36 protein-coding genes are annotated in these 57,671 nt (G+C 37.9%); 17 read left to right on the top strand and 19 right to left on the bottom strand.

All coding sequences use genetic code 11. From position 1 onward, the window contains the following. Positions 1-85 precede the first annotated feature (85 nt). The 11 genes from AACZ30_RS01555 to moaCB are packed head-to-tail and all read left to right on the top strand — an operon-like array spanning position 86 to position 7,638. Complete coding sequence (locus AACZ30_RS01555; protein ID WP_075324698.1) at positions 86-655, top strand: 4Fe-4S dicluster domain-containing protein; 570 nt, start codon at positions 86-88, stop codon at positions 653-655. A gap of 11 nt (positions 656-666) precedes the next feature. Then, a complete protein-coding gene (locus AACZ30_RS01550) occupies positions 667-1,194 on the top strand; it encodes a Rieske (2Fe-2S) protein (protein ID WP_075324697.1) in 528 nt (175 codons plus the stop codon). After that, a complete protein-coding gene (locus AACZ30_RS01545; RefSeq protein WP_075324696.1) occupies positions 1,194-1,478 on the top strand; it encodes a DUF6755 family protein in 285 nt (94 codons plus the stop codon). The genes AACZ30_RS01550 and AACZ30_RS01545 overlap by 1 nt, the downstream gene beginning before the upstream one ends. Next, on the top strand, positions 1,459-2,439 hold the full coding sequence (gene moaA / locus AACZ30_RS01540) for a GTP 3',8-cyclase MoaA (RefSeq protein ID WP_339647239.1): 981 nt from the start codon (positions 1,459-1,461) through the stop codon (positions 2,437-2,439). Before AACZ30_RS01545 ends, moaA begins: the two co-directional genes overlap by 20 nt. Further along, on the top strand, positions 2,436-3,614 hold the full coding sequence (gene glp, locus AACZ30_RS01535; RefSeq protein WP_339647236.1) for a gephyrin-like molybdotransferase Glp: 1,179 nt from the start codon (positions 2,436-2,438) through the stop codon (positions 3,612-3,614). Before moaA ends, glp begins: the two co-directional genes overlap by 4 nt. Positions 3,615-3,636: 22 nt before the next feature. Further along, entirely contained in the window at positions 3,637-4,374 is a 738-nt protein-coding gene (locus AACZ30_RS01530; RefSeq protein WP_339647234.1) for a sulfite exporter TauE/SafE family protein, read from the top strand. Then, on the top strand, positions 4,359-4,955 hold the full coding sequence (locus AACZ30_RS01525; protein WP_339647258.1) for a molybdenum cofactor guanylyltransferase: 597 nt from the start codon (positions 4,359-4,361) through the stop codon (positions 4,953-4,955). The genes AACZ30_RS01530 and AACZ30_RS01525 overlap by 16 nt, the downstream gene beginning before the upstream one ends. Next, a complete protein-coding gene (locus AACZ30_RS01520; RefSeq protein ID WP_339647231.1) occupies positions 4,943-5,179 on the top strand; it encodes a MoaD/ThiS family protein in 237 nt (78 codons plus the stop codon). The genes AACZ30_RS01525 and AACZ30_RS01520 overlap by 13 nt, the downstream gene beginning before the upstream one ends. Then, positions 5,176-6,276, top strand: coding sequence for a HesA/MoeB/ThiF family protein (locus tag AACZ30_RS01515; RefSeq protein ID WP_339647228.1), 1,101 nt, complete (start codon positions 5,176-5,178; stop codon positions 6,274-6,276). The genes AACZ30_RS01520 and AACZ30_RS01515 overlap by 4 nt, the downstream gene beginning before the upstream one ends. Next, positions 6,266-6,706, top strand: coding sequence for a molybdenum cofactor biosynthesis protein MoaE (locus tag AACZ30_RS01510; protein ID WP_339647225.1), 441 nt, complete (start codon positions 6,266-6,268; stop codon positions 6,704-6,706). Before AACZ30_RS01515 ends, AACZ30_RS01510 begins: the two co-directional genes overlap by 11 nt. Positions 6,707-6,708: 2 nt before the next feature. Further along, a complete protein-coding gene (gene moaCB / locus AACZ30_RS01505) occupies positions 6,709-7,638 on the top strand; it encodes a bifunctional molybdenum cofactor biosynthesis protein MoaC/MoaB (protein WP_339647255.1) in 930 nt (309 codons plus the stop codon). A 26-nt stretch (positions 7,639-7,664) separates the two neighbouring features. On the opposite strand, the gene AACZ30_RS01500 is transcribed toward moaCB, so the two are convergent. Continuing rightward, positions 7,665-8,675, bottom strand: a complete 1,011-nt coding sequence (locus AACZ30_RS01500) for an LLM class flavin-dependent oxidoreductase (RefSeq protein ID WP_339647222.1) — start codon at positions 8,673-8,675, stop codon at positions 7,665-7,667. 300 nt (positions 8,676-8,975) lie between these two features. Here AACZ30_RS01500 and AACZ30_RS01495 point away from each other — a divergent pair, with 300 nt between their 5' ends. Then, positions 8,976-9,341, top strand: a complete 366-nt coding sequence (locus AACZ30_RS01495; RefSeq protein ID WP_075324687.1) for a hypothetical protein — start codon at positions 8,976-8,978, stop codon at positions 9,339-9,341. 114 nt (positions 9,342-9,455) lie between these two features. Beyond that, on the top strand, positions 9,456-9,806 hold the full coding sequence (locus AACZ30_RS01490) for a DUF488 family protein (RefSeq protein ID WP_075324686.1): 351 nt from the start codon (positions 9,456-9,458) through the stop codon (positions 9,804-9,806). On the opposite strand, the gene AACZ30_RS01485 is transcribed toward AACZ30_RS01490, so the two are convergent. The 11 genes from AACZ30_RS01485 to AACZ30_RS01435 all read right to left on the bottom strand — a co-directional run bounded on the left by AACZ30_RS01485 (position 9,803) and on the right by AACZ30_RS01435 (position 23,435). Next, the gene (locus AACZ30_RS01485; protein WP_339647217.1) at positions 9,803-10,786 is read right to left on the bottom strand and encodes a YpdA family putative bacillithiol disulfide reductase; all 984 of its coding nucleotides are present in this window, start codon (positions 10,784-10,786) and stop codon (positions 9,803-9,805) included. The genes AACZ30_RS01490 and AACZ30_RS01485 overlap by 4 nt on opposite strands. Beyond that, positions 10,773-11,435, bottom strand: a complete 663-nt coding sequence (gene rpe / locus AACZ30_RS01480) for a ribulose-phosphate 3-epimerase (RefSeq protein WP_075324684.1) — start codon at positions 11,433-11,435, stop codon at positions 10,773-10,775. Before rpe ends, AACZ30_RS01485 begins: the two co-directional genes overlap by 14 nt. 45 nt (positions 11,436-11,480) lie before the next feature. Next, a complete protein-coding gene (locus AACZ30_RS01475; protein ID WP_339647212.1) occupies positions 11,481-11,915 on the bottom strand; it encodes a BLUF domain-containing protein in 435 nt (144 codons plus the stop codon). Positions 11,916-12,007: 92 nt separating this feature from the next. After that, a complete protein-coding gene (locus AACZ30_RS01470; protein WP_339647209.1) occupies positions 12,008-13,432 on the bottom strand; it encodes an NAD(P)/FAD-dependent oxidoreductase in 1,425 nt (474 codons plus the stop codon). Next, complete coding sequence (locus AACZ30_RS01465) at positions 13,432-14,310, bottom strand: NAD(P)H-binding protein (protein ID WP_339647206.1); 879 nt, start codon at positions 14,308-14,310, stop codon at positions 13,432-13,434. Before AACZ30_RS01465 ends, AACZ30_RS01470 begins: the two co-directional genes overlap by 1 nt. A gap of 245 nt (positions 14,311-14,555) precedes the next feature. After that, complete coding sequence (locus AACZ30_RS01460) at positions 14,556-15,419, bottom strand: sigma-70 family RNA polymerase sigma factor (protein ID WP_011708302.1); 864 nt, start codon at positions 15,417-15,419, stop codon at positions 14,556-14,558. Positions 15,420-15,879: 460 nt separating this feature from the next. Beyond that, positions 15,880-18,129, bottom strand: coding sequence for a polyribonucleotide nucleotidyltransferase (locus tag AACZ30_RS01455; protein WP_339647173.1), 2,250 nt, complete (start codon positions 18,127-18,129; stop codon positions 15,880-15,882). A gap of 269 nt (positions 18,130-18,398) precedes the next feature. Beyond that, a complete protein-coding gene (rpsO, locus tag AACZ30_RS01450; protein WP_057480454.1) occupies positions 18,399-18,668 on the bottom strand; it encodes a 30S ribosomal protein S15 in 270 nt (89 codons plus the stop codon). 111 nt (positions 18,669-18,779) lie between these two features. Continuing rightward, positions 18,780-19,637, bottom strand: coding sequence for an acetyl-CoA carboxylase, carboxyltransferase subunit beta (gene accD / locus AACZ30_RS01445; protein ID WP_339647162.1), 858 nt, complete (start codon positions 19,635-19,637; stop codon positions 18,780-18,782). Positions 19,638-19,748: 111 nt separating this feature from the next. Beyond that, positions 19,749-20,816, bottom strand: a complete 1,068-nt coding sequence (gene fbaA / locus AACZ30_RS01440) for a class II fructose-bisphosphate aldolase (protein ID WP_339647159.1) — start codon at positions 20,814-20,816, stop codon at positions 19,749-19,751. A 45-nt stretch (positions 20,817-20,861) separates the two neighbouring features. Next, complete coding sequence (locus AACZ30_RS01435) at positions 20,862-23,435, bottom strand: BamA/TamA family outer membrane protein (RefSeq protein ID WP_339647157.1); 2,574 nt, start codon at positions 23,433-23,435, stop codon at positions 20,862-20,864. A 37-nt stretch (positions 23,436-23,472) separates the two neighbouring features. On the opposite strand from AACZ30_RS01435, the gene AACZ30_RS01430 reads away from it, so the two are divergent. Then, entirely contained in the window at positions 23,473-24,207 is a 735-nt protein-coding gene (locus AACZ30_RS01430) for an RNA methyltransferase (protein ID WP_339647154.1), read from the top strand. Between the two features lie 11 nt (positions 24,208-24,218). Here the strand turns inward: AACZ30_RS01430 and AACZ30_RS01425 are convergent, their stop codons facing one another. After that, positions 24,219-24,881: a porin family protein gene (locus tag AACZ30_RS01425; protein ID WP_075324674.1), complete on the bottom strand. Its 663-nt coding sequence runs from the start codon at positions 24,879-24,881 to the stop codon at positions 24,219-24,221. A 4-nt stretch (positions 24,882-24,885) separates the two neighbouring features. Next, positions 24,886-25,614, bottom strand: coding sequence for a bifunctional demethylmenaquinone methyltransferase/2-methoxy-6-polyprenyl-1,4-benzoquinol methylase UbiE (gene ubiE, locus AACZ30_RS01420; protein WP_339647148.1), 729 nt, complete (start codon positions 25,612-25,614; stop codon positions 24,886-24,888). A 138-nt stretch (positions 25,615-25,752) separates the two neighbouring features. Between ubiE and trkA the strand changes: the two genes are divergently transcribed. Together trkA and AACZ30_RS01410 are read left to right on the top strand one after the other, a co-directional pair. Then, positions 25,753-27,102, top strand: a complete 1,350-nt coding sequence (trkA, locus tag AACZ30_RS01415) for a Trk system potassium transporter TrkA (RefSeq protein ID WP_339647145.1) — start codon at positions 25,753-25,755, stop codon at positions 27,100-27,102. Then, the gene (locus AACZ30_RS01410) at positions 27,102-28,598 is read left to right on the top strand and encodes a potassium transporter TrkG (RefSeq protein ID WP_339647144.1); all 1,497 of its coding nucleotides are present in this window, start codon (positions 27,102-27,104) and stop codon (positions 28,596-28,598) included. The genes trkA and AACZ30_RS01410 overlap by 1 nt, the downstream gene beginning before the upstream one ends. A gap of 175 nt (positions 28,599-28,773) precedes the next feature. Here AACZ30_RS01410 and AACZ30_RS01405 read toward each other — a convergent pair whose 3' ends face one another. Beyond that, positions 28,774-29,967, bottom strand: coding sequence for a pyridoxal phosphate-dependent aminotransferase (locus tag AACZ30_RS01405; RefSeq protein ID WP_339647141.1), 1,194 nt, complete (start codon positions 29,965-29,967; stop codon positions 28,774-28,776). Positions 29,968-30,081: 114 nt separating this feature from the next. After that, the gene (locus AACZ30_RS01400) at positions 30,082-31,185 is read right to left on the bottom strand and encodes an acyl-CoA desaturase (RefSeq protein WP_286761216.1); all 1,104 of its coding nucleotides are present in this window, start codon (positions 31,183-31,185) and stop codon (positions 30,082-30,084) included. Between the two features lie 120 nt (positions 31,186-31,305). On the opposite strand from AACZ30_RS01400, the gene rsmG reads away from it, so the two are divergent. Further along, positions 31,306-31,935 (top strand): 16S rRNA (guanine(527)-N(7))-methyltransferase RsmG, encoded by a 630-nt coding sequence (gene rsmG / locus AACZ30_RS01395; RefSeq protein ID WP_339647137.1) that lies wholly within the window; start codon positions 31,306-31,308, stop codon positions 31,933-31,935. Here rsmG and AACZ30_RS01390 read toward each other — a convergent pair. The 3 genes from AACZ30_RS01390 to AACZ30_RS01380 all read right to left on the bottom strand — a co-directional run. After that, positions 31,932-38,297: a LamG-like jellyroll fold domain-containing protein gene (locus tag AACZ30_RS01390; protein WP_339647134.1), complete on the bottom strand. Its 6,366-nt coding sequence runs from the start codon at positions 38,295-38,297 to the stop codon at positions 31,932-31,934. The two genes, rsmG and AACZ30_RS01390, sit on opposite strands and share 4 nt — an antisense overlap. Before the next feature lie 411 nt (positions 38,298-38,708). After that, positions 38,709-47,861 carry a LamG-like jellyroll fold domain-containing protein gene (locus tag AACZ30_RS01385; RefSeq protein WP_339647131.1) on the bottom strand — a complete coding sequence of 3,051 codons (9,153 nt, stop codon included), beginning with the start codon at positions 47,859-47,861 and terminating at the stop codon, positions 38,709-38,711. 150 nt (positions 47,862-48,011) lie between these two features. Beyond that, positions 48,012-57,671, bottom strand: a 9,660-nt coding sequence (locus tag AACZ30_RS01380; RefSeq protein WP_339647129.1) for a LamG-like jellyroll fold domain-containing protein, incomplete at its 5' end; no start/stop codon positions are given.

Below are 57,671 nucleotides of genomic sequence, written 5' to 3'. Positions count from 1 at the left end.
TATTCGTGGCTAAAAATTTTAATTCAAATTAGAAAACATAAAACAGAGAAAGAAATTAAAAACCTAACCTTTAAAACAAACAATTATGCCGGAAACAAATTATGATCAGGAAATGGCCTTTTTCGTAGACATGCAACGTTGTATTGGTTGTCATGCCTGTGAAATGGCTTGTGCTGAATGTGAAACGAATGGCCAGGAAAGTATGATTCACGTGAATTATGTAGATAGGGAAAAAAGCCCGCAAACTACCGTACAGGTTTGTATGCATTGTGAAGATCCTACCTGTGCAAATGTTTGTCCGGCAGATGCCATACATCAGGATGAGTTTGGAGTTGTACACTCTGCAAACACTTCAAGATGTATAGGTTGTTCAAACTGCGTTCTTGCCTGCCCGTTTGGAGTTCCAAAGAAAATGGAAGAAGCTGAACTTATGATGAAATGTAATATGTGTTACGACAGGACCAGTGCGGGTAAAAAGCCAATGTGTGCTACCGTATGCCCAAGTCAGGCGCTTTTCTTTGGTACTAAAGAAGAAATAGAAAGAATGAGGCCAGACAGCGAGCCTGTAAATTCTTTCCTTTTTGGACAGCAGGAAGTAAATACAAAAGTAAATGTGATGATGCCTAAAGGTACACATCAGTTAATTATCCCATAACTTAAAATACTATGGCAAAGGAAGATTCAAATTCTGAACGGGAACCAAGTTGGAAAAGTGATTTCCCTATAGAAACCAGGCGTGGCACGCACGTAAGTAGAAGGGAATTTGCAAAATTTCTCGGTTTATTATCAGGCGCTTTTGCCTTAAGCAATGGTTTTATTGTAATTAAGGCAATGGCTTTTCCGGCAGAAAAGCTGGAAGGGGAACATTTTGTAGTTAATGAAGATGAAGTTGGAGTAGGCGAAATGTTTCAGTTTGAAATTCATGGAGCCAAAAAAATTCCTTATATTCTCATTCATTTAAAAGAAAACGAATGGCGTGCTTTTGAACAAAAATGTACCCACCTTACCTGTGCGGTAAGATATCGTAAAGACGAGAATAAAATAGAATGTCCTTGCCATAACGGTTGGTTTAGTGCAGATACCGGTGAGGTATTGCAAGGGCCACCGCCAAGACCATTACCTCAATTAGAAGTGGTGGTAAAAGAAGGGAAAGTATACGTAAAAGAAGAAAATGAGGATCAAAATATATTGTAATGAGTGATTTTAGAACATCGCAAAACGAAGCACATCCCAATAAGACTAATACCATAATGACCGGTATTATTCTATTGCAAATCCTGTTTGTAAGTATACAAATATGGTTTTTATTTGGTGCGCTTAATAATGCATTAGAAGGTAATTTGTTCTTTGCAATTACTACGTTTGTAGGATCGCTATTAATGGCCTTAGCTTCTTTTTGGGTACTGCGGTATTTACCCGAACCCTTAAAAAAGAAACCAAACAATAAACCCCGAGTGGATGTTAGTAGACAACCATAAAAGAATACATGATTATTTAAGAATTTCGCTTACAGATAGCTGCAACTTTCGTTGCCAGTATTGTATGCCCGATGAGAACATACAATGCCTTCCTAATAAACATCTCATGCAGGTTGATGAGATTGAAAAAATTGCAACCAAATTTGTAAACCTGGGAGTTAATAAAATAAGGCTTACAGGAGGAGAACCTCTTGTGCGAAAAGAATTCAGGGAAATTTTATCCCGGCTCTCAAAACTTCCGGTAGAAATAAGCCTTACCACTAACGCTGTACTTGTACATAAGTTTATAGACGACTTTAAAGCTGCCGGAATACGCGCGGTAAATGTTAGCCTTGACACTTTAAATGCCGAAACTTTTAAAAGGATCACTAAAAGAGATCAGTTTGATTTGGTATGGCGAAATATTCAATTATTGCTGAAAGAAGGTTTTAGGGTTAAGATTAATGCAGTAGCAATTGAAGGTGTAATCGAAAAAGAAATCCTGGATTTTGTAGAAATAACCAGGGATTTGCCTTTACATGTACGCATGATAGAATTTATGCCTTTTGAAGGAAATCACTGGAATAGTAAAAAAGTGATTACAGCAACTCAAATGCTACAATGGGCAGAAGCCGAATATGATATGGTGAAGTTAAAGGATAAACCGCATGCCACTGCCAAAAAATATAAAGCTATTGGTCACGAAGGTACTTTTGCTTTTATCACTACTATGACCGAGCATTTTTGCGGCGATTGTAACCGTATGCGAATTACAGCCGACGGAAAAATGAAAAATTGCCTCTTTGGTAAAGACGAAATGGATCTCTTGGGCACCCTACGAAAAGGTGAGGATATTGAGCCACTCATTAGATTATCGGTTTTAAAGAAACATGCAGTGATGGGAGGCCAGTTTAATAAATCGTATAAAGACACCGAGACCACTCAACTGGAGAATCGAAGTATGATTAGAATTGGCGGATGATATCAGTAGAACTGGCTAAAAAAATCCTCGCTGAAAATTCAGAAAGAGGGCATATTATTGAAAAAAGCCTTGGTGAATGCCTGGGTTTAATACTTGCTGAAGATATTTATTCCCCAATTGATGTTCCTTCCTTCGATAATTCAGCAATGGATGGCTATGCGATGAATTTTGATGACACTAACCGAAGCTGGGAAGTTTCACATATAATTCAGGCAGGTGATACTTCTGAAATAAATATCGCTCCGGGCAAAGCCGCTCGTATTTTTACGGGAGCAAAAATTCCTAAAGGTACCAATACCGTAATTCCGCAGGAATTGATAGCGATAATTGCAGAAGGGCAAATCTCTTATGATGGAGATAAAATTTCTACCGGTAGCAATGTGCGGTTAAAAGGTTCTCAATCTAAGAAGAACTCTTTAATCCTTGAAAAAGGCCAGGTTTTAGGAGCCGGCCAAATAGGCTTACTCGCCTCGGTTGGAGTTGCACAGGTAATGGTTTATTCTCCTCCTAAAGTTGGTTTTATAGTCACGGGAAATGAACTAAAAGAGCCCGGGACACCTTTAAAAGAAGGAGAGATATATAATTCTAACGGTCCTATGCTGGAAGCACTTTTAAAAGAAAATGCTGTAAAGCAAATTCAGAGCTACAAAGCCGCGGATGACAAAGAAAGCCTTCAAAAAATTATTGACCAGGCCCTAACTGAAAATGATATTCTCCTGTTAAGTGGAGGGATTTCAGTTGGAGATTATGATTTTGTAAAAGAGTGCTTAATTGCCGCTAAGGTTAAAGAACTTTTTTATAAGATAAAACAGCGACCGGGAAAACCAATGTTCGCGGGGAAAATAGAGCAAAAATTAATTTTTGCCCTTCCGGGAAATCCGGCTTCGGTTCACAGTTGTTTTATTCAATATGTGAGACCGTCCATAAAACATTGGTTAGGAAATACCGAAGTTTGGGAAGCAGATCACAACCTGGAAGTTACAGAGGATATCCCGAAAAAAGCCGGATTTACTCACTTTATGAAGGGCAAAAAAAACGGCAATCAAGTAGAACTTTTAAAGGGTCAGCAATCTTTTAACTTACAGGCTTTTTCCACAGCAGAATGTCTATTGGAATTACCCGCAGAAAAGTCGGTAGTAGCCGCAGGAACAAAAGTAAAAGTTTACGATCTTTAAGATTATTTATAAGTTTTGATAGATGCAAAGCGAATTTCTACCATATTTGTTTGTGCTGTTACCGGTAGCAGCTTTTTTTTATTCTTCGGTAGGACACGGTGGGGCCAGCAGTTATCTTATGATTCTCGCTCTTACCGGTTTTGCACCTGAAGAAATTAGGCCAACCGCCCTTCTGCTCAACATGGCAGTTTCCTTTATTGCTTTTATGAACCATCGCAGATCCTGTGAATTTCCTAACAACCTGTTTTTGCAGCTTGTAGTTTTTTCAGTCCCTGCCGCTTTCATAGGCGGATTGGTAGTGGTGGAATCTTCAATTTATAAGAATATTCTAGGTGTACTTTTGTTGTTCCCGGTATTGAATTTCCTGGGCGTTTTTCCGAAGAATGATAAATCAATTCTTAGAGATAAAATATGGATGCCTCCATTTATCGGGATCCTTATAGGTTTCTTTTCCGGTCTTATAGGAATTGGCGGGGGAATTCTCCTTTCGCCACTATTGCTTATGTTGGGATGGACTAATATACGGCAGACGGCAGCATTAAGTGCCTTATTCATTTTTGTGAATTCGGTGGCCGGTTACCTGGGAACCACAGGTTTTAACCTATTAGATAACAAATCGCTTTGGATCCTTATTCCGCCAGCGGTGCTTGGGGGAATTTTGGGTAGTTATTTCGGCGCTTTAAGATTCAATGTGAAACTGGTAAAACACCTTTTGACATTTGTTCTGGCCGGTGCAGCACTTAAATTAATCTTTTTCTGAAAAAATATTCAAACATAGAAGCATTCGTACTCGCCGGTGGCAAAAGCAGCCGAATGGGCCGGGATAAAGGCCTGGTTTCTCTAAATAAAGAACCAATGATAGCCCACGTGCTACGGGAATTGGAAACTTTGAAAATCCCCACAAAAATAATCGCTAACAATTCGGCTTATAAAAAGTTTAAATTACCGGTTTATAATGATGTTATTGCCAATAAAGGACCAATGGGTGGTTTACTAACAGCGATGGAAAATACCCGGGCAGAAATGGTGTTACTCATTGCCTGTGATATGCCTTTTATTACCTCAAATGCAATTGAGCGATTATTAAATAATGCTGATAAAGAGCAAATAATTGCTTCAATATCTAATCAAAAAATAAATCCGTTGTTTAGTGTATATCCCGTAATTTTAAAGGAAATAATTAAGAAAAGTATTGGAGCAGGTGAACTAAAAATGACCGATTTCATTCTGAAAAATCAACACGTTTTGTTACCTTTCGAGGACGAGAAATCGGGTAAGATATTTAATAATATCAATACTGAGACAGAACGAAAAGAAGCAGAAAAGAAATGGAAGGATTAATGGTGAAAGCTTTTGGAATGATTGCTGAAAAGTTGCCTGAGCAGGAATTTAAATTTCCAAAGAAAAAGGATACCGAAGAATTATTGAACAGCCTTTATAATGAATATCCAGACTTGAAAGAATTGGATTTTTCCCTGGCAGTAAATCAGCAGCTTATTCAGCAAAATACTTCGCTTGAAGGGAATGAGGAAATTGCCCTTTTACCACCATTTTCAGGAGGATGAATAGATTTTCGCGTCAAACCATATTACCCGATGTTGGTGAAGAAGGCCAGAAGAAACTCTCCCGTGCCCGCGTTCTTGTAATTGGTGCTGGTGGCTTAGGGTGTCCTGTTTTATTACATCTGGCGGCAGCTGGAGTGGGAACTATTGGTATCGTAGATGGTGATGTAATAAGTGAATCTAATCTTAATAGACAAACGCTTTTTGGACATCAGCATACCGGCAAACCTAAAGCTTCTACTGCAGCTGAAATTCTAAAACAAAAATATCCCGATTTAAATTTTGAAGTTTTTTCAGACTTTTTAAACACCAATAATGCCCTGGAAATTATTTCTTCATTTGACGTTATAGTAGACGGGACTGATAATTTTGGAACCCGCTATCTTGTAAACGATGCCTGCGTTTTATTAAATAAACCCCTGGTAATGGGTGCTATATATAAATATGAGGGACAATTAATGATTTTTAATTTTGGGAATGTGGCTTTAAATTACCGGGATATTTATCCCGATCCGCCGGGTGAAAATCAAATTCCCAATTGTGCTGAAACCGGGGTTTTAGGAGTTCTTCCGGGAATTATTGGAACCTTACAGGCATCAGAAGTAATAAAAATTTTATCGGGAGTGGGAAAAGTACTTTCAGAAAAAATACTTTTTTTTAATCTTAAAAATACCTCATTTTACGAGGTGGCCATACAGCCTAATCCCAGAGGCAGAGAAAATTTGCCGAAATCTCAAAAGGATTTTAGGAACAGAAACTACAATATCAACTGCGGAATCGCAGAGGGTATAAACTGGGAAAAAGCCCTCGACTGGACGCGTAATATGAATAATAGTATACTTTTGGATATCAGGGAACCCGGGGAAAAACCATTTTTTGAGAAAGAATATTTAAGTAAAAAACCGATGGGGAAAATAAGGAATAATCCTGAATCACTATCAGCTTATGAAAATATTCTTTTGTTTTGTGCATCGGGGCAACGCAGCTCCCAACTTGCAAAAGAATTAAAACAGCAATTTCCCGAAAAGAAAATATTTTCAGTAGAAGGAGGTATTTTAGACCCCGCTTCACCTTTAAATTCTAAAGAATATGACACGTAAACCTAAAAATATATTTGTAGACGGACCTATCTCTTCAGAAAAGATAGCTAACTCTATTCAAAATCACAGTAGTAAAACTAATATTGGCGCACATTCTATTTTTTTGGGTCAGGTACGGGCCGATGAAAAAGATGGCAGTGTAGTGAGAGCTATTGAGTATACTGCTTATGAAAAAATGGCGCTTCAAAAAGCATTTGAAATAAGAGAAGCTATTTTTGAAAAATATAATTTAACCTGTATGCATATTTATCACAGCCTGGGCGAAGTGAAAACGGGCGAAATCTGCCTCTTTGTATTCACCTCTTCTAAACATAGAAAAATGGCGATAGATGCTTGCGAAGAATTGGTAGAACGAATTAAAAATGAGTTACCGGTTTGGGGAAAAGAGTTGCTGGAAAACAGCGATGAAAACTGGAAAGTGAATACTTAAATATTGGAAAGAAAAATATGGTAAATATTACTCATAAAAGCAACACCTTACGTAAAGCAATAGCACAAGCGGTAGTTAAGGTAAGTAGCGCTGATACGATTAAAGCCGTAGAAGAAAAAACTGTCCCAAAAGGTGATGTGTTTGAAATGGCAAAAACAGCCGGTCTTTTTGCTGCAAAACGCACCAGCGATATGATTCCCGATTGCCATCCCTTACCGGTTGAGTATACAAATATTACCTATAATATTGAAAATCTTGAGATTTATATTAATGTTGAGGTGCATACCATTTATAAAACCGGTGTTGAAGTAGAGGCTATGCATGCCGCTTCTGTGGTAGCTCTTACGATGTACGATATGCTAAAACCTATAGATAAAGGAATAAGCATAGAAAAAATTAAGTTGCGGGAGAAAAAAGGGGGGAAAACAGATTACCGGAAGGTAGTAGAGGAAAATCAAATTTCCGCTACGGTTATTGTGTGTTCCGATTCTATTTCGGGGGGAGAGAAGCAGGATAAGGCCGGCAAGGTAATTATGGAAAAGTTGGAAGCTTACCAGGTAGCTGTAGAAGATTACCAGATTATTCCAGATGAAAAGGAAACAATTCAAAACCTTGTAAGAGAAAAATGCGATAGAAAAGTGAGCCTGGTGATATTAACCGGCGGCACCGGCCTGTCTCCGCGCGATGTCACCCCGGAAGCTATTCAGCCTATGTTGGAGCGTCCTATTCCAGGTATAGAAGAAGCAATAAGAGCCTACGGGCAGGATAGAACACCTTATTCCATGTTATCACGCTCGGTGTCGGGATTAATTGGAAACACCCTTGTGCTTGCCCTTCCGGGGTCCACCAAGGGTGCTGAAGAATCTATGGATGCAGTTTTCCCGGCAATTATGCATATTTTTAGGGTGATGGCTGCTTTTAAACACGATTAGGATTAAATATAAAATCTTATCTCAGTTTAAATATTTCCTTTCATTATTTCCGAAAATATTTCGAAAGATCTTAGCCGGTCTGCATGATCATAAATATGCGAAACTGCCATAATTTCGTTAACACCGGTTTCTTTTAAAAATGCTTCGGTTTTGGTTTTAATCGTTTTGGCATCATCTATAAAGGCATATTGGAGCATACGCTGAAAGCCCGGATGTGCAAGGATTTCCCTGTGCTCATTCGTAAATTCTACCGGAGGTTGCATATAATCAATATTTCCACTCATTACGCCCAGCATCATTTTTATTAGAGAAGTAGAGATTTTTTCCGCTTTAGCGGTAGTATCAGCAGCAATTATATTCACCCCGGCAATGGTATAAGGTTTTTCCAAAAATTTGGAGGGCTTAAAATTATTGTGATATATACTAAGTGCCTGGTGTAATTGTGCGGGTGCAAAATGACTGGCGAAAACATAGGGTAAACCTTGCTCGGCGGCCAGGTGGGCACTATCTGTACTGGAACCTAAAATGTAAATTGGTACTTCCACACCTTCAGCTACTGCGGCTCTAACTTGTTCCTTTGCATTTTCTAGCGAAAAATATTTCTGAATTTGTTTTACTTCTTCCGGAAATTTAAAAACCGACTTCATGCGGTCAGACCTAATGGCTTGTGCGGTAACCTGATCGGTGCCCGGAGCTCTTCCCAGTCCCAGGTCTATTCGGTTGGGATAAAGTGTGCCCAGAGTTCCAAATTGCTCGGCCACGATTAACGGCGAATGGTTTGGAAGCATAATTCCGCCAGAACCAACTTTAATTGTTTTTGTTCCGCCAGCAATATGCCCTATTAGCACCGATGTTGCTGAACTGGCAATACTCACCATATTATGATGCTCTGCCAACCAAAACCTGGTGTAGCCCATTTTTTCGGCATTTTTGGCTAAATCAAGACTTTGATCAAAAGTTTCTTTTACGCTGGAATCTTTAGCTACCGTAGCTAATTCAAGAATAGAATAGGGGATATCGCTTATATTTAAAGACATATTGGTTTTTCTTTTTGTGCTTAAAGGTAGCCGAAATGTCGTAAGATTCCTTACAGAATCCACGGGAACAATTGGTATTTAATTGCAAAAAAAATTATAATATTAATAGAAAGTTAAGGTGAAAATGAGGAAATTTTGCAAAACCTTTATAGCGAAAAGGTTTTCGTGTCAACTTTTATGATACTAAACCCTGATAATTTAGATATATTAACAAAATAGAGTTAAACTACCTATAAAAAATTTTCCTACAGGAACATTCCGCATAATTTAGCCATATAAAACTTACAAAAACTAACACCTATGGCATCTTATTTAAATACCAACGAAATTAGAGTTTCACTGCAGCAATTAGTGAAACAATATGTAGAGGAATGCGAAACCTGTCAGGAATTACCAGATGAGTTTATAAGCTTAATTAAACACAATTTCCTGGCTAAATATGTTTATTACAATAAACAGAAAAAACAAATTGAAATTGGGATAGACGAATCTGAATCTCCCGACACTTATCCTGAAATTAAGGTTTATAAAATTCCGGTAAATAAAGCAGGTAAATGGTTAGATAAATCCTTTAGAAATCAGCAAAGCGATTTAGAATTCTACGGAAAACTATTAAACCGAAATGAAATTTTTAACTCATCTGAGGTTGTATTGATGAGTAGGTAAAACGCTTTTATCAAATATAGAATAACCGCCTAAATAGTCTTATTTTCTTCAACCTGAATTAATTTCAGAATGACGGATTAAAAACTATTTAGGCGATTTTTTATTTTTACTGTTATGAATATAGAAATTTCAAGAATTTACGAGAATAAAGAAGCTTCAGATAATATTAGGATTTTGGTAGATAGGCTATGGCCACGCGGAATTTCTAAAGAAGAAGCACATTTGGATTACTGGTATAAACAATGGGCTCCCGGTGATGATTTACGAAAGAAATTTCACGAAAATAAAATTTCCTGGGATGAATTCAGCAAAAACTATAAAAGCGAATTAAAGGAAAATAAGAGTCAGATTTTAAGTGATTTAGAAGAAGTAGACCAAAGAAAAACGCTGGTCCTTTTGTACGGCTCTAAAGATAAATCACAAAATCACGCAATTTTGCTAAAAGAGTTTTTAGAAGATCTTTAGGCTTCAGCTTTTTGTGCCAAATCTTCCATAATCATTTTGGCGTGCACCCTTGAGTTTTCTATAAACCATTTGTGGGTTTCTACACCTCCGCAAATTACCCCGGCTAGATAAATTCCCTTCACGTTGGTCTCCATAGTTTCGTTGTCATACTGCGGAATTTTCCTTCCGTCATTAGACAATTTAATCCCCATTTTTTTTAGAAATTCAAAGTTTGGGCGATATCCTGTAAGCATCAACACAAAATCGTTTTCCAGGGTTTGTTCACCGTCGGGAGTTTCAATAACCACTTCGGTTTCTCGTATTTCTTTTAAATTAGCATTAAAAAGTGCTTTAATGCTTCCTTCTTTAATTCGGTTATCAATATCGGGGCGCACCCAGTATTTCACCCTTCTGCCAATTTCTTCCTTTCTAACAATCATGGTAACTTCCCCGCCTTTTCTATAAATTTCTAAAGCAGCATCTACAGCAGAATTACTGGCACCCACTACAATAGTTTTCTGCGTTGCATAATAATGAGGATCACCATAATAATGAGCCACTTTTGGTAGGTCTTCCCCGGGGATATTTAGGTAATTCGGGATATCATAAAACCCTGTGGCCACCACTACATTTTTAGCGGTGTAGTTATTTTTGGTGGTAGTAATATTATGAAAATTGTTTTTAGATTCTACTCCGGTAACTTTCTCAAATAAATTGATATTAATTTTATTTGAAGTTGCTATCCTTCTATAATATTCCAAAGCTTCAGCTTTTCTGGGCTTGGGATTATTACTAATAAACGGAATACCATTTAACTCCAGTTTTTCTGAAGTGGAAAAGAATGTCATATTAGTAGGGTAGTGATACAAAGAATTGACCAGGCAGCCTTTCTCCAGGATGAGGTAAGAAAGATTTTTCTTTTCGGCTTCCAGGGCGCAGGCAATACCAATAGGGCCACCGCCAATAATTATAACATCGTAAGTATTCTTAGGAGTTTGCAAGTTGTCTTAAGTCTTTTATGGTTTCCAGTTGGTCTTCAGCTTTAAAAACATAGCTCCCGGCAACCAAAACATCGGCACCGGCTTTTATGAGTTGAGAAGCATTTTCATTAGTTACCCCACCATCAATTTCAATTAAAGTAGAAGCATTATGGGTTACAATAAGCTCCTTTAAACGCTGAATTTTATGGTAGGTGTTCTCAATAAAGCTTTGCCCGCCAAAACCTGGGTTTACACTCATTATACATACTATGTCGATATCCTGAATCACATCTTTCAATAAATCTACGCTTGTATGCGGATTTATAGCTACTCCCGCTTGCATACCTTCAGCTTTTATTGCTTGTAGCGTTCGGTGTAAATGCGTGCAGGCTTCATAATGCACTGTAAGGTTATCGGCTCCCAGTTTCGCAAATTCCTTGATGTACCTGTCGGGATCTATAATCATAAGGTGAACATCAATAGTTTTTTCGGCATGTTTGGTAATAGCCTGTAGTACGGGCATTCCGTAAGAAATATTCGGTACAAAAACGCCATCCATAATATCAATATGAAACCAATCGGCTTCACTTTTATTCACCATTTCAATATCTCGCTGAAGGTTACCAAAATCGGCAGCAAGAATAGATGGGGCAATAAGTTTTGTTGTCATAAGTGTTGTGCTGTAAGTGTGCACACAAAAATAACAAGATTATACTTATTTGATGCCTTCTGTAAATTTATTTAGGATGTACTTTACCGAACTTTGAATAGAAGGATTCAACAAACTAATTTGTGCAAGATAAGTTTCAAAATTTTCGTCGTTGTACCGGTCATCTAAAGAAATAAAATCTGCTTCGTAACCATCAAACTGAATATTTGGAATTTCCTTCTGAAAAATTGTTATAACATTATGGTGGCGTTCGTCAGCTTTTATTCTATCAAACAAATCTTTTAAAAGTTGTTCTTCCCCTTCAAGTACCTGGAAAAAATTTCCCTGTGAATATAAAAGAATGCCAGTGATGTTATGATTGTTATTCCAGTCTTTACTAAAATCTAAAGCTTCCTGAATTTCAGTTTCTGAAAGTGCCGGGTTAGCGGTACTCACATAACTTATTGCGTAGCGCATATTATTAAGAGTTGTTGAACTCAAAAATAACTGAAATTAAGAAATGTTGAAATTCTATACCGTGAAAATTTATTTAAAAAATTATAAAAACCGGGGTGAATTCAGTAAACTTTAAATTACTGAAAATGATCTTTTTCTACTTTACGGGCTGCGTTATAACCGCACATTCCATGTACGCCACCGCCTGGCGGTGTAGAAGAAGAACAAATATAGATTTTTGGATTAGGCGTAGAGTAAGGCGATAATTTTACAATAGGCCGGGTAAAAAGCTGGGTAATATCCTGTTTTCCGCCATTAATATCACCACCAATTATATTAGGATTAAAAGCGTGCAATTGCACCGAGTTCATAGTAGATTTTTTTAAAATACAGTCTTTAAACCCAGGGGCGGCGCGCTCTATTTGATCTTCAATTATCTTTGAAAAATCCTCGGTATTACCATTCGGGACGTGGCAATATGCCCAGGCCGTATGTTGACCTTCCGGAGCTCTGGTATTATCAAAAATACTATGCTGCGCTACCAGTACATAAGGAGTTTGTGTCATGTTTTCTTGATGTATACTTTGCTCTGATTCCTCCATTTCTTCTTCAGAAAATCCAATATGTACCGTTCCTGCATTTCGGCATTTTTCATTGGTAAATGGAATGGGTTTGCTTAGCGCCCAATCTACTTTAAAAACACCGGCGCCATATTTAAAAGAATCCATTCTTTTTCTATAAATACCGGGAAAATCTGTTCCCTTTATTTTTAATAATTGCTTCGGGGTTAAATCGAATAAATAAGTTTTCGATTCCGGAAGTCCATCCAGCTGAGTTATATTCTTTTCAAGGTGTAATTCGCCGCCAATAGAAGTATAGTAACTCAACATACTATTTATAAAATTTTGCGCCCCGCCTTTTGGAAATGGCCAGTTATATTTATGCGCCATGGTACTTAATACAAGCCCAAATGATGCTGAAGCGAGGCTATTTAGCGGTAAGGTTGAATGTGCAGCAGAGCCGTAAAAAAACACCCTTGATTTTTCATTTTTAAAATAATGTCTGGCCAGTAATTTAGCCGAGGGCAGAGCTTTTAAACCAAATTTTATAAAATCTAATGGATGTTGTGGAATTCCCAAAGGCCCTAAAAGATCGTTCTCTAATTTTTCCCAGTCTTTTACCAGGGGTTCAAATAGGTTAACATATGAAGATTCGTCCTCGCCCAGTTGAGCTGCTGTTTTTTTTATATTGGGATAACAGGCGTGGGCAGTACCATCTGTAAATGGATGAGCGTATGGGATTTCCGGAAATATCCATTCCAGGCCATGTTCTTCAAGAGGTAAACTTCTTAAAAAGGGAGAGCCAAATCCCATGGGTAATATGGCCGAACCTACATCGTGTTTAAATCCCGGTAAGGTTAATTCCTGGGTTCTTGTGGAGCCACCGGGAGTAGCTGCCTGTTCAAATATGGCTGTTTTAAGTCCTTTTTGTTGCAAATATATCGCGGCTGAAATTCCATTAGAGCCGCTTCCAATTATAATAGCATCGTAATTTAAAGACATTAAGTGATTTTTTTAAGGTCAAGATTTCCAAGATACTCCCGAAAGGAAATTTTTCCATTAGATTCCCCAATCATATCGTTAGTAGTAATAAAGGTAAAATAATCCAGTTTATCATTAATTCCTTCACTGAAAATTTTTGGCAAACCCAGGCTCGCACTTATTTTAGCCATAGGTTCGGGGATTTCAATTATTTCTCCGCCAACAATTTCTTTTATCATTTCGGCCATTTCACGCCTGGTATGAACATTTGGACCGCCTACTTTTGCGATTTTGGGACCATTGTTAATAAACGAAACCACAACTTTAGCGAGATCTTTATGATGAATACTGTTAGTTTTTGCTTCTCCCGAGCCAATTAAAGGAATTACTTTGCGTTTGGCCATTATAGCAAGATCGTTTAAGCCCGAATAGAAGCCTACCGGCCTTACAATTGTATAGGCTATCCCCGAACTTTTTAATTCTTTTTCAAACAATTTATGAGCGCGGGCTATGCTGAAATCTTTAGAAGAATCTGCGCCCATAATAGATACATAAATAAAACGCTGCACCCCGTTTTTAACAGCATCTTTCAAGAGATTTCTATTTGCTCTAAAATCACTTTCCATAAAAGATTCTTCGGAAGGTGTAAAAAGACTCACACTTTTTCCGAGTGCAGAAATTACTGTGGTAATATTTTTGGTGATACCTCTAATCCCTTCCTGGTCTTTAGCTGCATCACCTTTCCACACATCATCGGTATACTTTGAAAGTTTTGAAACGCCTTTATCAGAGCGGGTTAATGCCCGTATTTCTTTTCCTTCCTCTGTAAGTAAATGTATAATTTCTGTACCCAGAGATCCCGAAGCACCCACAATTAAAATTTTACCTCCATCTTTCATATCCTTAATCTATTTAAAAGAAAGGATAAGATATTAGAATTTGAAAATGTATTAAAGAGAAGAGTGGCTGATTAACAAAAGATTAGCTTGTGTTAATTATTTTTCGACTGGCTAATATTTTAAAAAGAATAAAATGGGCATAAAAAAAACCCCGGTTCATCACGCCGGGGTCATTCATCAATCAAAAAACGAACAGTTATGTTAGCCGGCCGTCGCCGGCATTAACTGTTGTCATCTTAAATATCTTATCCCAAATAAGTTTTCAGGATCTTGCTTCTAGAAGTATGTTTCAATCTTCTAATCGCTTTTTCTTTAATCTGTCTAACTCTTTCTCTTGTTAGATCAAAAGTTTCACCAATTTCTTCAAGCGTCATTGGGTGCTGGTCTCCAAGACCAAAATACAAACGAATAACATCTGCTTCACGCGGAGTTAAGGTTTCTAAAGCACGCTCAATCTCGGTTCTTAAAGATTCGTGTAGAAGTTCTTTATCAGGGTTTGGAGATTCCCCGGAACGTAATACATCATAAAGGTTAGAATCTTCACCTTCTACCAAAGGAGCATCCATAGAGACGTGACGGCCAGAATTCTTCATAGATTCCTTTACATCATTAATCGTCATGTCCAGCTCTTTCGCAATTTCTTCAGCACTTGGAGGGCGCTCATGAGATTGTTCTAAGAAAGCAAAAGTTTTGTTGATCTTGTTAATAGATCCAATTTTATTCAATGGTAAACGAACAATACGCGACTGCTCGGCCAGTGCCTGAAGAATAGACTGGCGAATCCACCATACTGCATAGGAGATAAATTTAAAACCACGCGTTTCATCAAAACGTTTCGCAGCTTTAATTAATCCTAAATTTCCTTCATTAATAAGGTCGGGTAGGGTTAACCCCTGATTTTGATATTGTTTTGCAACCGACACCACAAAACGTAAATTCGCTTTAGTTAATTTTTCTAAAGCGCGGTCATCACCCGCTTTAATTCGTTGTGCTAATTCTACCTCTTCATCGGCAGTAATTAGATCAACTTTACCAATTTCTTGCAAATACTTGTCTAACGAAGCAGTCTCACGGTTTGTTACCTGCTTCGTAATCTTAAGTTGTCTCATCTATCGTCTCCTTGGATTTTAATTATGAATAGCTCTTGTACTAGTTTATACGCAAGGAGTAGTCGAAATGTTACAAAAAACCTTATTAATTTTATTTGGGCGTTACCCTGCGGGTCGGGCTTTACGCTTCAAGTCCTCGCTCGTTCCACTCGCTGTGGGCTTTCCGCTGCAATCCCTAACGCAAAAAATATTGTAAAATATTCAAAATATGAATTTCAAAAATATTCTTTTTCGTCATTCTGTCCCGAAGCTTCGGGATTGTTTCAGAGCTTGCTCCGAAATTTATTCGGAGATCTAACATGATTATTTTGAAACTAATTAGATCCTGAAATAAATTCAGGATGACGATTAAAAGCTGAAACAAGTTCAGCTTGACGTTTAAAAAGACACCTAATAAACTGCATAAAAAATCCCCGAAAATTACTTTCCGGGGATTTTAGTTTATAAAGCTTAAGACTAATTAATCGTTATTTCTACGATCTTTATTATCTCTGCCTCTGCGATCATCACGGCCACGATTATCTCGAGAACCGCGGTTGTCACGACCTCTGTCGTTACGATCGTTGTCTCTTGGTGGTCTTGCCTGGTAACCTTCAGGTTTTTCAAGTAAAGCTTTTCTTGAAACTTTTTCCTTACGGGTTTTAGGGTCTACACCAAAGTATTTTACATCTATTACATCACCAAGGTTTACAATATCTGTAACATTATCGGTACGTTCCCACGCCAGTTCAGATATGTGAAGTAAAACCTCGTTGCCAGGAGCATCAAGATATTCTACTACAGCACCAAAGTCAAGAACTTTGATAACTTTTACTTCGTAAACACTGCCTTTTTCCGGCTTAAAAGTTACAGAGTCTATTTTAGCAAGAACTTTATCAATTCCTTCCTGACTAGTTCCAAGGATTTCAATAATACCTTCTTCGGTTACGGGGTCTTCGTTAATTACGATCTCAGTTCCTGTAGTTTTTTGAAGTTCCTGAATTACTTTTCCTCCAGGCCCAATCATTGCACCAATAAATTCGTTAGGAATTCTTCTGGTAATGATTTTTGGAGCGTGAGCTTTAACATTTTCGTTCGGCTCAGCAATAGTATCAGTCAGTTTTTCAAGAATATGAAGTCTTCCTGCACGAGCTTGTTTTAGCGCTTTTACTAAAATTTCGTAAGGCAATCCTTTTACTTTAATATCCATTTGGCAAGCGGTAATCCCGTCAGCCGTTCCGGTTACTTTAAAGTCCATATCACCAAGGTGATCTTCATCTCCAAGAATGTCTGAAAGTACAGCGTGACGCTCACCATCAGAAATTAATCCCATAGCGATACCAGAAACCGGTTTCTTCATTTTAACCCCGGCATCCATCATTGCCATAGTTCCGGCGCAAACCGTTGCCATAGAAGACGAGCCGTTAGATTCCAATACTTCAGAAACAATTCTTACAGTGTAAGGATTGTTTTCAGGAATCATTCCTTTTAATGCACGTTGTGCAAGGTTTCCGTGTCCAATTTCACGTCTTGAAGTACCTCTTATCGGGTAAGCTTCTCCGGTACAAAATGGAGGGAAGTTATAATGCAAGTAGAAAGTTTCTTCGCCCTGGTGAGTTGGCATATCTATGGTGTTTGCTTCTCTGGAAGTACCCAAAGTAACAGTTGCCAAAGCCTGAGTTTCCCCACGAGTAAAGATAGCGGAACCGTGTACCGATGGTAAATAATCGGTTTCACACCAGATAGGTCTAATCTCATCGGTTTTTCTACCATCAAGACGAATACCTTCAGCAAGAGTAAGTTCTCTTACCGCTTCTTTTTCAGTTTTGCTATAATATTTCTTGATCAGCTTTTCATTTTCTTCTAATTCCTCTTCAGAAAATAAAGCTAAAACTTCATCTTTTACTGCAGAAAAAGCTTCGCTACGTTCTTTTTTACCGTGACCGCCTTTAGCAATCTCGTAAATTTTATCGTAAGCCGCATCGCGAACTTTTTTCTCTATATCTTCTTTTTCTTCAGCAGTGGCATATTCCCTAACCGGTTTTTTACCAAAAGCTTCTGCAAGACGCAATTGCGCGTCTATTTGTTTTTTAATGTGTTCGTGAGCGAATTGAATAGCCTCGGCCATCTCTTCTTCTGAAATTTCTTTCATCTCACCTTCAACCATCATTACAGAATCTGAAGAAGCACCAATAATCATATCGATGTCTGATTCTAGCAACTGGCTACGGCTTGGGTTAATCACAAATTCACCTTCTATTCTAGCTACACGAGCTTCAGAAATAGCGGTTTCAAAAGGGATGTCTGAAAGCTGAATAGCGGCCGAAGCAGCAAGTCCTGCCAAAGCATCTGGCATAACTTCTTCGTCGTGAGACATCAACTGGATCATTACCTGAGTCTCAGTTCTATAATCTGATGGGAAAAGTGGGCGCAATACGCGGTCTACAATTCTCATTGTTAAAACTTCACCGTCACTTGGTCTTGCTTCTCTTTTAAAGAAACCGCCTGGGTAACGACCTGCGGCAGCAAATTTTTCCCTGTAATCTACAGTTAATGGAAAGAAATCCATAGTACTTTCTTTGTAAGAAGATACTACAGTACAAAGCAACATGGCGTTGCCCATTTGAACAACAACCGACCCGTGGGCCTGTTTTGCTAATTTTCCGGTTTCGATAGAGATTTCTCTTCCATCTCCTAAATCGATAACCTCTTTAAATGTTTGTGGAATCATAATAATTTTGAATTCTTCTAATGATCTGAATAACTTCACCAGATCTTGTTATACAATGGTCTCCGCCTATACCGGGCGGCCGGGAGTTGTGTTGTTGTGTGTTGTGTAGACCAATGAAAAACTACTCTCGTTGAGCGACAATTTTACTCGATAATCGAGTTTTAAAATATTTCAGGGCTTGTTTCTATTTAATTTAATAGAATTCGCCCCAAGTAATTTACAAATTACTATTATATAAAAAAAGGGGGCGTAAAGCCCCCTTTTGAAATTTATTTTCTTAATCCTAATTCTTTAACGATAGCACGATATCTCATAATATCTTTCTTCATTAAGTAATCAAGCAAGCTCCTTCTTTTACCAACCAGTCTTACCAAAGAACGCTCTGAGTTGTAGTCTTTACGATTCTTTTTTAAGTGATCAGAAAGGTGAGAGATTCGGTAGGTGAACAAAGCAATTTGTCCTTCAGCAGAACCAGTGTCGGTTTTGCTTTTTCCGTGCTTCTCAAAAATTTCTTCTTTTCTTTCTTTGGCTAAATACATTCCAATATTAATTTTAATGATTTTTATGTATTGACAGTTTTTCCGTCAGGCGGCAAAGATACTACTTTCTAAATAATTACCTATTTATAGAATATCTTTTTCTATTTTATTTTAAGCTCTTACCGGTTGATTTTGAATAAGATCCAAATAGAGGTTCACTTTATTCTTAAGCTCGGACCTGTGGGTAATGAAATCTAAAAAACCTTTTTCCTTAAGAAATTCTGAAGTTTGAAAATCTTTTGGCAGGTCTTTCCCGGTAGTGTCTTTTACTACACGTGGCCCTGCAAATCCAATTAACGCGCCGGGTTCAGAAATATTAATATCACCTAACATTGCAAAAGAAGCCGTGGTGCCTCCAGTTGTAGGATCTGTGGCTAGAGAAATATAAGGAAGACGTGCATCGGCAAGCTGGGCTAATTTAACCGAAGTTTTTGCCAACTGCATTAAAGATAAAGCTGCTTCCTGCATTCTTGCGCCGCCAGATTTAGAAATCACCATTAAAGGAAGTTCGTTTTTTAACGCATAATCTGCAGCACGGGCAATTTTTTCACCTACTACAGATCCCATTGAACCACCAATGAATCTAAAATCCATACACGCAATTACCAATTCTCTTCCTTTAGATTTTCCAACTGCAGTACGTACTGCGTCTTTAAGATCGGTTTTTTCCTGGGCTGCTTTTAAACGATCGGTGTATTTTTTGGTATCCTTAAAATTCAAAGGATCTTTAGATGTAATATCTTTATCCAATTCTTTGAATTCATTATCATCAAAAAGGATTTTGAAATATTCTTTACTTCCAATTCTTACGTGATAGCCATCTTCCGGACTCACATAAAAATTGCTTTCCAGCTGCTCTGCATCTACAATCTTGCCGGTTGGTGATTTGTACCAAAGTCCCTTTGGAACATCTTTTTTGTGTTCTGTTGGGGTTTGAATTCCTTTTTGTGTTCTTTTAAACCAAGCCATTTATTTTCAGGTTTCAGGTTTCAGTTTATTTATATAGGGATAAACCGAAAGTTTTACTTAAAATAAAAACAGCCGGAATTCTAAAAAATTCCAGCTGTTATAAAATTAGATTTATAAAGTATTTACGTTGTTAAGATCTTCAAAAGCCTTTTTAAGTCGGGTTTTGAAAGTAATTTCTCCTTCACGTAACCATTTTCTTGGATCGTAATATTTCTTGTTAGGTACATCGCTTCCTTCAGGATTACCAATTTGTGCAGCAAGATAATCTTTCTTTTCTCCCATATAATCACGAATACCTTCAAGGTAAGCGTATTGAAGATCGGTATCGATATTCATCTTAATTACTCCGTAGCTAATTCCTTCGCGAATTTCTTCAACAGTAGAACCACTACCTCCGTGGAATACAAAATCTATATGATTTTCTTCTACACCGTATTTTTTAGTAATGTGTTCCTGAGAGTTTTTAAGAATTACCGGGGTAAGTTTTACGTTACCTGGCTTATAAACTCCGTGTACATTACCAAAAGCGGCAGCGATAGTGAACTGGTCACTAACTTTGCTTAATTCTTCGTAAGCGTAAGCAACTTCTTCTGGTTGGGTATATAGTTTAGAAGAATCAATATCGGTATTATCTACACCATCTTCTTCACCACCTGTTACGCCAAGTTCAATTTCAAGGGTCATGCCCATTTTGCTCATTCTTTCAAGATACTTCTTGCAGATTTCAATGTTTTCTTCAAGAGATTCTTCAGAAAGATCTATCATATGTGAGCTATAAAGAGGTTTCCCAAATTGCTCAAAATGTTTTTCACTGGCGTCTAGCATTCCGTCTATCCAGGGAAGCAATTTTTTTGCACAATGGTCTGTATGTAGAATTACTACAGCACCGTAGGCTTCGGCAAGTTCGTGAATATGCTTTGCACCGGCAACGGCACCTGCAACAGCGGCTTTTTCACCATCGTTAGAAAGTCCTTTTCCAGCGTTAAACTGGGCACCTCCATTAGAGAATTGAATAATTACGGGTGAATTTAGTTCTGCGGCGGTTTCCATTACTGCATTTGCACTACTGGAACCTATAACGTTTACTGCCGGAAGGGCAAATCCCTTTTCCTTAGCATAATTAAAGATTTTCTGTACTTCTTTTCCTGTGGCTACGCCTGGTTTAATGTTGTGACTCATAATTTTAGTTGAATTAGAAAAGCAAAAATAAGAAAATATGTTGGCTTAGAAAGGATAATTGATCCCTACATTGTATACAGCATTATTAAAGTTGTAATTTCTAAACCAGCGTTTATCATCTGGCTGGGCTGGGTCGTAGGTTTTAAAGCCAATATCAAACCTGAGAACAAAAAAGTTAAAATCGTATCTAAGTCCGAAACCGGAGCCTACTGCAATATTCTTAAGGTCGGAAAACGATTCAAAAGTAGCATCTTCATCTTCAACAATATCCAGTACATTCCATATATTCCCTACATCTACAAAAACAGCCGAATTTAGGGAGCCAAAAAGGTTGTAGCGGTATTCCATATTAAATGCCAATTTCATATTGGCTTCATTAAATTCGTTACGGCCGCCGCTACTGCCGGGGCCAAGATCGTAAGCACGCCACGCCCTGTTATCGTTGGGGCCGCCGCCGAAAAAACTTCTTACAAACGGGATGCTGTTGGCGTTGCCATATGGTATGGCAACCCCGCCAAAAGCCCGAAAGGCCAGTATATTACTCTGCCCCATATCCCAATGCTTTATAAAATCGAGTTCGGTTTTAATATATTGAGAGAAGTTTACCCCTAATACATCATAATTTCCATTCTCGTTTTTCTCAAAACCGGCTAAAGAAGAAACTGCAGAAAGTACATTCCCTGCGGTTTCAATTTTAAACCTAAAGCGGGTAAATTCCTGGTCGTAGAGATTCTTTTTTGTGTTCCATAAATAGGTGTAATTAGAAGCAAATATGAGGTTGTTCTCTGTTAACCGAGTTTTTCTTTCACCTATATTATTTACTAACTGAGCTTGATCTTCATTCAAACCAGTAGTGCCTCCCGTGTTATTAGAAACATCACGAATAAAACTCTCGGCGCCAGTTGGGATGCTTAACAAGCCTTCTTCATTTAAATAATCGGGATTTGTAACGATACTACCAGACTGGAGAATCTCGTTAAGATCGTTATATGAGTTTCTGTAAACATTGAAATAATTATCAATATTCAAATTTCTTACATATTGAATGTTTAAAAGATCTACACGGTTAGAAAGCTGGTGAGAAGGGTTCCACCGGTAATTCATAATTCCCGAAAGGTTTCTTTTATCTAAACCAATATTGTTTTGTGTGCTTACTCCTAAACTTAGTGAAGTAAAGGGCTGCATGTACTTAGGAATAAATTTTTCGGTATTAATTGGTAGAAAAATCCTGGGAAAAGTGAGTTTAAGATCGGCGCCAATTTCTGAAATATCAAAAAAGCGATCGTCATTTCCGCTTATTGCAGCATCTGTAGACGAACCTATACTTCCACGTCCAGAAATTTCAAAATTCTCGGCACCGCCAAATATATTTCTTATTAAGAGGGAGCCGCCGCCGCCAATACCAAATTTTTGAATATTACTTTGGGAAATATCAAAATCGAAACCGAGGGAATATTTTGGCTGCGGAGTTAGAAAAATATTGGCAACCAAATCGGTGCGGGTAGAATCGGCAGGATCTGGTGTAAATTGTACGTTGGGATATTTAAAAACCCGCAAAGAATTTAATCGATTGTAAGTTCGGGAACGGGAAATATCGCTATAGGTGTTTCCCGGTCTAATAAAAACAGCATCGGTTATTGCTTCGGGTTTATAACGCAATTTGTCAAAACTATAAAGGGTATATCCTTCTTCGGTGGTAACACTATCGGTTAAAGGCTGATTTCTATTGGCGTATTTATAATCGGTAAAAATATTAACCTTGCTAATTTCGTGAATTTTAAAAGGCACCCGGGATGTGGTGTCTTCTTCTGAGGCAAATCGGTTTTTTATAATTAAAGTAGTATTTACTTTTTTGCCAGTATTAATGGTATCGGCATCAAAACTTATATATTCCTGGTCAAAATTATAAACCCCGTTATTTCTAAAAAGTGAAGTTAAACGGTCTCGTTCTTCATTTATATCTAAGGTTTTATATTGTGTTCCTTCTTTGATTATAGATTCGTTTTTATGAAGCTCGTATAAAGAATCTATAACTTTAGATGCAATATTAGTGGTAATGGAGTCTAAGTGATAGGCCTCTCCGGTAGTTACTTCATATTCAACACGGGCGCGTTTTTTTTTATTTTCCGAAGGAATTATTTCATAATCGGTTTCTACATTAAACCAGCCATTGTTCCAGTACCAGGAGTTGAGCCGATTAACTGATTTCCGGGTTTCTTCTTCACTTACAATAACAGGTTCTTCCCCGGTTCTTTTTATCCACTCGTTAAAAGATTTTCGGGAGTGCAGAAATTTTTCAAATTGTTTGTAAGAGAGAATATCGACCAGCGTATTTTTCTTGCTTTCATTTTCAAGGTACTTTTCACTTAAAATAGAATCAATATCTGGCCGGGCTAGATTATAAAAATGAAGTCTTAGCGGTATTCCCAGGAAACTGGTGCTAGGCTCCTGGTAAAGTTGATTGTAAATACGTGCTTCTTTGATCTTTTCGTTGTTAACGAAAATTTCATTCTCAGTGAGCAATTTATCATTACCCTCTACGCGTTTAACGGCATTACAGGAAATTAAAAAAAGCAGGCTTAAAAAAAATAATGATATTTTTGCGAAATGCCGATTCAAACACACATTTTTAAGAGATCAAAATTACATTTTTTGTATGGTTAGTAAAAGCCAAATTAAGTTAATAACCAGTCTTGCACAAAAAAAATACCGTTATAAACACGGACTTTTTGTAGCCGAAGGTTTTAAAACAATTAGTGAGCTTATAAATTCTAATTTTAGGCTGAACCGGCTCTTTACTTTAGATGCGGATTTTGGACTGAAACCTGATGAAATCCAAACAATTGATGAGCAGGAACTTAAAAAAATAAGTTTTTTAAAAACCCCGCAAACGGCATTGGCATTATTTGGAATTCCAGAAGAAAAAATCGTTCCCGAAGAAGACCTAACTCTTGCTTTAGATGGTATTCGCGATCCCGGCAATTTAGGCACCATCATAAGGCTTTGCGATTGGTTTGGGATAACCAATTTGGTTTGCTCCCGGGATTCGGTAGATTGTTATAATCCTAAAGTGGTACAGGCTACCATGGGATCTTTGGCGAGGGTGAATATTATTTATTGCGATTTAAAAACTTTCCTTACAAATTCTAAACTACCGGTTTACGGTGCTTTTATGGAAGGGGAGAATATTTATAAAAGCGAAACCGTAGAAAAAGCAATCCTGGTTATGGGAAATGAAGCCAATGGGATTTCAACTAAAATTGAAGAATTAATCCAAAAGAAAATAAGCGTTCCGCGTTTTGGAGGACTTAAAGAAACCGAAAGCCTAAACGTGGCAACCGCAACCGCAATTCTTCTAAGTGAATTTAAGCGAAAAAGTTTTACAAATTAATGTAGCCTATTTTATTGAAAGGTAAAGTTTAGGAATACAGCCTGGGAGCGCATTGCATCAACTACCTGATATTGGGTTTCTACCATTTCATTATTTATTGTGAAAACTCCTCTTATTGAGGGAGAGAATTTAAAATAATAAAGATAAAGATCTATTCCCAGTCCCACTTCATAATGATAATTGTTGGTTTTTAATCGCGTTGCCACATCTGGATTGTTCTCATTACTGGAAAGGTTTATAGAAGTAGATAAACCTCCTACTACAAAAGGCTTGAAGTTATTATGCCTATCGGCCGAAAACTTTAATAGTAATGGGATATGGACATAAGTAGAGTTAACCTCTTCTATATCCTGGCTATATGGAGGCCTGAAGTTACGGGTGTTAAATGTAACGCCAGGTTCCAGGCGTAAATCCAGGTTATTATTTAATTTTAAATTCCCAACGAGCCCAACATTGAATCCCATGGTTTTTTCTATAATAAGATCATTACCGTTAGAGGTTATTTCATCATTATATTTAAATTTAAAATCGTAGGTATTAAATCCCAGGTAGTAACCCCAGGACCAACGTTGCTTATCAAAGTTCTCGTTGTTGATAATTTTATCTCCTCCAAAAATTTGCGCGTAACCAAATTGAACGCAAAAAAGAAGGGCAATAACAAAAAGTTTCTTCATAGTTTTATTTTGAAGCAATATAAATGGTTGCAACCCCAAAAGTTTGTGGTTTATCTTCTACATTTATAAACCCCGTTTTCTTTAAAATATTGTTGAACGCTTCTCCATAAGGAAATGCAGCGGCACTTTTACTTAAGTAGGAGTAAGCTTCACGGTCTTTAGAAAATACCCGCCCAATGAGGGGCAACATATAGCCGGAGTATAATTTATAACCTTGTTTGAACGGAAATCTGGTAGGGACAGAAGTCTCCAAAACTACAAAAATTCCGCCGGGTTTTAGAACCCTTTGAATTTCAGATAATCCTTTTTCTAAATTTTCAAAATTACGAACGCCAAAAGCAACTGTAATTGCATCAAACGAGTTATCTTCAAAAGGTAAGGCTTCAGAGTCTCCCTGTACCATTTCAATCTTATCGGTTAGCTGTTTGGCGGCAATTTTCTTTCGGCCTACTTTCAGCATTCCTTCAGAAAGATCCAGGCCAACAATTTTTTCAGCATTAATATCTGCCATTTGTATGGCAAGGTCTCCAGTTCCAGTAGCAATATCTAAAACAGCTTTTGGTTGCTGGGCTTTAACCAGTGCAATTACTTTTTTACGCCATTTAACATCGGTTCCCATAGAGATTACCCGATTTAGCCCATCGTAATTGCCAGATATTTTGTCAAACATCTGTTCCACCTGTTTTTTCTTATTAAGACCGGAATCCTGATAAGGAGTAACCTTTTTACTCATAATAACAATTTTGCATCAAAGATACACGATATGAAATAATTGAGGTTGAAACTTTTAGAATTTGTTGATAGATGCTTTGGTTTTTGGTTTGTCTAAAATACTGTACATTTGTTCTTCTTTTCAATTTCAAGCTGTTATATGAAGATAATTATTGCCGGAGCAGGTGAAGTCGGCTTTCATTTGGCAAAATTGCTTTCTTTTGAGTCCCAGGATATCACACTTATTGATACCAACCGGGATAATCTCACTTATGCTGATACGCATTTAGATATTAGAACAATAAAAGGAGATGCAACTTCAATCTCAATTTTAAAAGATGCACAGGTTAAGCATGTAGATATGCTTATAAGCGTAACTTCCAGCGAAGCTACTAATATTACCTGTTGTGTTTTAGCTAAACAATTGGGAGCCAAAAGAACCATAGCCCGTATTTCTAATACCGAATTTCTTGAGAATAAAGAGGAAATTGGTTTTACCAGTTTTGGTATAGATGAATTAATTTCTCCTGAAGCCCTTGCAGCAAGAGAAATAGCTTTGCTACTAAATCAGTCAGCATTTAATGATAGCTATGAATTTGAAAATGGCGCGTTAACCATGATAGGTCTTAGCCTGTCCCGAAATGCGCTATTTGTAGGCAAAACGGTAAAAGAAGCCGCCAATATTTTTCCAGATCTTAATTTTGTGCCAATCGCCATTCAGCGGTATGGGACTCAATATACGCTTATTCCCCGTGGAGATACACAATTTAAAGAAGGAGACCAGGTAAATTTTATCACGCTAAAACGCGGGGTAGAAAACCTTTATAAACTTACCGGTAAAACCAAACATTCTATTAAAAATGTAATGATTTTAGGCGGAAGTAAAATTGGTAAAAAAACCGCCAAAGATTTATGCAGAAATAACTTTCACGTTAAACTGGTAGAGAGCGATAAAGAGAAAGCTTACGATCTTGCCGATGAACTTCCCAATGCGCTAATTATTCACGGCGATGGTAGAAACGTAGAGTTACTTGAAGAAGAAAATGTACACGATATGGATGCATTTATCGCCGTTACCGGTAATTCTGAAACCAATATTATGTCCTGCCTGGTTGCGAAATCCAAGAGTGTGAAAAAAACTATCTCTCTGGTAGAGAATATGGATTACTACCAGTTAAGTCATTCTATTGGGATAGATACATTGATCAATAAAAAGCTTCTTGCCGCTAATAATATTTTTAGATATGTGAGAAAAGGGGAAGTGGTTGCGATGACCAAGATCAATAACATGAATGCCGAACTACTTGAGTTTATTGTAAAACCAAATTCTCAGGTTTGTAATAAGAAAATTAAGAATCTGGATTTCCCACGGTCGGCAATTATTGGTGGAATTATAAGAGATGGCGAAGGGATTATCGCGCTGGGAGATTTTACGATTACCCGGGGAGACCGTATTGTAGTGTGTTGTTTGCCAAGATCTATTAAAAAGGTTGAAAAACTCTTTCTCTAATGCCAAGACTTAATCACCAGATTATCCTGCACGTTATGGGACTGCTGCTTTTATGTAACGGTGGTTTTATGCTTTTGGCAGTTTTAGTGAGCTGGTTTTATGAAGATGGGGTAACAGTACATATTCTGGCAGCCGCTTTTATCACCCTTTTCCTAGGGGTGCTTCTAATGTTTACAACCCGGGGCCACCGTAAAGAAGTAAAAAAACGTGAAGGTTATATAATTGTAACTTTTGGTTGGATTTTTATGGCTTTAAGCGGCACGCTACCTTATGTGTTAAGCGAATCTATTCCTGCGTTTACCGATGCTTTTTTTGAAACCATGTCTGGTTATACCACTACGGGAGCTTCGGTTTTAAATGATATTGAATCTATTCCCAAAGGAATTCTTTTCTGGCGAAGTTTGACCCACTGGATTGGAGGAATGGGAATTATAGTTTTAGCCATTGCAATTCTACCTTTACTGGGAATAGGAGGGATGCAGCTATTTGCTGCTGAAGCTCCAGGCCCAAGTGCCGATAAGTTAAAACCCAGGATTACCGATACCGCCAAGCGTCTTTGGTTAATCTATGTGAGCTATACGGTTGCTGAAACAATTTTGCTAAAAGTAGCAGGTATGAGCTTTTTTGATGCAATAAACCATTCTTTAAGCACACTTTCTACCGGTGGCTTTTCAACAAAAAATATTAGCGTGGCCTATTGGAATGACAGGCCAATTATTCAATACATTATTATGATCTTTATGTTTTTGGCGGGGAGCAATTTTGTTTTAAGCTATTATAGTTTTAAAGGCAGGGTTCAAAAAGTTTTGCATGACGATGAGCTTAAATGGTATTTCTATTTTATAGGAATTTTTACAGTAGTGGCTTCGGCATTTATTTATTTTGAAGCCGATGTTGCTCTTTCTCAAATAGATCATCCTATGGTTTGGGGAGAAGCCGAGAGTGCTTTTAGACATGCACTTTTTCAGGTTTTAGCTATTATAACCACCACCGGTTTTGTTTCAGCCGATTATACTATGTGGACACCATTTCTTACTATTCTCTTTTTTGGGATGTTCTTTTTGGGAGGTTCTGCAGGGTCTACCGCTGGTGGAGTAAAAGTAATGAGGCATATTATAATGATTAGAAATGGCGGGATTGAATTTAAACGTGCTTTACATCCTAACGCAATTCTTCCGGTGCGATTTAACGGAAAATCTATTGGAAAAGGAGTGACCTTCAATATCCTGGGTTTCTTTATTCTTTATATGCTTTCTTTTATTATAGGCTCGGTGGTTCTTGGAGGACTGGGATTAGATTTTGAAACAGCCATTGGCGGTGCAGCCTCTTCCCTTGGGAATGTTGGTCCTGCTTTTGGTGCACTTGGCCCGGTAAATAACTTTGATATTCTTCCACCTATTGGTAAATGGTGGTGCGCATTTTTAATGCTTATAGGAAGGTTGGAACTTTTTACGGTTCTAATCCTGTTAACCCCATTCTTCTGGAGGAATAGGTGATTCTAATTTAGATTTCAGAAAATAAGAATTGTTGTTTTAAAAATTTTTAAACGCGTCATCCTGAACTTGTTTCAGGATCTAACATATTGTAAAATAAAAACATCATTAAAAAATCCTGATAGGTTTTTAAACCGCATCAGGATTTTGAAAAATATAACTTTATAAACTGAAAATTCTATGCTTCAGCTAAAGCTGACTTAATTCGTTTCATTGCTTCTTCAATTTGAGATTCACTTGCAGCATAAGAAATTCTTATACAATCTGGATTTCCAAAAGCATCACCGGTTACGGTGGCTACAAGGGCTTCTTCTAATAAAAACATGGAGAAATCTGTAGCATTTTCAATCTTATGACCTTTAATTGTTTTTCCGAAGAAATGAGAAACATTTGGGAAAACGTAAAAAGCGCCTTCAGGTTCTGTAGTCACAAAACCTTCAATTCCGTTTAAAAGATCTATAATAAGTTTTCTCCTGGATTTAAAGGTGTCTACCATATAGCTAATCTCGCTTACGGGAGCTTCCAGGGCAGTAATTACTGCACGTTGGGCAATACAGTTAGCACCACTGGTAATTTGGCCCTGCATTTTATTGGTGGCCCGGGCAATCCACGCCGGTGCACCTATATAACCAATTCTCCAACCGGTCATTGCAAATGCTTTAGAAACGCCGTTTACGGTAACTACACGATCGTACATATCTTCAAACTGGGCCATAGAAGCGTGCCCCCCTACAAAATTAATATGTTCGTAAATTTCATCACTTACAATTACAATATCGGGATATTTTTTAAGCACATCGGCAAGACCTCTTAATTCTTCTTTGCTGTAAACCATCCCGCTGGGATTGCAGGGAGAGCTGTACCAAATCATTTTTGTTTTTGGAGTAATTGCAGCTTCAAGTTGCTCTGGCGTCATTTTAAAATCCGTTTCAACCGAAGTTGGAACTTCTACCGGTACACCTTCAGCAAGTTTTACTATTTCAGCATAGCTCACCCAGTAAGGACAGGGTAAAATAACTTCGTCTCCCGGGTTTAATAAAACCATAGCCACATTTGCCAAAGATTGTTTGGCACCTGTAGAAACTACAATTTGAGAACGGTCGTAAGTAAGATTGTTGTCTCGCTTAAATTTGTTGATGATGGCATCTTTTAATTCTACATATCCGTCTACGGGAGTATAAGAATTATAATTGTCGTTAATTGCCTGAATTGCGGCTTCTTTAATAAAATCTGGGGTATTAAAATCTGGTTCTCCCAGGCTTAACCCGATAATGTCTTTCCCTTCGGCTCTAAGTTCACGCGCTTTTGCAGCCATAGCCAAAGTTTGGGAAGTTGCTAAGTTGTTAATTCGGTTGGATAATTGTTCTTGCATTCTTTAATTGGTTACTAATTAATTACTCACTTACTGAGACCGGAAAAGGTTCACAATAGGAATGCGAATTTACTTTTCTAATCTCAATCTTAAGAACCAAGCCCTTAAGAAAATTTACGAAATTGCAGGTTTCGCACCCATTTGTTTTAAATGTTTAAAATGGGCAATTATTGCTGCGCGTGTGGTTTTATATTCGTGGTAAGGAAGATTGCATTCTGCAGCAGTTTCCTTTACTATTTTAGCGATGTTAGTATAATGAATATGACTAATATTCGGAAAAATATGGTGTTCTACCTGGTGGTTTAATCCGCCGGTAAACCAGTTTACAATTCTGTTTTTAGTTGAAAAATTAACCGTAGTAAACAGCTGGTGAATGGCCCAGGTATTTTTCATAGAGCCGGTTTCGTCTGGTAAAGGCATTTCGGTTTCTTTAACCACGTGGGCTAATTGAAACACAATACTAAGAATTAATCCTGCTGTATAATGCATTACGAAAAAGCCTATTAATATTTTCCACCAGGCAATTGATAAAATTAGCATTGGAATTACGATCCAAATAGAAACATAAATAAGTTTTGTGATCGCGATAATGCTCCACTGCGTTACCGGATTTGGCATTTTTCCGTAAGAAAGTTTGCGCTTTAGATAATTTTTAGTCTGTTTAAAATCTGTAGTTAAAGCCCAGTTGAAAGTTAAAAGGCCATATAAAAATACAGAATAATAATGCTGAAAACGGTGAAAACTGTACCATTTAGCATGTTCAGAAAACCTAATAATTCTTCCTGCATCTAAATCTTCATCGTGGCCGTGAATATTGGTGTAAGTGTGGTGTAGAACATTGTGTTGTACCTGCCAGTTATAAACATTACCGGCAAGCACGTAAATTGTGCCACCCATAAATTTATTTACCCATTTTTTAGAAGAATAGGAGCCGTGGTTACCATCGTGCATAATATTCATTCCTACTCCTGCCATTCCGGCGCCCATTACTACGGTAAGGAGCAACATCCACCACTGTGAAATATCAAGCGTGAGAATTAAAAAGTATGGGGTTAAAAATAAAGAAAACATAACTACTGCCTTTAAATGCAGTTTCCAGTTTCCTGTTTTTTTAATGTTATTATCCTTAAAGTAACTGTTTACTCTTTTATTGAGGATTCTAAAGAATTTTGTGGAATCCTTTCGAGAGAATTTAATATGATTTTGAACGTTTTCCATGTAATTTTTGTAAGCGGTAAAGGTAAAATATTTAAATAGTTAATCTATAATCTATACCGTATTAATATAGTCTGCAAATTCAGCACCAAATTATGTATTTTTGCGGAAATTGTGAAAACTTTGGATTTAATAAAAAAATACTTCCCCGATTTAACCGATGACCAAACTGCGAAATTTACGCAAATGGAATCACTTTATAAAGACTGGAACCTTAAAATTAACGTGGTCTCGCGTAAGGATATAGATGAAATTTATCTCAGGCATGTTTTACACTCTCTGGGAATTGCAAAAATTCAGCAATTTAATCCGGGAGCAAATATTTTAGATGTAGGCACAGGCGGCGGATTTCCAGGAATTCCGTTGGCTATATTATTTCCGGAAACCAATTTCCATTTAGTAGATTCTATAGGAAAAAAGATGAAAGTAGTAAACGAAGTTGTAGAAGGCTTACAACTTACCAATGTGAAAACTACTAATGCCAGGGTAGAAGAAATTTCTGGTACCTACGATTTTATAGTAAGTAGGGCAGTAGCCGCAATGCCTACTTTTGTGCATTGGACTAAAGGAAAAATAGCAAAGAAAAGCAAGCACGAACTTAAAAACGGAATTCTTTATCTTAAAGGTGGAGATCTCACAGTGGAGCTTCGCGATTACCCAAAAGCAAGAATTTATGAACTACGTGATTATTTTGGGGAGGAATTTTACGAAACTAAAAAAGTGGTTTATCTACCATTAAAGTACAAGCCTTAATCTTTTCTAATAATCACCTTTTTGGCATAATCTCCAGCATCGGTATACACTTTTACAATGTAAACAGCCGAACTTAAAGATTTTTTCTGCGGAACATGAATTTCTTTAAGGTCAGGTATTCCAAAGTGTTGATCTACCAGTTGGCCAGCAATATTATAAATATTAATGTGCTCAATTTTATGAAGTTCAGGATTACTGATTACAAACTCCCTGTTATCTAGAGAGTAATAGTAATTTATAGGTCCTTCGCCAGGTTCTTTATCATTTCTGGTGGAAGTTACATCGTGAAAAACAATTTCATATAAATCCTGGTATTCTCCGGCAGGTAAGCTAGCTTTAAAAGCTTCTTTTCTTAGATCGTGATAAGTGCTGTCGCTATTATCACGTAAGTAGATATCAATGATATCGGGCACATTCTCGAGTTCCCCTAATTCTATACTGAATTCTTTTTCTTCAGCTATAGTAATTCCTAATGGTAATATTTGATCCAGATTGAAGTGCGGTACACCCTGGATAACATACCTTTTCTCGCCAATTACCCAATACATATCTTCGGGGCCTCTATCTATTAAAGCAGCATCAAAACCAATATCGAAGCCCTGGCTGGTTCTGGCATCTGCGCCAACAAGAAGTTCCCGATGATAACCGGTAGGAGATCGAAATAACAATCGTATTTTATATCGTCCATCTTCCCTTTTTTCTTTTGACTCCTGTTTAGATTTTGAATTGTCACGAGCTTGTAGAAAAAATGAAATTTCTTGGCTCTTTTCTGTCTTGTAATAACGTTGACTGTTTTTAAAGATGATATTTCCGGTATCAAAACTATCAAAGCTTCCTGCTTGTGCATCTCGCGTAGTATTCACAAAAAAACCTTGCGCCACCGGAATATATGGACCGGGACGTTTATTGCTTTCAGCTCCCGAGGCATTTATCCTGGAATCATTTGAAATAGCTGAAACTCCATCTATTAAATTGCGTACGGCGTAGCCGCCAACATACTGCGCCAGGTAATGGGTTTTGCCGGCAAAATGATCCCAGAAATAGACAGCTCCATTTAAAAGGTTTTTATCGTTTCGGCCTTCACCATCCCTAATATTGTCTAAGATAAATTCTTCTACACTTATGGCAGATGGATAAGGATTACCCAGTAGGTAATTTTGTCCCGATCTAATTTCGCTAACTTCTATTATTCCATTATTTGGAAAACCATTAAAAGTATAATTTTGAAGTTTTCCTTCAGCAATATCTATATTTTCGGTTCCCTTCATGGTGTAGCCTTCACCTGGTTTTAAGGCAGTGTAGCTTCCAATTTGTTCCCACTGGCTATATTCATTGGCTGCCCTGGCCCTAAAAGCATTAATCCAGTAATCACTTATTTTAATAGGATTGGCTTTTGGTCCATCAGCGTGAGTATGGGGCCATTTAAAGTTGATATTCTGAAATTTATTTGTTCCCAGGGTAGAACCATCTTTCATAACCTGGTTTACTTTATAAGTAGTATTTGTAGGATCTGAAATTACCGGAGAACTCCAGTAATTATAATTAAAGCTACTTGCAGTACCTTGTTGATCGCGTTCCAGGTTTCCGGAACCACTAATCTGGCTGTTTTCAGGTTGTACTAATTGTGATTCGCCATTAAGATCTATATGCCCATTTAGTTCGAGGTAACGACTAATATATAATTCGTTGCCCGATGTATGGTTGGTGCCGTTCATAATTAAAGAACCTCCATCATCTAAAAGCCCTAATAAAGTTATACTATTTGAATTATCGGTAGTTGGTGCATTGGTTAAGGTCTTGCCGTCTAACCTGGCAATATTCCAGTTTATTCGCTCACCATTTACACCGGCGCTGTTTGGAGTATCCCATACCTGGGGTTGTTTCCACGAATTGATGTTCCACCAGTCACCACCGGTTGCAATATACGGGAGGGGCGCCGTATTCTGCTGTGTACTTTGAATATTTTTTAATCGGCCGTCAATACCATTTGGTATTTTGTTTTTGGTAATACCGTTGGTAGCTTCAGAGGTTATAAGCCTATAATATCCTTTTAGAGTTTCCCACTTTAAATTATTTGGGGCATCTAAAGGTATTATTTCACCTCTAACATTCGTATTATTCTTGATTCGTTGGTTCATCATGAATTTAAGCTGCTCCAGATTTAAAGAAGTATTCCAGACCCTAACTTCTTCAATCCAACCGTGGAAAAAGTGAGTGGGAAGAGGTTTTAATGTATTATCGTTCATAGCCCCAATTAGAAACCTATTATCATTACTGCTAGGTATGCCGGGAGCACTTTCACTAGTTTTAATACCATCAATATATATTCCGGCATCATTTCCACCCTGAATTACCGCAATGTGATACCAGCGGTCTGAATCAATTTGATGAGTTGATGAAATAACTTCATTATTCCATCTAAATTTAGGGGTATTATTTTCAATAATTAAATCATATCCTCCAGCGCCAGGATCGGCATTATCCCTTTTAGAAAGTATAGTTTTTATTGAAGTAGTAGCGTTTTGGTCTTGTTTTACCCAGGCTTCTAAGGTAAATCCTGAAGTAAGATTAAGATTATTTCCAAAATCTATATAATCATCAACTCCGTCAAAATCTATAGTGCTGCAATTACTAAAAATTATTTTAACTCTATCTGTATTTCCACAGGGGATAGTCCATTCCAGGGTATAGGTTCCAGTTGTTGTAATGGTAAAAAGACTTTCTGGATTGTTCACATCTGAAATTACCGCTCCCGTGGGGCCATTAATAATTCGCCAGGTTCCAAATTCTTCTTCTTGTGTTCTGGGATTAGTGTAGCCTTCAAAAACAGCCCCTAATTTTACCTGATTTACACCACATTCTAAAGTTTTGTCTTCTCCTGCATTGGCAATTAATTCCTCAGGTTGTGCAATAGTTACTTCTGTGCTAAATTCACAACCATTGGCATCAACCACGTTTACTGCATAAGTGCCAGCAGAAAGATTGTTAACGGTACCTGTTGTTTCTGTTGAAGTTTGACTAATATGGTCCCAAACTATAGTGTATGGCGCGGTTCCGCCAGAAGCTTCTACCGTCGCAGTAGCATTACTCCCTCCAAAACATACTAAGGGTGTCTGGTCTATTTCTTCTAGTAAAAGTGCATTTTCGGGTTGGGTAATGGTAATATTGTTTACAGTATAAGTTTCATTATCGTCATGAACCATTGCTTTGTAAGTCCCAGCCGGTAGATTTTGGAAAATTCGGGTGTCTTTAGGACCATAAATTTCGCCGGTTAGCGTATTTTGTAATTCGTAATGGTAGGTACCAACACCGCCCGTAGGTATGATTTCTATTGATCCTTTTTCATCTCCATAGCAAAAGTTCTTAATTTTTTCTATTCTTGCCGATAAAGGAAAGTGAATTTCATCGTTTTCGTTAGTTGATACGCACATTCTTTGGCGAACATCTCCACATTTTTTATTAGCATTATTGGTCCAATCCATATAAAAACTTTCCAGGGTAATAGCATTTCCACAAGACCAATTTTCTATTTCTCCAATTCTGAAAAGGGATGGTATTTTATCATTCCCTATATCTATACAACCAGTAATTCTTTCTTCAGAAATAAATTCTCCGCTTTGTGATATGGAATAAATAAATTCAATTGAGGGATTATATGCATTAGCATTTTTTTCTATACGAAGATATATATAGCGCTTTCCACTGTAACTTGTACATTCGGCACCCGTAAGTGGGCTGCCGTCCTCTTTCCCGATATAAAATGTATCTAATTCGAAATCTAAATTTCCAGTTTGTCCGCATGGTTCAAAACATTCACCTACGTAATGGTTAAATATTTCAGTGTATTCATTCCCAACTGAATCTGTAACTGTAAGAGAAACGGGATAGACTCCACTTTCTAAATAATTAACTACGTGTACTCCGGGACCTTCGGTTTGATTGTTGGTATCACTAAATTCTGCAGTTTCACCTCCAAAATCCCATTTATAGGTATAAGGTGCAATTCCTCCCTGAACAGAATCGAGTTGAAAAGTTGAAGTTCTTAATCCGCCTTCATCACTTAAACATTTGGAAGTTGGAATCATACTCGCTTCCAACGGGTCTATTATGGTAATCGTTTCTTCATCGGTACATCCATTGGCATCAGTAACTACCACGCTATACGTTCCGGCAGCCAGGTTACTTGCCGTTTGCCCTGTTTGCCCATCAGACCATAGAAATTCGAAATTGGCTGTTCCACCTTCAATAATTGCAGTAGCAGTTCCGGTAGCAGAACCAAAAGTATTAGTTTCAGTATCAACAATATTTGTAATTACTAATTCTTCTGGCGGGTAGACTGTAATAATTTCTTCAATAGAACATCCATTTTCATCGGTAATTGTTAAAGTAAGATTATTGGAAGAAGCTGTATTGTTTACATTACTAATCGTAGCTCCAGTTTGTCCATTACTCCAGTTGTAAGTTAATTGCCCGGTTCCTCCCTGAGCTTCAATAGTAATTGAAGCGTTATTTTCTTCAAAACATCCTTTGTTGATACTGATACTGGTTATTTCAATAAAACTATTTGGCTCAGTAATGGTAAAGTCTTTAGTTGCAGCACATCCATTTACATCTGTAGCTGTAACCGAATAGGTACCCGGGCTTAATCCATCTTTTACAGCTCCATTTCCTAACTCTTCCCAATCATAACTGATTTCTCCAACTCCACCGGTGACAATGGCATGTGCTTCGCCCGATGCAAAGCCGTTACATAAAATATCATCAACCTGAACATTTAGTTCTATCTGATTAATAGTAATATTCTGTTCTATACTCGCTTCATTTCCTGAAGCATCAGTAAAAGTCCATATAATTGAACCGGTTTCAGTAAAAGTGGTAGATCTGTTGGCTTCAGCGGTAATATCACCTCCACAATTATCAATTGCAACAGGAGTTTCCACAGTATATTCACAACCCCAGGTAATGTCATTCAAGGTGGGTAAAACTGGTTTTATCTTATCTTCTACAGTTACTATAGCTGTATTTGAAGCCGTATTAGTATGAATATCAGTTACAGAAAGAGTGACAGTATTCTCACCGATATCAGTACAATCGAACGTGGAAATATCCAGTGAAGTTGATTGAATACCGCAGGCATCAGTAGAACCATTGTCTATTTGATCTGCGGTGATATTTGCAATGCCGTTTTCATCTAGTTGGACGGTGATATTTTGCGTAATAACCTGAGGAGCAATTTTATCTTCAACGGTAACGGTGGCATTTTTTGTTGCCGTATTATCATTATTATCGGTTACCGAAAGAGTAACGGTACTTGTGCCGATATCAGTACAATCAAATGAGGAAATATCCAGTGAAGTTGATTGAATACCGCAGGCATCAGTAGAGCCATTATCTATTTGATCTGCGGTGATACTGGTAGTGCCATTTTCATCAAGCTGAACGGTGATATTTTGTGTGATTACCTGAGGCGCAATATTATCTTCAATGGTAACATTTGCATTTTTTGAAGCCGTATTATTATGAATATCGGTTACCGAAAGCGTAACGGTATTTGCACCGATATCGGTACAATCAAATGTGGAAATATCCAGTGAAGTTGATTGAATACCGCAGGCATCAGTAGATCCATTGTCTATTTGATCTGCCGTGATACTTGCAGTGCCGTTTTCATCCAGTTGAACGGTGATATTCTGTGTGATAACATTTGGAGCAATATTGTCCTTTACGTTAACGGTAGCTTCTTTTGTGGCGGTATTTCCGTTTACATCAGTTACGCTTAGCGTAACAATATTATTTCCAACATCAGTACAGCTAAAATTTGTTTTACTTATGGAGATTTGATCAATTCCGCAGTTATCTGAAGAACCATTATCAATATCACTCGCCTGAATTGAAACAGAACCGCTCGAATCTAATTCAACTTCAATATTTCTCAAGTTAACGGTAGGATCTTCCAGGTCTTCAAATTCAACGGTGAAACTTTGAGTCTCTGTATCATCATTACTATCGGTTACCGTTACAGTGTAATTTCCGGGAGCAAGACCGGAGATTCCCTGGTTAGTACTCGAGAAATTATTTGGTCCACTCCAGGAATACGAATAGGGAGAAACTCCGCCAGAAACATTAATATTTAATGCGCCGTCCTGGGCATCGCTACAAGTGGAGGGAGTATTTTCGGTTAAAGTAATAGAGGGATCAAGCTCTAATAAAAAGCCAACGAAAAATAAATTCTTTTGTTGTTTTTCTTTTAAAACAGGCTTCTCGGGCCCATATGTAATATTAGCCAATAGCGTATTTCCGGAGAGTAGGAACCAACCAGAAATTAGTGCTATAAAAAAAAACCGGGGAGTAATTTTACCCATAGGCGACTGTATTATTACAGAGGATAAAATTACATATAATAAATCTATTTTAACAGGATTTTAAGCCATAATTACAGATATAAAACCTTTAATATCAGATAAAAGACCATTTGGAAGAATAAATAATGTCTAAATGTAGGAAAAATCTTTCTTTTTAAATAATTGCTTTTTTCAATCTATAGCTATTAATTAATTTCTGAAATTTGATTTTAGTAGTAAGTAGATAGGCTACTACCTTCAATAAAAAATGCTCTCAGAGAGAAACGTCTTTAGAGCTCAATTTTTGTTCTTTTAAGTGGGAAATGTTTAATTAAATCAGATTTAGAATAAAAAATAGCGTCTAAAAACCGATAAGTAATTTAGGATTACTCTATGAGAAAAAAGTAGTTCAGGAATATATTAATAAGAAATTTAGTCTTTTCTAATAATTACTTTTTTGGCATAATCTCCTGCATTAGTAAAGATTTTTACGATATAAACTGCGGTGCTTAAGGATTTTTTCTGCGGAATATAAATTTCTTTAATGTCTGGTATTCCAAAATGCTGATCTACCAATTGGCCTGCAATATTGTAAATATTTATATGCTCAATTTTATGAATTTCAGGGTTGTTAATTACAAATTCCCTGTTCTCCATGGAATAATAAAAATCTACAGGTCCTTCCCCGGGTTCTTTATCTTTTCGAGTGCTGGTTAAATCCTGGAAAACAATTTCATATAAATCTTTATATTCTCCTGCAGGTAAAGTAGCTTTAAAAGCTTCCTTTCGTAAATCGTGATACGTACTGTCACTATTGTTACGCAAATAGATTTCTATAATATCTGGAAGGTTAGGTAATTCACTAATTTCTATACTGAACTCTTTTTCTTCGGCAATTTTAATACCCAAAGGTAACCTTTGGTCGAGGTTGAAATGAGGTACACCCTGAATTACATAATTGCCTTCCCCAACTACCCAATACATATCTTCTTTGCCTTTATCTATTAAAGGGGCATCAAAACCGAGATCGAAGCCCTGGCTGGTTCTGGCATCTGCGCCCACCAAAATTTCCCGGTGATAGCCGGTAGGAGAATGAAACTTTAGTCTTATTTTATAACGGCTATCTGCACTTTTTTCATCCGTATTTTTATTGGTTTTATTATTATCGCGTGGTTTTAGAAAGAAAGAAGAACTTTGCCCTCGCTCCATTACAAAAGCACGTTGGCTATTTTTAAAAACAATATTTCCCGACCCAAAGTCATCAATATCTTCTGCCTGGGTATCCAGGGTAGTGTTTACAAAAAATCCCTGGCCTACTGGAATATACGGCCCGGCCTTTTTGGTGCTTTGGGCGCCGGAAGCATTAATCCTGGAATCGTTGGAAATAGCCGAAACTCCATCTATTAAATTTCGTACAGCGTAGCCGCCCACGTACTGCGACAGGTAATGGGTGTGGCCCCCAAAATGATCCCAGAAATAAACCGCTCCATTTAAAAGGTTTTTGTCATTGCGACCTCCATTATCTTTACTAATATTATCCAGTATAAATTCTTCGACACTAATTGCAGAAGGATATGGATTTCCTAAAAGATAATTTTGTCCCTGCTGAATTTCGCTGACTTTAATAATACCGTTATTCGGAAAACCAGAAAAAGTATAGTTTTGAAGTTTTCCCTTTTTAACATCTATATTTTCAGTGCCTTTCATAGTATAGCCTTCGCCGGGTTTTAAAGCAGTGTAACTTCCAATTTGTTCCCATTGGCTATATTCGTTGGCTTTCCTGGCTCTAAAGGCATTAATCCAGTAATCACTAATTTTAATAGGATTTGCTTTTTCACCATCGGCGTGCGTATGCGCCCATTTAAAATTGATATTTTGGAAGTCTTTTGTGCCCACGGTAGACCCGTCTTTCATCACCTGGTTAACTTTATAATTTTGGCTATTAGAATTTGGTAAAACAGGAGAACTCCAGTAATTATAATTATAGCTACTTGCCGTACCTTGTTGATCCCGTTCCAGGCCGCCGGAACCACTAATTTCACTGCCTTCTGTTTGTATTAATTGAGATTCACCATTAAGGTCAATATAACCGTTTAGCTCCAGATAATGGGTAATAGTTAATGCATTTCCGGTTCCAAATCCGGTTTGGCTTTGGCCCATATTGTTCTCGCCATTCATATTGAGGATTCCCTTTTCAGAAATTAATCCTAATAAGCTGATATTATTTTGGTTATTCTGCGTGGCCGGGTTTTCTATATCTTCAGAAAGCTTTACGATATTCCAGGTTATTCTGCTATTATCAATCCCCTGGCTGCTGGGTGGATCCCAGACATCTCTTTTAGTTATATTTTTACCATTTAATTGTTGAGGTAATTTCCAGGTTGTCTTCTTAAACCATTCTTGTCCACTGGTGTAAAGGATATATGGAACCGGAGCGGTGTTTTCCTGCATTTCCTGTATATTTTTCAATAATCCATTGGCTATTTCTCCTGTACTTCCAAGGTTATCGGTAAATCCATCGCTAATAAGATCATTCTGTGCAAGAAGCTGATAATAACCTGCTAAATTGGTCCATACAACATTTTCGGGGGCGTTTGGTAAGTTTAAATTATTGCCGAGTACAGTACCACTCACGTTTGCACCGTCTTTTTCAAGACGTTGATTCATAAAGAATCTTATTTGTTCGATTGAGATTGCTGTATTCCAAAGTCTAACTTCTTCAATATAACCTTCAAAGTGATCTTTACTTTCTATAGTTTCATCTGCGGTAAAAGCAGCACCAATAAGCGCAGGGGTTTCGGTTGCTCCTATTGATTGAGGAATATTTGTAGTATTTGTTTGAATTTCAATACCATCAATATAAATTCTAAGAACTGAACCCTGATTATAAACCGCAGCAATATGAAACCAACGATCTGTATTTATTTTTTTTCCTGAAACTACACTCTTATTATTAACACGGAATGTTGGGGAGCCATTATTAAGAAAAAGATCATAGCCGGCATTCATATTGTCTGCAGACCTTTTAGACAAAATAGTTTTTGTGCCTGAAATTGAATGTGGTTTTACCCAGGCTTCAATAGAAAAACTCGAATTAATATTATAGTTGTCTCCTAAATCTACAAAATCGTCAATTCCATCAAAGTTTAATTGACTACAGGAGGGAGGGAAGGTGATCTCAATTTCTTCACTCACGCTACAGCTTTCATTTGCATTAGAAGAAACACTCCAGGTAAGCGTATAGGTTTGTCCCGGCTGGCCCGTAAAACTGGTATTCGGATTATTAGGATCTCCAAGTAATGCAGTCTCTCCATTATTATAAGACCAGGAGCCCGCGCCTATTTCAGGATCTATAGGAGAAGCAGCTAGCCAAAGTGTTTTTATTCCACATTCGGAAATCTCAGAAACTTCCCCTGCGTTTATTTCAGGAGGAGTAAGGGTTGTGAAGGTTTTAACTTTAGCAGCGCAATTCTCGCTGGAACTTACCAGAAAGGTATATCCTTTTCCGCCTTGCAATCCTGAAATTATAAAGCGTTCTGTCGCTATATCATAATTTATCTGTTCCTGCCCTAAATTAATTTGATTTCCTTCAGCATCTAATATGTCAAGTATGTAAGGAATATTTTCAGGATCAATCGTTTCCTCAGCAAAAAGTCCGCCGCTTACAGGTATGGAAACTACAGCGCCAAAATCATCAAAACAGGATGCTTCTTCCAATTCAATCGGAGCTCCTACAATCAATTCTTCAGGTTGCTGAATTGTAATCGTGTCTGTTCTTACTGTACATCCTTTAGCATCGGTTACATCGGCATAATAATCTCCAGCTATCAGGTTTTCTGCAATTCTTCCGGTTTGGCCATCACTCCAGAGGAAAGTGAATGGCGCTGTGCCGGTATTTTCAATTATATTGATTTCTATTTCACCGTTATCTCCTTCAAAACAACTTACATCTTGCAAAATGAGTTCCAATTCCGGACTAATATTGAAAATAATATTTATAGTATCACTTACAGTTTCACAAACCGCCCCGGCGTCTTCATTAGAAGTTAATATTAATTCTATTTCGCCCGAAGCAATTTCTTCTTCATTAGGGGTGTAAGTAGTGCTGATTAAATTAGGATCGGTAAATCGTGAATTATCTCCCGCTGCCGTGCTCCAGAAGCCTGAATTTATACTTGGATGCATTATTGAAGCTGAAGAAAGATCTATAATCGGTTCGTTGGAGCAAATTTCCATATCCTCTCCGGCAAAAACCACGGCTTTTTCAACTACTTCTACCGTAGTAGTTTTAGATTCTAAATTACAGCCATAGAAATCGGTGATTTGTAAGGAATATTCCCCTGCCATTTCAGCTGTAGCGTTCGGGATCTGAATTGTATCTGCCGCTACACGCTCACTTTCTTCATTTATAGTTTTTGATCTAGTGAATCCGTTTGGTCCCGTCCAGTTAAATGTTATAGGAAACCTACCGCCATCCAGGTTTGCTGCCAATTCTATAGTTTCATCTTCACAAATGGGGCCATTATTTTCAGGGATAAATTCGAAATTAAAAGATCTAAAAGCAGAAAATGAAATATCATCTATCCCAAAGTCGTTACCATCTCTTACTGGATTTTCATTAACAATTTTGAGTACAACTTGAGTATTAGAACCAGAATTCCATACCTGGGGGTTATAAAATTGAATCCATTCACCTCGAGCTAAACCAGTAAGATCCCCCAAATTACTTTCAGCTAGGGGGGTATTTTGTCCAGGTAATGTTATAATTAATCTTAACCTTGCTTCTTCTCGGGCAACTAAGTTGGAAGTCCAAGCACTAAAATAATAGTCTGTGTCAGTAGAAATGTCTATAGGATCTGTTTGCCACACTACACTACCTTGGCTTGGATCTCCATTTACGATCATGAAATTCCCGGAACCCCCATGTCCATAACCGTAGAAATCGTTGTGATAATCCCTGGCATTATCATCAACAGCATAATCTCCTTCGGGGTATAAATCCCCACCCGGAGGAACATACCTATAAACTGTATTAAAGCCGGTATTTCCATCTTCAAAATCTCCATTTGTAACTAAATTCTCACTTGGAGTTAGAGATGTGGAGGCTTCGCAGCCATCCCTGGTAACGTATAAAGTGTAAGTCTGGGCTAAACTAATATCTATGGAAGAATTATGGGATATTGTTTCACCTCCAGATTCCCACCTGTAGCTGTCATAATTCTGATCAGCAGACAGTCTTATTTTATTTGATTCTTCGAACACACAATAATCAGCTACGATTGTTGGTTGTAAGGGTTCTTTTATAATTACTTTTACAGAATTACTCCCTTGATTACAAATATCTTCATTTTCAATATCGTAAGTGTAAGTAGCAGTGAAAACTGTAGTTTCGCTCAGCTGACCAATATCTTCAGTGAGTAAATTTGGTTTACCTTCAATAAGCCATTGGGGATCATCTGAACGTGTCCAGTGAACAGAAGAACTAGTTGCTGATTCACTCGTAATATTTAAATTGTCAATCGCCCAATAATCTCTGTAATCTCCACCGCCATTATAGCGAAATCTAAGTATTAGATTTTCATGTCCTCGGGGAAGAGTAAATTCTCTCGAAGAAATGAAGTTCCCTGGAGAACCCTGAAGATTATTATAGCTGTGATTCTGTTCAATTGTTTCCCACGAATCTCCGCCATTTACTGAATATTCTATAAAACCTTCGCCACTTGAATTTCTAAAATAATGATCAAAATATAATCGGATATTACTTTGGCCTACGGTGTTAATAGTTGGACTGATGAGACTTGAATTATTATTCTCATTATTTCCATTAATTAAATAATACTGGGTACCATTAGGACTGAAGAAGTTTATATCACTGCAAAAAATGAAAAAACAGCTTCTGTATGCTCTTAGCCCATCTTCCCTTACTGTCCAATTTGAAGAGCCAGAAGAAGTCCACCCAGCATTTCCATTTTCGAAGCTATAATTTAAAGATAGTGGTTCTGCTGTTTCCTGATTTAATGTAGAACTGGAATATAATTTTATATCATTAATTTCAGCAGGACTTGAAGGCGAACAGATTTCTATTTCTTCAACAGCATCATTCTCGTTTTCATTCGACAAAGAGACTCCGGCCTCAACTTCTGGAGCAGGTTTTACATCTATGAAAACACTTTCCGTTTTGGGGTTACAATTTCCATAAGCGAAATTATATACGAATTCAACTCTATTTATTCTATTTTCAGTGGAATTAGTTAAAGTGGTATTTATAGCGCCGTTTCCAGAAGTTTTTGAAGCACTTATACCACTTTTAGGAACCATTTCCCAAGAAATTGATGAGTTGGAAATATTTAAACTGTTATTGGTGGTAAATTCCTGACCGCTGCAGAATTCAAAACTTTTATCACCTAATAAATTAGGAGTGGGACTTACAGGGACTTCAAGAATAATAGGATTTTCTTCTCCTATAACACAACCATTCTCTGCCTCTATTATAATTTCATATTCTACGGTAATAGTTACCTCAGAATTGTTAGTCAATATATCTTCAATATTTCCTTTGCCACTTTCAGTTCCATTAATTCCTTCTCTTTCTCTTCGAACCCAATAATAATTTTTAACAGGAATATTACTATCAAATTCATAAAAAAATGCAGCATCAGAACATATTTCATTGATCGTAGTTGAACTTGTAAGGTCGGGAGCAATTTGTGTGATAATAACCTCCTTTATGTTTGAGCAACCCTGAGTATTTTCACCTTTAATATAATAAGTGCCCAAACTAACTTCAGTAGGATTACTTATTGCTATGGTAGCTTCCGCATCTTCCCAATAGGTATAAGTTAAAGAGTTATTGCTTTTAATTGAAGTATCTGTAAGGTCAACTGCTGATACACACTCAGGTAGGTTTATTTCAAACTCCGGCGTTGGGTTTACCGTAATTACAACCGGAATTGTTGATCCTGTACATTCTTCTGCTTCAGGGCTAATTCTATAAGTAACATTTTGAGGCTGGGAAGTATTATTAGTAAGTTCATGTTCTATTATTCCTTCTCCTGCTAAACTTCCACTTATTGCGCCTTCAATACCTGCCGGGGCATCAACCGTCCAGGTAAAACCTGTGTTGGCTACCGGGCTCGCCAATGAAATATCTGTTATTTCTCCTGAGCAAATTTGATTGGTAAATGAAGCATCTGCCACCGGACTAGGTTTTACAGTTACAGCAATTTCAACCGGCTCTCCAATGCAGCCGTTAGCCTTTGGAGTAATGGTGATAGTAATATTTACTGGAATATTTGAATTATTTACCGGGGTAAAAACCGGAATCTCTGTAACGTTGGTTCGGTTGGAAAGTCCTATAGTAGAACCTCCTGAAATATCATAAGTAATCCCTGTAACATTACCCAATAAAGGTATTGCTTCAGTGGGAGCAGCGTTACATAGTTCAGGGATTACAGGCGTTTCTAATTCAGGTTTTGGTTTAACTTCTATAGTAAAAGTTTGTATTTCGCCAACACAGTTATTGGCCGATGGTACTATTGAAATAGTCGCTATTTGCAACTCGTTGGTATTATTATTTGCTGTAAATGGGTTGATATTCCCGGTGCCCGAAGCACCAAGGCCTATATTTGGATTATCGTTAGTCCATTCTACGGTACTGCCCGTTACCGAAAAACCGGAAAGATCGATAGTATTAACTGTCTCGCCCTCACAAATTTCAATATCGTTGGGTGTAGTAACAGAGGGAGTAGGGTTAATTGTAATAAAAAAATAATTTTCTTCTCCTTCACAATTTCCCCCAAATGGAATTACAGTGAATTTTACTTCTATAGGGCTACTAGTATTATTAATTGCTGTAAATTCAGGAATATTGCCAGTTCCGCTTGAAGCCAGGCCAATATTTGCATTAATATCGGTGTCGTAGAACCATTCGTATTTTTTATTTGCTAAATCATTTCCGGTAAAAATTATGCCGGAAATTTCTTCAGTATTACAATATTCGTTGCCATCAATTTCCGGAATTTCAACAGTAGGTTCAGGTATAGAAATTAATTGTTCCGCAGTTACAAAATTCTCTGCTGAATCCGTAAAAGTCCAGGTTACGGTATATTCTCCATAAGAATCAAATTCAAGAGGATCACCGGTGGTTCCAGTAATTTCTGTGTCGCAATTATCGGTAGTTGTTGGAAAATCTGTAATTTCTGTACCGCATGTCCAACTGATATCTGGTAATGATGGTTTAACTGGTGCTTGATTATCAACTACAGTTATTGTTTGTGTGGCGGTTGCAGTATTATCGGAATTATCGATTACCGTCCAGGTTACGGTAGTTTCTCCAATAGGAAAAACCAAAGGTGCATCATTAGTAGTATTTTTTATTCCGCAGTTGTCGTTTGTATTTGGGGTTCCCAGGTTTACATTAGAGGCTGTACATTCATTGTTGTCCGTATTTACGCTCAAATTCGCAGGGGCGGAAATTGTAGGGTTTTGATTATCAACTACAGTTACTGTTTGTGTGGCGGTTGCAGTATTATCGGAATTGTCGGTTATTGTCCAGGTTACGGTAGTTTCCCCCATAGGAAAAACCGAAGGCGCATCATTTGTAGTATTTTTTATTCCGCAGTTGTCGTTTGTATCTGGTGTTCCCAGGCTTACATTAGAGGCTGTACACTCATTGCTATCTGTATTTACGCTTACATTCGCAGGGGCAGAAATTGTTGGATTTTGATTGTCAACTACAGTTACTGTTTGTGTGGCGGTTGCAGTATTATCAGAATTATCGCTTACCGTCCAGGTTACGGTAGTTTCCCCAATAGGAAAAACCGAAGGCGCATCATTAGTAGTATTTTTTATTCCGCAGTTGTCGTTTATATTTGGTGCTCCCAGGTTTACATTAGAGGCTGTACACTCATTGTTGTCAGTATTTACGCTCACATTTGCAGGGGCGGAAATTGTAGGATTTTGATTATCAACTACAGTTACTATTTGTGTGGTGGTTGCAGTATTATCGGAATTATCGGTTACTGTCCAGGTTACGGTAGTTTCTCCAATAGGAAAAACCGAAGGCGCATCATTTGTAGTATTTTTTATTCCGCAGTGGTCGTTTGTATTTGGTGTTCCCAGGCTTACATTAGAGGCTGTACATTCATTGTTGTCCGTATTTTTGGTAACATTTCCAGGTGCAATGACAGTTGGATTTTCATTATCAATAACAGTAATTATTTGGGTGTCACTATCAGTTCCTTCGTTGTTGGTTATGGTCCAGGTTATGGTAGTATTCCCTACAGGAAATTGGTTTGGAGCATCGTTCGTTACGTTCCCTTCACCACTCGTTTGGGGAGAACCTAAAACTACATTTGAAGCGTAGCATTGTCCAGAATTATTGTTGAATGTTTTATCACCAGGAGCGGTAATAGTGGGGGCTGCATTTAAATAGAAACCAACAAAAAAGAAATTTTCAGAATTTTTATCTTTTAAAACTGGTTTTTCAGGCCCATAGGAAATATTAGAAAATAACGGATTTACAGCGTGTATGAACAAGCCGTAAATAAGAATTATTAATAAAAACCGGGGAGTAATTTTACCCATAGGCAACTAAAATGTTACAAGTGGTAAAATTACATATAAAAAAACTATTTTAACAAGAAATTAAGTCAGAAATATAACTTAATCCTCTAAAAATCAGATTAAATGCAAATTAAATAGGATGAAAGGTTTTAATTGTAAGAAAAGACTTTCTTATTTCATAATAAACTTTTTATTTCTGTTTCCATCTGCTGTAATTAGTTTTACAATATAAACACTGGCGCCTACGGGATTTATTACTAGAATGTTCTGTTTTTGTAGTGGAATATCGGTATGTGTCTGGACAAGTTTTCCGCTTAAATCAAATACATGAACCTCAGATATCTCAATGAGTTCAGGATTATCAATTCTAAGTTCATAAGTTTCGTCATTATATTTAAAATCTATTGTCGAACTTAAATCAGGTTTTTCTGGAATTTCGGGAATCGCTTTAATATTCTTAAAGATTATTTGAAACCTGTTGTGAATTCTACCCAGCTGAGAGATAGCGTCATAAGGTTTTTCTTTAAGATCGTGCACAGTATCCAGTAATTTATCATTCAAATAAACCGGAATTTCATCAGGGAAATTTTCAAGACTATCTATATGAATTTTAAAATACCCATCTCCGGCTATTTTTACACCAATAGGTAAGACCTGACCTGTGTTAAAATTGGGAACACCCTGAATCACAACTTTCGAGGAATCTATAAGCCAGTACATATCTTCCTGGTTATTTTCTATTAAAGGAGCGTCATAACCAAGGTCAAAACCATTGCTGGTATTAACATCTCGGGTAACTAAAATTTGCCGGTGGTAACCTTTTGGAGAATGGAATTTAAGCCTAATTTTAGCTCTTTCATCGCTATCCTGAGCTTTTATATTTTTTGATTTGGCAAGAGGTTGAAGAAAAATTGAACTGCTCACATTTTCTCTAACACCCTGGCGCTGGGAATTTTTAAAAATAACATCACCTCCTGCTATTGTAATATTTCCTGAATTTTCTTCATCTAACCTTGTGTTTAGGAAAAATCCCTGGCCTACAGGAATAAATTGTTGCGGGGTTTTTGTCCCCTTGGCATCGTTGGCATTTATACGATAATCATTTGAAATTGCCTGCACCCCGCCGGCTAGTGAATATGCTGCATAGCCACCCACATATTCCCTAAGTATATGAGTATTTTCTGCTCCAAAATGATCCCAAAAATAAACCACTCCGTTAAAAACATTTTGTGAATTTCTACCGTCGGTAACATCTTTTAGATTATCCAGGATAAATTCGTTGGCATTTAGCGCCGACGGATATGGGTTGCCTACCAGGTAATTCATATCTGGACCAATGTTTAATTCAATTCTGCCATTATGCGGCTTACCAGTAAAAACATAGTTTTGTTCCTCCAGAATTGAAGCCGTACCCGAGCTTCCTTTCATAGTAAACCCTTCGCCGGTGTTAAGGGTCCCGTTAGCTCCAATATGTTCCCAGTCTCCATATTGGTTTGCTCTGCCGTTAAAAGCATGTAGCCAGTAAGCACTTATTATAATTGGAGATGTTCGGGCCTGGTCCGCTGCCGCATGACCTCCTCTAAAATCTATATTTAAAGGATTTTGTGTATTTGTGCCATCTCGCAAGATTGTTGAAATGGTATATGGAGAATTATTACTACTTCCTTGTGCACTAACCGGCGAGCTCCAGTAATTATAGTTAAAACTGTTACGGGTGCCCTGTTGATCTCGTTCTAAATAACCACTACTGGCCTCTTCCAAAATACTAGCCTCATCCTGCAAAAGTTGGGATTCGCCAATTAAATTTATAATCCCATCTAATTTCAAATAATGGGTAATACGCAGAAATTTTCCATTATTATATTCATCCATCGCATCACTGGGATCGGCAATTTCCAATTCTTTCTCTTCGGATATTAATCCCAAAACGGTAATATTTTTATTTCCTGAATTAATATTGTGAGAAGTTCTAACGATATTCCATTCAATTGGATCTCCATTTATTCCTGTGCTGTTTGGTGCATCCCAAACTTCAAAATGCGTCCAGGTATTATTAGTAGCCCAGTTTTGCCCGTCTGTTCGTGAAGTGTAGGGCAGTGGCGCCGTATTTTCCTGGAGCGTTTCCATATTTTTAAGTTTACCGGGGATGGCATTTTGTGCCAAATCGGGAGTGGTTCCTCCGACTACAAGTTCCTCCTGAGCTAATAATTGGTAGTATCCCGCTAAATCAGCAAAACTTAATCCTTGCGGCACATTCATAGGAATTTCTACTCCCATTTGAGTACCATTATTGTAGAGACGTTGGTTCATCATAAACCTTATTTGTTCTACGGTTATAGCAGTATTCCAAATTCTGACTTCTTCTATCCAGCCTGTAAAATAATTTTCAGCAGTACTAGTGGTATTGTTCCAGCTGGCACCAATAAGGGTTCTTTTGCCACCATTTCCGAGGTTAAAACTACCGCTTTCAATTCCGTCTATATAAAGAGTATTATTAGAAACCGCAATATGATACCAACGGGAATTTGTATTAATTCCAGCCGGTAAGTTTTCTAGATTAATTTCGAAGTTAGGCCCGCTTATAATAGTTCCTGTTGAAGCTTCAGGCCGAATCCACGCCTCTAAACTGTAATTTCCTGTATATCTTTCTCCTAAATCAACATAGTCATCTAACCCATCAAAATCAAGGGCAATACAATCTTCAAAAACAACTTCCGCAGTTTCATAAATTGGTGAACAAGTTTCATTTTCAATTAAATTTCCATTCTCGTCGGTTTCAGTAGATTCTAAAACCCAGGTAATAGTATAGCTTTCCGGACTTTCCGATTGCGAAGTGAAAATAGCATTCGGGTTGTTTATAGGGTCGCTCTCATTTTCAGGATCAATATTTGAAAATTCGTAGCCTTCGGGCCCTTCTACTACCCATTTTCCAATATATCCATCCAGGGTAGGATAGGAAGTGATTTCGCCCTGAGCTTCGCTACTTACAGTTGCAGTTAATTGTGCAGAATAAACTCCGCAGCTCCCGGTTTCAGCCTGTACGGTAGAAGTATATTGGTCGTAAACAAAAACTCTAATTTCTTCATTGTTAGTAGCAGTAGCGCAAGAGCCGCCTGTGTATTCTAAAGTGGTGGTAATTACAGAGACATTCCATCCAATTTCAGTGGGTTCCCAGATTTCTGAATTATTTGTACCAATAATAACCGGAGTATCGGGATCTGTAGTGTCTTCCCAAACTACTCCAACATTTTGTGGTCCATCGGGTAAAATAATATTATCAATAGCCCATACATCACCCTGTCTGGCTCCAACATAACTAAACATTATTCTTAAGTTGTTTTGCCCAATATAATCTCCCACATCAATTTCAATTTTATTTTCAGGTCGGGAAATAGGCGTTCCCGAGGCAAAATTATTATAATTCCCACTCGAAGGATCCCCGTTATTACTATATAATGAGGTGTAAGTACTGCCGCCGTTTGTTGATATTAAAACTTCAATAGAGGCTCCATCGGTAAGGTTGTAGGCCTGATCAAAAGTTAAAATGCCTGAGTCCATTCCGTCTAAAGCAAATACGTTGGTCTCCATAGTAGAGGTGTTATTCCCAGAGACCAGGGAGAAACCTTTGTTTCCGTCATCTAAACTGTGATCAAATAATTGAAGTGAGGTATTGTACGGGGATGAAAGGTTTGCCGTAATAAATTCCCTTGGCGTCACCCTACGCCAAACATTAGGAGCAGTATTGTTGGCGCTGGTTTCAAAGTTTTCTTCAACTCCATTAGAATTTATAATTCTCCAACCCTGTTGATTTATTGAAGCGTTATCAAAATTACCACTATCATTTACTCCGTCACCAGATTGATAACCCGTTTCGGCACTTAAAGTGACATCGGCTCCCAAACAAATTAAATTCTCACTCACAGTTACGGGAGCAGGTTCAATATTAGAAGAGATTACACTTAAAATAGCCGTTCTGCTTACCACTGGATTAGTACAGGAACCATTTACTATTTCTGCCTGAAAAATTAATGTTTCGGTACCAACCAACCCGGTAATAATTGCTGAGGAAAGGACATTGCCGTTTTCTCCTGGTATAGTTTGAAAAGAAGCCTGTGATGCAGTTCGGTATTTCCAGGCAAATACCTCCCCGGTATGGCCGGAAAGAACCAGGTCTTCTAAAAATTCTGGATCCTCACAAGTGGTATATAATCGGTCGAAACCTGCAAAATTTAATTCCCCGCCAATTGGCCGTTCATCTACCTGTATATAAATTGTTTCTGAAATAGTTTCTTCACAAACTCCATTTTGTACCGCAGCTCTAAAACCGGTGGTTGTGATAAGGTTTTGATAAGTATAGCTTGTAGAAATTTCCGATTCTTCTAAATCTATAATTTTCCAGGTTTCACCAATATCTTCTGTGAATTCCCAACGAATTACCTCACCATTAATGCCAGACAATGCAATTTCTCCCGAATTATTTCCAGTACAAACATTGGTTTCTCCAGATATAGTTCCGGCATCGCTGGGTTGATCTACTTCAATGGTAATTTCAGCGGTAGTAGAACATTCTCCTGTTCCAGTACCAACCACTTTGTATGTAGTAGTTATTTCCGGCTTGACCTCCAGGGAAGCGGTAGTGCCAATTTCTTCATCGGCTTCATTATACCAAACATAAGTATCAGCTCCCTCCGCAGTTAATGTTACCAATGATGCGGCACACACCAGGGTTTCTGAAGAGGTTATGGTAACTTCCGGTAACTCATGAATTATGACTTCAATAGCAACTTTATCGCTTTCGCAATCATTTAGACTTTGAGAAACGTAATATTGGTACGTTCCCATACTTTCAGTATTGGGCAGGGGCGCTTCTGAAAGCAGATTTTCTTCGGCATCATACCAATTTAAACTAGCCGAGTCCGCTACCACAGCTTCAAGAGGATTGGCTGTCTCGCCTTCACAATATTCTATAGAAATTGTAGTTTCGGGAGCTGCAGGTTTTTCTTTAATATTTACACTTACTGCTATACGTTCACTTTCGCAAACATCTGGTGTTTGGGTAACCCAATAAATGATTTCTCCCGGTTCATCAGTACTCGGTACCGGAGTTTCAGGAAAAGCAACATCACCGTTTTCAGTGGCGTACCAGGTGAGATTTTCGCCTGCCAGAACGCTTAAAGCAGGAGCTTCTTCATATTGACAATATTCAAAATTTGCTACCGTTGGCGGTTCCGGTACTTCATTTAAGCGTAATTGAAAAGGATTAGTCACTGCGGTAGAACAAGTGAATTCCGCCGGCCCCTGGACTTTCACATAATAGTCGCCATTGTAATTGGTAGTGACATTTATTATCTCCAATGTACCAGCATACCTGCCGTTTTCATCGGCCGGTTGAGTAGTGATTGTAATATTTTCATCGGAATCATCTACTATGGAATTTCCTTTATACCAGGTGAAAGTTAATGGTGCACCGTTAGCATGGGCAATAAACTTCATGGTAACTTCTGAAAAACCGTCTCCGCAAATCGGCACTTCGGTCACAGGTTCTTCTATAATTATATCTTCATCTACGTTTAAGCTAACGGTTTCTGAAGTAACCGGTGCACAACCTGCCGGTCCACTCACTTCAACATAATATTCACCGGCGTTTTGGGAAGTGGTATTATTAAAAGATAAAGTGGCTTCGGTAGCTCCTGAAACTGCTTCTCCATCCCGGAACCATTGATATTGAAGTTCATCACCAGTTGCAACTACAGAAAGTTCACTGGGTTCTGTAGAGCAAATCCCTACACTAAATGGTTGAGAGGTAATTGCCGGAGCTTCATAAATTATGATGTTGGTGGTAACTTCTGAAGCAGTACAGGCATCAATTTCTGGAAGTGTATATGTTATGGTATGTTCGCCGGGTTCGCTTGCTGCAGGATTAATATTCCCTTCACTATCTATAACTAAACCGGTACTTCCAGAAAAAGTTCCGGTTTTATAAAGCTCTGGTGTTTCTTCAAAATTTACAGGAAAGTTTTCACTATTTGAACTGCAAAATGGTGCATTGTAAGAAATACTCGCATAAGGAACTTCGGTAATACTTACATTAGTGGTTAAAAATACTTCTTCGCAACCTCCCGCAGCTGCTATAATACATGTGACTGTATAATCTCCCGGATCACTGGAGCCGGGGAGAATGTCTCCGGAATTTTCATTAATTGAAAGTCCCACAGGAGAAGCTGAAAAAGTTCCGCCGGCAATAGTTCCACTCACTTCCGAAAAATTTATTTGTTGAGGTGTATTATTTGAAGCACAAAAAGGCCCGGCATAATTTAAAGTTGCTGTTGGTAATTCTGTAATTAGGATCTCAGTTTCTGTAGAAATCATTTCGCATCCCGCTGAAGCTTCTAAGACATAGGTCACTGTATAAGTGCCTGGATCACTGTTTGCCGGATTTATTTCACCGGTTTCTGTGTTAACCGCTAAACCTGAGGTTGAAGAAAAAGTACCTCCGGTTATTGCTCCACCTCCGGTAATTGCAGGAGTGAAAGTTGAGGAATCACCCTTACAAAATTCATTGAAATCGTATGTGATTTCAGGAGTTGGAATTTCAGTAATTACTACCTCACTTGTAAATTCATATTCATTACACCCATCGGCAGCAGGAGTAGTATATGTTACCGTGTAAGTTCCTGGCGTGCTATCAGATGGATTTATAGTTCCCGTATTAGCATCAATAGATAAGCCTGCTTCTGCCGTAAATGAACCATTTTGGTAATTTCCGCTACCCGTTAAAGTTACTTCTTTGGTTGAATCACCGGCCGAGCACATTGGCGTCTCATAGCTAAAGTCTACTTGAGGAATTTCTTTAATGCTGATGGTAGTGGTAATTAATACCTGTTCACAACCTAAACTTGCCGGAATTGTATAAGTAATATTGTAATCACCGGGTTCACTACTGGAAGGACTTATTGTTCCTGTGCCGGGATCAATCTGAAGCCCGGGTTCAGCGCTAAAAGTTCCGTTTTCATAAGCTCCGATGGTATTTTCAAAAGTCACTGATTTAGCCTGGTCATCATCTTCACAGAATATAGATTCTTCATATACTAATTCTACTGAAGGAACCGGATTTACGGTTATTTCAAGGCTTTCGGAAAGCGTTTGAACGCAAGTGGGTTCTTCCTGGTATGATGTACTTACTAATTCATAGGTGGTAGATTCTGTGAGATTCCCGGAATTAAAAACGGCTTCCCCATTCTCATTTAAATCTATGGTTTTTGTGGTTCCGTTTTCAGTATAGGTGACTTGAGTATTGGGTGTACCTGAAAGTGTAATACCTGTAGTTGAATTTTCACAAATATCATGATTCTCTGTTAGGAAACTGGCCGTAGGGTTTGGTGCAAAGTAGAGAGTAACTTCAGCATAACCATCTCCACAAGCATCGGGATCGTTCTTATTGGTTTCTGGTTCTGGCACATTCACTGTGATAGTTATTTCCTGACCAAAATCGGCTGAGGTTGGTATATATTGGATAGTAAAATTATTAGGATAATTATTTGTAATAGGTGGAATATCTGTAAAGCTTCCCCCTCCATTATGTGAAAATGCAGGTTTAAATTTTTTGAAACCTCCAAATTCAATAGTTACATCAATTGGAACGGCCGTAGTGGTAGAACATAAATCCTGATTTTCTCCAAGATCGGTTATTACAAAATCAGAAACCGTAATTTCTGAATATTGACTTTCAGTGCTCTCACCGCAAATATTTCCAGCCACTACTTTTACTATTTCATTTGAATAAGGAGCACTATTAGTAACATTCACAAGAATTGCATTGGTATTCTCGCCACTTACTATTTCCCATCCCGAAGGTAAAATCCAACGATAATAATCAACCTCAGAATCATTAGGAACACTAAAAGAGATATCATTACGAGGTGGACAAATGGCATCTATTCCCAAATCTGTAGAGATAGTTCCGGGTTGATTTGGCACATCGTTTACGGCTGTTACTGCCAGACTAATTATCTCACTATCACCACACTCATTTATGGCAAACACTTCAATGTTTCCTGAAGTTGGGGAGGCACTAACAATAATACTGTTGGTGTTTTCTCCTGAAGTAATTACCCAACCGGAGGGTAATGACCATTCATAAGAATCAGCGTAGTTAATTTGGGGAATACTATATTCCAATTGAGTGGCATCTGCGCAAACTTCAACTTCCCCGGTTATTTGGATATTTTCAATTACTGGGGCAGGTGGATCAATATTTACCTCCAGGGTTTGTAAATTACCGGTACCGCAGTTATTGGTTGCTGAAACACTAACTTCTCCACTCTCTCCATATTGCCCACTGATAACCTGAATTTGTGGTGTACCCTGACCTGAAACTATAGTCCAGCCCTGGGGCAGGTCCCACGTGTACGACTCAGCTTCATTCATTTCAGAAATTGAAAAACTTAAAGAACTTTCAGGACAAATCACTTCAAATCCGTCTGCTATTTGCAGGCTTATTTCACCGGGAAGGGGAGGAGTTCCATAGTCTACATTTACTGCTAGAATATTTGCTTCGCTTTCACCACAGGAATTTACAGCTGTAACGCTAATGTTTCCGTTTTGGTCATAATTCCCAGTAGTTACGCTAATTTGATTAGAATTTGCATCGCCATTTATAGTCCAACCTGCTGGTACTGTCCAATTATAACTTTCAGCATCTGGGACCTGGGAAATGGAATAGGTTTCTATAATACCCGGACAAACCTGGTTCACGCCAGAAATGTTACCAGGGGTATTAGGAATATCTGGTTGCACAGTGATATTTAACTCACGTGAAATACTCTCTCCACAAGAATTTATAGCAATTACTTCTAAAATCGTATTGCCTGGATTCCCGGTAGTTAGGTCAATGGTATTAGTGGTACTACTGCCGCTCCAATCGCTGGGAACAATCCATTGGTAAGACTCTGCATTTGGAACTTCACTTATTGTATAATTTTCAGGGGTGCCGGGACATACTTCAGTATTGCCGGAAATTCCTCCCGGCTGAGTAGGAGCACCCGGTTCCACATTTACAGAAAGTGTCTGCTTAGTTTCCCCACAATCATTAATAGCTCTTACACTAATTTCTCCTCCCTGGCTTCCTGTGGTCACTTCTATACTGGTGCCGGTGCTGCTACCATCCCAACCCTCAGGTAATTCCCATATATAGGAATCAGCAAAATTTACGGCTGAAATATTATAGGTGGTGCTTATGCCGGGACAAATACTTATTTCTCCCTGGATGTTTCCAATACTTGCCGGTGGGCCGTCTTTTTCGCTTACACTAATAATATTACTGGTAAAATCTTCTGTACAGGGTAAGCTGGAACTTACTAAAAGCTTTACGTTATCTCCTTCAACTAAGTTTCCGGAAAAAGAATTGCCTGAACCTTCAATTTCACCATTAACCTGCCATTGATAATCTGGGTTGGTTCCTGTATTTGAAGAAGATGCTATATTAAAGCTGATGAGGTCACCGGGACAAATTTCTGCTGAATTGGCTTCAATCACCGCGCTTCCTACTCTAACGGGGTTTACTATCATCTGAATATAATCACTGGTAAGGTTACATTCTGCATCATCACCGCTGGTAACAATAACTTTTATGCGATCATTATGTGAAAGAGTAGTGGTGGTAAATTCTGCGGCATTAGTACCTGTATTCGTACCATTAATTTGCCATTGATAATTAAGAGTGCTCCCGGTGTCTCCCGTGGCGCTGAAAGTGACTTCTTCTCCCGCACAAATTTCCTTGCCGTTGTTAGAACTTATACTTAGCGAGTTGGGGCAGGCCTGCCCGTAAATACC

The sequence above is a fragment of the uncultured Salegentibacter sp. genome, from assembly GCF_963972535.1.
Classification (GTDB): Bacteria; Bacteroidota; Bacteroidia; order Flavobacteriales; family Flavobacteriaceae; genus Salegentibacter.
Note: the sequence above shows the minus strand (reverse complement) of the source record. Positions and strands in the feature narration are given on the sequence as shown.

Bases quoted from the DNA above. Each gene is read 5' to 3' on its own strand.
- AACZ30_RS01555 (WP_075324698.1), top strand. From the start codon at position 86: ATGCCGGAAACAAATTATGATCAGGAAATGGCCTTTTTCGTAGACATG.
- AACZ30_RS01550 (WP_075324697.1), top strand. From the start codon at position 667: ATGGCAAAGGAAGATTCAAATTCTGAACGGGAACCAAGTTGGAAAAGT.
- AACZ30_RS01545 (WP_075324696.1), top strand. From the start codon at position 1,194: ATGAGTGATTTTAGAACATCGCAAAACGAAGCACATCCCAATAAGACT.
- moaA (WP_339647239.1), top strand. From the start codon at position 1,459: ATGTTAGTAGACAACCATAAAAGAATACATGATTATTTAAGAATTTCG.
- glp (WP_339647236.1), top strand. From the start codon at position 2,436: ATGATATCAGTAGAACTGGCTAAAAAAATCCTCGCTGAAAATTCAGAA.
- AACZ30_RS01530 (WP_339647234.1), top strand. From the start codon at position 3,637: ATGCAAAGCGAATTTCTACCATATTTGTTTGTGCTGTTACCGGTAGCA.
- AACZ30_RS01520 (WP_339647231.1), top strand. From the start codon at position 4,943: ATGGAAGGATTAATGGTGAAAGCTTTTGGAATGATTGCTGAAAAGTTG.
- AACZ30_RS01515 (WP_339647228.1), top strand. From the start codon at position 5,176: ATGAATAGATTTTCGCGTCAAACCATATTACCCGATGTTGGTGAAGAA.
- AACZ30_RS01510 (WP_339647225.1), top strand. From the start codon at position 6,266: ATGACACGTAAACCTAAAAATATATTTGTAGACGGACCTATCTCTTCA.
- AACZ30_RS01500 (WP_339647222.1), bottom strand. From the start codon at position 8,675: ATGTCTTTAAATATAAGCGATATCCCCTATTCTATTCTTGAATTAGCT.
- AACZ30_RS01495 (WP_075324687.1), top strand. From the start codon at position 8,976: ATGGCATCTTATTTAAATACCAACGAAATTAGAGTTTCACTGCAGCAA.
- AACZ30_RS01490 (WP_075324686.1), top strand. From the start codon at position 9,456: ATGAATATAGAAATTTCAAGAATTTACGAGAATAAAGAAGCTTCAGAT.
- rpe (WP_075324684.1), bottom strand. From the start codon at position 11,435: ATGACAACAAAACTTATTGCCCCATCTATTCTTGCTGCCGATTTTGGT.
- AACZ30_RS01470 (WP_339647209.1), bottom strand. From the start codon at position 13,432: ATGTCTTTAAATTACGATGCTATTATAATTGGAAGCGGCTCTAATGGA.
- AACZ30_RS01465 (WP_339647206.1), bottom strand. From the start codon at position 14,310: ATGAAAGATGGAGGTAAAATTTTAATTGTGGGTGCTTCGGGATCTCTG.
- AACZ30_RS01460 (WP_011708302.1), bottom strand. From the start codon at position 15,419: ATGAGACAACTTAAGATTACGAAGCAGGTAACAAACCGTGAGACTGCT.
- AACZ30_RS01455 (WP_339647173.1), bottom strand. From the start codon at position 18,129: ATGATTCCACAAACATTTAAAGAGGTTATCGATTTAGGAGATGGAAGA.
- rpsO (WP_057480454.1), bottom strand. From the start codon at position 18,668: ATGTATTTAGCCAAAGAAAGAAAAGAAGAAATTTTTGAGAAGCACGGA.
- accD (WP_339647162.1), bottom strand. From the start codon at position 19,637: ATGGCTTGGTTTAAAAGAACACAAAAAGGAATTCAAACCCCAACAGAA.
- fbaA (WP_339647159.1), bottom strand. From the start codon at position 20,816: ATGAGTCACAACATTAAACCAGGCGTAGCCACAGGAAAAGAAGTACAG.
- AACZ30_RS01430 (WP_339647154.1), top strand. From the start codon at position 23,473: ATGGTTAGTAAAAGCCAAATTAAGTTAATAACCAGTCTTGCACAAAAA.
- AACZ30_RS01425 (WP_075324674.1), bottom strand. From the start codon at position 24,881: ATGAAGAAACTTTTTGTTATTGCCCTTCTTTTTTGCGTTCAATTTGGT.
- ubiE (WP_339647148.1), bottom strand. From the start codon at position 25,614: ATGAGTAAAAAGGTTACTCCTTATCAGGATTCCGGTCTTAATAAGAAA.
- trkA (WP_339647145.1), top strand. From the start codon at position 25,753: ATGAAGATAATTATTGCCGGAGCAGGTGAAGTCGGCTTTCATTTGGCA.
- AACZ30_RS01410 (WP_339647144.1), top strand. From the start codon at position 27,102: ATGCCAAGACTTAATCACCAGATTATCCTGCACGTTATGGGACTGCTG.
- AACZ30_RS01405 (WP_339647141.1), bottom strand. From the start codon at position 29,967: ATGCAAGAACAATTATCCAACCGAATTAACAACTTAGCAACTTCCCAA.
- AACZ30_RS01400 (WP_286761216.1), bottom strand. From the start codon at position 31,185: ATGGAAAACGTTCAAAATCATATTAAATTCTCTCGAAAGGATTCCACA.
- AACZ30_RS01390 (WP_339647134.1), bottom strand. From the start codon at position 38,297: ATGGGTAAAATTACTCCCCGGTTTTTTTTTATAGCACTAATTTCTGGT.
- AACZ30_RS01385 (WP_339647131.1), bottom strand. From the start codon at position 47,861: ATGGGTAAAATTACTCCCCGGTTTTTATTAATAATTCTTATTTACGGC.